Raw genomic sequence first — 57,671 nt, forward strand, 5'->3', positions numbered from 1 at the left:
AGGCACTATCAAACGCCTGGTTAGTCCGATATTTGACTAAAAAATATAATATTGAATATCTTATAGGCCATTCAGAATATGGCGCATTCAGAGGTTCTAAACTTTGGAAAGAAACGGATCCGAATTATTTTACTGTAAAAGACGATCCGGGTAAAGATTTTATGACAAAAGTAAGACTGTTAGTGACTGATCTGCATTTAAAAGACAAACCTTAATCTAATGAAAATTCTGTTTACCAAAGCCATAGATGCTACTTTATTATCCAAAGAATTAGGATCGGATATTTCGGCTGAATGTATTGAGGTAATCAGGACAGAGCCTATAAAAACAGCTGCATTTGATTTAAAGAATTATTCCCTGATTTTCACCAGTGTCAACGGAGTGAATTCATTTTTCAGCAATCAGTTTAAACCCAACGAGGATTTTACAGCAAAAAACTACAATAAAATCTATTGCGTTGGCGAAAAAACGAAACGTGAACTGAGAAAACACGGTTTCGGAACATTCAAAGTTCTGAAAAATGCTGAAACCCTTTCAAGATTTATCATCGGTAGCTGCCAGCACGAACAATTCCTTCATTTCTGCGGTAATCTTGCCATTGATGTCCTGGATAATGAACTTCCTTTGCAGAACATTAGCTATAAAAAGATCACTATTTACAAAACGGAAGAGCTCTATCCCTCAGTACCTGAAAAATATCATGCTGCAGTTTTTTTTAGTCCAAGCGGAGTTCGTAGTTTTGCAAAACTCAACTCTTTAGAAGGAATGAAGATTTTTTCAATTGGGGAAACCACCTCTGGTGAGCTTAGAAACCACACTACAGAAGAAATCTTTACATCAGAAGAAAACAACCTGGCTTCCATTTTTGAGTTGATAAAAAAGGAACTTTAAGCAGCCGCACGCCTGGCTGGTAAAAATAATGAGTGCCGGCAACGGCTGTATTAGTTTAAATAAATTATGATTAAAAACGACTTATATTTAAAAGCACTCCGCGGAGAAACTGTAGAAAGACCGCCGGTATGGATGATGAGACAGGCCGGAAGATATCTGCCGGAATTCATTGCTCTCCGGGATAAGTATGACTTCTTTACAAGATGTCAGACTCCTGAGCTGGCTGCTGAAATCACCATCCAGCCGATCAAAAGATTTCCGTTGGACGCTGCGATCCTTTTCTCTGACATTCTTGTAGTTCCTCAGGCAATGGGAATTGATTTCAAAATGAAGGAATCAGTTGGCCCGTGGCTGGACAATCCTATCAGAACAGCAGAACAGGTTCAGAATATTGAAGTTCCTGATGTAAATGATACGCTAGGTTACGTTTTTGATGCAATTGAACTGACTCTTCAGAAGTTGGATAATGAAATTCCGCTGATCGGCTTTGCAGGTTCTCCATGGACAATTTTGTGCTATTGTGTGGAAGGAAAAGGAAGTAAAGCATTTGACATTGCAAAATCATTCTGTTTCCAGCAGCCTGAAGCGGCTCATTTACTGCTTCAGAAGATCACAGATACTACGATTGCCTATTTGAAAAGAAAAGTTGAAAAAGGAGTTTCTGCTGTTCAGGTTTTTGATTCCTGGGGAGGTATGCTTTCTCCTACAGATTATCAGGAATTCTCATGGCAGTATATCAATCAGATTGTTGAAGCTTTAAGCCCTCTTACCCATGTGGTGGTATTTGGAAAAGGATGCTGGTTCGCTCTTGAGGATATGACGATGTCTAAAGCATCAGCTTTGGGTGTGGACTGGACAATTACTCCTGAATTTGCAAGAACATTAACGAATCATACAATGACGCTTCAGGGAAATTTTGATCCTGCAAGATTACATTCTACTCCTGAAACGATCAAAAAAATGGTCACCGAAATGATCAACCGTTTTGGAAAAGACAGATATATTGCTAATCTCGGACACGGAATTTTACCGAATATTCCGGTGGAAAATGCAGAAGCTTTCATCAGAGCTGTTGTGGACTGGAAGCCGAATATCTAAAATTTATTCTATAAAAGTAAAAAACCCTTTCAAATAATTGAAAGGGTTTTTATGTTGGAAAAAAAATCTATAATTAATTCACTTCAGTAATGAAAGCTTTTAGGGTTAAAACTTCATCTACAGCTTCAGGAGGCATCTGTGATTCGGGCCTGGTAAATTTTATTCTTTTCTGATCTTTCTGCTTATAATCTCTTTCTTATTATCTATCTGAATAAAATAGTATCCTTTTTGCAGATCAGAAAGATCATACTTAGCTTGCCGTCCAATGAAATTTTTAACCTTCCTGCCCGCCATATCAACTACCGCAACCTCAGAATCAAATTCCAGATTATCTGATTGAATATATAGATAATCTTGTACCGGATTGGGATACACCTGTATTTTATCCGCAAGAGAAACTTCCGAAGTTCCCAATACTCCTGATGTAATAACCACATCATCTACCGCAACTCCAAAGGAGTAATCTCCCGCGTCATCATATACAAATCTCAGTTGAAAGTTAGCATTGGCATATGGAGCTAAATTGATACTTCCTGCCAGGCTATAAGCTGTAAGAATATAGGAAAGTGTGCTGAGGTCAATAATCCAGGTTCCGGAAGCTCCTGAAGAGGAAAATATCTGTATCCAGGATGTTCCGTTAAAGGCTTCAACCTTCAAGGTAGAATTTAGATCATAAATCTTATTGGCATATTTAAATGAAAGCTTTGGATTTGAAACTGCAGAAAGATTAATAACAGGCGATATTAATCTCGCATTGGTGTTTACACCGTTTGGGCCTGCATTTTCGCTGTTCCCACCTCCCAGTTGTAGACGGTATCCGGATTATAAGTGGTCCATCCTGAAGGTAATCCGGCTCCGTTAAAGTTCTCAGAAAACACCTGTGCATTATAAAATCCACACGTGATCAGAAAAAATAGTATTTGTTTTTTCATGATATATTAATTATTAGTTTCAATAAAATTACTAATTAATATTCACTAGAAAACCTACATTAACATAATATTTACTAATAAACAGCATGTTAAATTAAAAAAAGCAGTTGATTAACTGCTTTTTATATTGTTATCCCAACATTTTCTGGGCTTTCTTTACGCCTTCTACAAGCCTGTCAATTTCATCAAAAGTATTATAAACCGCAAAACTGGCTCTCACCGTTCCGGCTATATTGAAGAAGTCCATGATAGGCTGTGTACAGTGATGTCCTGTTCTTACCGCAATTCCCATTTTATCAAGAATCATTCCTACATCGGAAGATATTCCCACACCTTCCAGATTAAAGGAAACTACACCTACTCTTTTAGCCTTCTCTCCATAAATCTTTATGTTTTCCAGTTCCAAGAGTTTTCTCTGAGCATATTCCAGTAAGGCATTTTCATGATTCTGGATATTTTGCCTGCCTATTTTTTCAATAAAATCAACAGCAGCACCCAGTGCAATATTTCCTCCTACATTTGGAGTTCCCGCTTCGTACTTAAAAGGAAGCCCGGCATACGTAGTACCATCGAAAGAGCATGTTGCAATCATCTCTCCTCCTCCGTGAAACGGCGGAAGCTCTTCCAGAATCTCCTGTTTCCCGTAAAGGATTCCTGTTCCCATCGGAGCATACATCTTATGGCCTGAAAACACAAAGAAATCACAATCCATCTTCTGTACATCGATCTCGAAATGAGGTGCAGACTGTGCCCCGTCGATTACAATATAAGCATCTGAATTTTTTCTTGTCCTGGCAATAATTTCTTCTATCGGGTTTACAATTCCTAGAGCATTGGAAACCTGGTTTACAGCAACCACTTTTGTCTTCTCGCTAAGAAATTCATCCAGATAGTTCAGTTGAAGAATACCATTTTCATCAATCGGGATCACTCTGAGCTTTGCCCCGGTTCTTTCGCAAAGCAGCTGCCATGGAACGATATTGGAATGGTGTTCCAGGTAAGAAATGATAATCTCATCATCTTTTTTAAGCTTCTGGGTCAGAATGTAGGCGATGAGGTTGAGACCTTCTGTTGTTCCTTTTGTAAAAATGACCTCAAAATCATGCTTAGCATTGATTAATTTCTGGATTTTCCTTCTTGAAAGCTCCATTTCTTCTGTTGCCAGCTGGCTTAATGTGTGAATTCCTCTGTGAACATTCGCATTAAGCTCTGTATAATAATCATTCCAGACCTTTAAAACAGAATCCGGTTTCTGGGATGTTGCTGCATTATCTAAGTAAACCAATGGTTTACCATTCACTTCGCGGTTTAATATAGTAAACTGACTTCTTATTTCCTGAATGTCAAACATTTATTAAAATTTTAAATTAGATTGCTCTTATTTAGAACACTTCAAATTTACGGCTTTTTTTCTGAAAGGACGTAGTGGCTTAAAGGCTGATATTGGTCAGGCGATAGAAAGATTCGATGGATTGAATAGCCCTCATATAATTATCATCATTTTATCACAAAATATAAACCTGTCAATAGATTGACAGGTTTATATGGTTTGTTGAATAAGCAAATATTATTCTGCAGATTTTTCTTCTGTTGTAGGAACGTCAGGAGACTGTGTTGCCACTTCTTCTGCTGCTTCTTCATCTTCATCATCTTCTGCTACTGCACCACCTTTCATTGCATTTCTAGACATCTTAACAGCCACTACAACTGCATTGTCAGGGTGTACGAAAGAATATCCTTCAGCTTTGATCCCTCCTACATAAATCTTGTTACCGATTTTTAGTGGAGTAACATCTACAACTACCTCATCAGGTAAGTTTGCAGGAAGAGCTTTCACTTTTAATTTTCTGAAAGACTGACGTAAAACACCACCAGCCACAACACCTTTAGAACGTCCGGTAATTCTTACAGGAACTTCCATAATTACTGGCTTATCAGCCGATAACTGGTAGAAGTCTGCATGTAAAATTTTGTCCGTAATTGGGTGGAACTGAATATCCTGAAGAACAGCTGAAATTGTTTTTCCGTCTAGTTCAATAGATACCGTGTGTGCTTCAGGAGTGTATACTAAACCTTTGAAAGCTTTCTCTTCAGCAGAGAAGTTTAAAGGTGCTTCACCTCCATAAACAACACAAGGAACTAATTCAGCATCACGTAAAGCTTTTGTAGACTTTTTGCCCACGCTTTCTCTTTTTGTACCTTGAATTGTAATAGATTTCATTTATAAAAAATTTAAAAAATTGTTTTGTTTAATTTTGCAACTCGCTAAAAATCAATTAAATAATAAACTTACTGCTAATTGATTGATGCTCATGAACCATCTTCATAACGTCCGCAAATAATGGGGCGCAAGATAGCACTTTTATTTTAGTTGACAAATTATTTTTAACAGGAATTGAGTCAGTTACAATAACTTCCAACAATTTAGAGTTTTCAATATTTTCGTAAGCCTTTCCGGAAAGTACTCCGTGAGTAGCCATCGCTCTTACTGATTTTGCTCCTTTTTCCATTAAAATATCCGCCGCTTTACAAAGTGTACCTGCAGTATCAATCATATCATCAATAAGGATCACATTTTTGCCTTCCACATCACCAATAAGGAACATTTCTTCTACAACATTTGCTTTTTTTCTTTCTTTATAAGCAATTACTACCTCGGCACCCAGGTGACCGGCGTAGTTCTTCGCTCTTTTTGCACCTCCCATATCCGGTGAAGCAATGGTAAGATTATCCAGATTTAAAGCTCTGATATAATCAACGAAAATACTTGAAGCGTACAGATGATCTACCGGAATTTCAAAGAATCCCTGAATCTGGTCTGCATGAAGGTCCATGGTCATTATTCTTGTTGCCCCTGCAGCTGTTAATAAATTAGCAACCAGTTTTGCACCTATTGGAGCTCTTGGCTTGTCTTTTCTGTCCTGTCTTGCAAGTCCGAAATAAGGAATTACAACAGTAATGCTTTTAGCGGAAGCTCTTTTCGCGGCATCAATCATCAAGAGAAGCTCTAAAAGATTGTCTGCAGGCGGGAAGGTAGATCCGATTAGGAAAACTCGTCCTCCTCTTACTGACTCATCCAAAACAGGCTCGAATTCCCCGTCACTAAACTCCTGAAAGTTGATTTTTCCTAACTCTTTCCCATAATATTGGGCAATGTTTTCTGCCAAGTCCTTGCTGGTTCTTGTACAAAATAGATAACTTAACTGATCGGCCATTTTTACTTTTTAAAGATTTTGCAAATTTAAAAAAAAACCACAAGAATTACTCTTGTGGTTTCTAAGTTTTTATTTTCCTGTATTATTACGGGAATTTTACTCCTGAATATTTATTAGGATCTACCTGCGGTAGGTTAGATTTATACTTTGCGTTGATCGATTTAATAAATTCGTTGGCAATAACCGCATACCCTCTTCCTGTAAGGTGTACACCATCAAGAGAGAAAGCTCCACCGGTCACGAATTTGGCAGTATATCTTACCCCATCGTAAATAATGCCTGACTTTCCATTAAGCTCAACCATTTTAGCATTACCATCTACAAAAGCCAATCCATAAGAATCAGCAAGTGATTTTATAGAGTTATTATAGGCATCAACTGCCGTTTTCACATGAGAAGCCTCTGTTTTTGTTAATACATGTTGATTTTGCAGTGGATAAGAAATTCCGTAAACATTTGCAGGCGCTGGCGCACCAGGTGCAGGAGTTCCAATTAGAGAACTTGTTGTAAGAAGGATATAATCTTCTGATGTAGCTTGTCTTGCCTGTCCAAAGATTTGTCCAAAAGCTGTTGCTGTAGGCAATCCTAATGCAGGAGTAAGAGCAACAGTAAGCTGTGCAGACAGATTCGTAAGAGCAACATCCTTGATCAAAACAGGATTAGAAGAAGTGGAAGAAAGTAAATTAATTCTATCTCCTGCTCCCAAAGCAGTAAGTGCCTGCTTCAATGGTCCATATAAATTCGTATTAAGAGTTGTTAAATTAGCTCCTAAAGTTGTCGGTGTCAAAGGGTTGTAAGGAACGGTCGTAAAAAAAGGAATAGATGTAACATAAGGAATATTTGCAATAACTCCTTTTGTTGTTCCTACACTTTTAAGACCATCCAGTACAGTTTTAATAGATCCCGCTACAAGATTAGGATCGGAAATATCATTTGATTTATAAGTTAGCGGATTTACATTGCCACTTTGAACTGTTGCCGGAGTATAAGTAGTCACTCCTCCCACAGTCTGAGAATTCGTGCCTCCATTGGTCGCATAAGACAATACATCATTATTACCAATCCAAAGAGAGAAGAATGTAGCTTTCTGAGCCATTGCGTCCTGTAAAACAGAAGTTGTTGGAGAAGTAGCAAATCTCACAAAATATGGGTTTGCAGCTCCTAGAGCAAGGTTCGCAGCGCTTCCGTAACCTGGTGCAACCAGATGGAAAGATTTCGCCCCCGGAACCCCCATATTGTGGTAAGGCCCACCGGGAGTTACATTATCTAATGCTGCTGCAGGACTACTTGCAACCGGACCCAAGCTTCCGCTTGCAGTCACTTGAAGGGTTAATTTTCCAGGAAAGCCCGGCAGTCCAATAAATCCACCTACATCATTAGGCATTAAAGGCTGTTTAAATGCTCCGCCACCCGCAAGCTTCATCTGCATTGCAATAATGCTCGGGTAAGATTCATTTTGTCCGCTGCTGTAAAGAGCTCCATCCCTGTAACCGGATGTCAACGAGTTCCCCAAAGAAACATAATTAGAAAAGTTCGCCTCCCCGCTTGTCACCTGGATATCTTTTACATCAGTATCAAAATCATTCTCACAGCTTGTTGTAAAAAGAAGTGCGGAAACGGCAAGTGTTGATATTATAATTTTTTTCATAGTCTTTCAATTAAAAAGGGTTATACGATAAACCTAAACCAAAGTAAAATGCTTTAGCTTTTGCCTGTCCATTAAAGCCAAGATTTGCATTTCTTACATCCCTGGCCTGAGGAAGGGCATATCCTCCTGCTATATCAACTCCAAACTGTTTTAGTTTAAAGCCAAGACCTCCGGTAATTACATAAGTGTTAAATGATGGCGTTTCCGGGATGAAGTTCTCGTCAGTGTATGGTGATTCATCATAGTAAGCACCTAAACGGCCAAAAATCATATCCGTAAATGCATACTGTGTACCCAATCTGAATGTTTTTGAGTTTCTAAAGTTTTTAGGAGATACAAGAACTGTAGGGTCTGGCTGGTTCCCCACTGGGGCCGTAGCAAAATCCAGAGTCAGTTTACTGTATCTTTCCCATCCATGGTAGTTAAAGTCCGCTGAAATTAACCATTTCGGTGTCACTTCATATGTTAAACCAATTGTATATTCTTCTACCAAAGGAAGTGTTGCTGTAAATTTATCCTGTCCTGTACTTGGATCCAGCCCTAATAACGGATAAATAGATGCTGACGGGAATTTGAATGTTGCAGTTCCCTTTTTAGCCTTCATATCTATAGGTGAACGGTAAGCAATACTGATGTCTAATTTAGGATCAGGTCTGAAATAGAAACCGAATCCGTAACCGTGCCCGCTTGCCTTTTCGTCTTTAATATTTAATTCACCTCCAAACTGCGTTACCGCTTTATCCCAGTCTACTTTACCTTTTGCATAAATATAGCTCGCCCCGAATGACATCCAAGGCGCCAGCTTTACAGAGACCATAGGCTGAAAGTAGAAGCTCTTAAGCTCCAGCTTCTGCACCAATTCTCTACCTTCCCAATCTCCTGGCCATTGGATTGTGCTTCCGAAAGGTGTTGTAAAACTGAAACCAACAGATAAATTCTCTATCGGTCTATAAGCAACCGCAGCATATAACGGAGTACCAATAGGATTATCTGTTTCTGTACTCTGCAAAGTATTTAAGTTTTGAAAAGTAACTTTATTACTTGCACCGAACCCTCCTGCTACTATACTCAGTTTAGAAGGAATAAATGACATCCCTGCTGGGTTAAAGAATGCCACACTTGCATCTTCGGCATGAGCACTAGTATGCGCCATTGCCAATTGTTTCACTCCCTGCAGAGATACCCTGAAGCCTCCTGCGTAAGATAAAACACCCGCCAATAAAGCAGTTGATACTAATATTTTTTTCATAGACTGTTATTATATAACCCAAATATAAAATTATTTTAGATACACCTGTTAATATTTCTTAATATTTTAAACAATATGCTAAAAGAAAATTATGTTTAAAATAACACTTTAAAATTATATCAATATAAACGTATATATTCTAGTAACTTATCCACTTTTGAAGCAGGGTATATTTTTCACGTTTAATGTTAAACAATACCGATATTGAATATTTAAGTATTTTAGAATTGCATAAAGATAAATTTACATAAATTTGCAAGATTATAAAAAATAGTTATATGAGTTGTGGATGCAAAACATCCGGCGATTCTGCCCATTCTTGCGGACCAAAAAAAACCGCGAATGGCTGTGAAAGTGTAAATACCTGTGGTAATAGTTATAAATTAAGTGTTTTCGACTGGCTTTCTAACATCAACAATCCCGCATCTAACAGGTGTGATATTGTGGAAGTTAGATTTAAAAATGACAGAAAATCGTTTTATAAAAATGTAAACAATATTCCTTTACATATAGGTAGCGTAGTAACAGTAGAATCGAGTCCCGGACACGATGTAGGCGTTGTAAGCCTCACCGGAGAATTAGTAAAGATTCAGATGAAAAAGAAAAAATTTCCTGAAGAATCTATACTTAAAATATACAGACAGGCTAACCAGAAAGACCTTGAGGTTTGGCAGGAAGCCAGAAAAAAAGAAGACAGCGTAAAGATTGAGGCGAGAAAAATCGCTCACAGAATAGGTCTTGAAATGAAAGTGACGGATGTGGAATATCAGGGAGACTCTTCCAAGATCACATTCTATTACACCGCTGATAACCGAGTGGATTTCAGACAGTTGATTAAAGAATACGCCGGTGCTTTCAGAACGAAGATCGACATGAAGCAGATCGGGTTCAGGCAGGAAGCTGCAAAAGTTGGAGGTATAGGGTCATGTGGAAGAGAACTTTGCTGCTCGACCTGGCTTACTGATTTCAGATCTGTGAATACGAATGTTGCCAGATATCAGCAGCTGAGCATTAATCCTCAAAAGCTTGCAGGACAATGCGGTAAGCTGAAATGCTGCCTGAATTATGAACTGGACAGCTACCTTGATGCATTAAGTCACTTCCCTTCTTCTTCAACCACTCTGGACACGGAAAAAGGAAGAGCATTCTGCATTAAAATAGATGTTTTCAAAAAGAAAATGTGGTTTGCTTACGTAGACAGTTCTATGGCATGGTATGATTTTGACATCGACCTTGTTAAGAAGCTAATCGCTAAAAACAAAAGAGGCGAAAAAATCCTTCCTTTAGAAGATCTGAAGCAACCTGATAGCCCAATTCAGACCATCGACCTGATCCAGGAAAACAATGTGGACAGATTCGAAAAGAAGAACAGAGGCAACAACAGAAACAGAAACCAGAACAGACCAAACAACGGGCAAAACAACGGGCAAAACCAGGGAGGACAGCAGGGACAAAGCCAGGGACCAAAGAAAAACAGACCGGAAAGAGCTGAAAGATCTGAGAGACCCGACAGACCAGAAAACCCTAATGCCAATGCTGGAAATCAGCCAAGACAACAGCAAAAGCAACATCCTAAACCGCAGCCAAAAGCACAGACGGAGAAAACGGATGCTTCTTCTGACCCTGAAAAAAAACAGCAGAATCCGAACAAGAAAAATTTTAAAAAGAAATATCCTCCAAAAAAAGATAAAAATGCGTAAAATTTTAGGATTATTACCTCTTATCCTTTTCTTTAGCTGCAATTCCTCTTCAGGAGAGAATGTCATAATGAATTCCGTTAATAACAAATGGAATAAGAAAAGTGAGCAAAAATTTAATCTTGAAGTTTCAGATCCGCAGAATCCTAAAAATATTATATTTGTTGTAAGGAATAACAGCAGTTACCCTTACAGCAATATAAGATTTATTGTCAATTTCACCAATCTCCAGAACAAAAAGAAGGAAACAGATACCCTGAATTATGTACTGGCAAAGCCAAACGGAGAATGGCTTGGTACAGGTTTTGGTGATACGAAGGAAGCATTATTTCAGTATAAAATGAACTATAAATTTCCGGGAAAGGGAAAATATGAAATCGGCCTGGTCCAGGCGATGAGAAATGACAACCTTCCGGGAATTGAAGACGTTGGAGTAAAAGTAGAAACGGCTAAACCGTAACCATAAATGGAAGACAACAGACAAAATGCAGGAAATAAGGGAAAAACCTTCCCTCTTCCTCCCAAAAAAAAGAAAGATACCTCTTGGAAAAGATGGGTTAGATTCATTTGGATTGGACTCATTGCGGTAGTTTTAGGTATTTCAGGACTTTTCTTTGCTGTTTCCCAGGGATTTCTTGGAGAAATGCCGGATGTAAAGGAACTGGAAAACCCTGATATCTATGTCGCTTCTGAAATCATTTCATCGGACGGTGTTTTACTGGGAAAATTTGAAAAGGAGAAAACACAGCCAATTACCTACAAACAGCTGCCTCCCTATCTTATCTATGCTTTACAGGCAAAGGAAGATGAGCGTTTTAAAGAGCATTCAGGAATTGATTTGAAATCGATCTTGAGAGCTGTGAGATATGGCGGAGACAGAGGTGGAGGTTCTACCATCACGCAGCAGCTGGCTAAATTACTGTTTACCAAAGAGCCATCTAAAAACCCTATCAAAAGGGTTATACAGAAACTAAAGGAATGGTCTGTTGCAGTAAGTTTAGAAAAACGATATACTAAGGAAGAGATTATCACGCTATATTTCAACAAGTTCGATTTTACATACAATGCGAACGGTATTGAGATGGCTTCCAAAATTTATTTTAATAAAACGACCTCCGAACTTACTCTTCCGGAAGCCGCGGTTTTCGTAGCCATGTTAGAAGCACCTATCGCTAATAACCCTATGAGAAATCCTGAACGTGCAAAACGAAGAAGAGACGTTGTTTTGCAGCAAATGTTTGAAACAGGTTATATAGACCAGGCAACCTATGATAAAGCAGTCAGTACACCTATTGAGGTAGATTATCATCCGATCAAAAATATTAATGATGACTACTCTGCGTATTATAAATTCTATTTAAGAAAGGAAATCGATAAATATCTTGAAGGCTACGAAAAAGAAACCGGCAAGAAGCTTAATCTTTACAAGGATGGTTTAAAGATCTATGTAACTCTTGATTCAAAAATGCAAAAATATGCTGAAGAATCAATTAAGGAGCATTTAACAGATCTTCAAAAAAGATTTGACGCTGAACAAAGAGGCAGAAAAAACAGACCTTTCTACTATTTGACGGATAAGCAGGTAACCAGTGTAATGACTCAGGCAATGAAGAGAACCGGCCGTTACAAACAACTGAAAACTGCCGGAGTTTCTGAAGATTCTATCTTACTGGAATTCCATAAGCCGATCAAAACTTCCCGTTTTACATGGGCTGGTGAAGAAGAAGTTGAAATGTCACCTTGGGATTCTATCAGATACCATAAGCAGATTGCACAGGCAGGCTTAATGTCTATGGTTCCGGGAAGTGGAGAGATTAAGGCATGGGTAGGTGGTATAGACTGGCAGCACTTCCAGTATGACCACATCAAACAGGGTAAAAGACAGGTGGGATCTACATTCAAACCTTTCGTATACGCTACAGCCATTATGAAACTAGGCATGACACCATGTTCAACTGTTTCTAACGGTACGTACGACCACAAAGGATGGCATGTTCCGGGAAGAGGTGGAATGCTAACTTTAAAAGATGCATTAGCCCACTCTCAAAACCCGGTAGCGGCACGTCTTATTGAAATGACAGGTGTAGATGCCGTTATTCAGACCGCAAGAGACCTGGGAGTTACAGAAGACATCCCTAGAAACAATACCATTGCTTTAGGCTCATCAGATATTACAATCTATGAAATGCTTGGTGCCTACAGTACTTTCGCCAACTACGGAAACTACAATAAGCCGGAAATGATCTGGAGAATTGAAGATGCCAACGGAAGAGTGATCAAAGAAGTAAATGTAGAACCGAAAGAAGTAATGAACCCAATGTATGCCTATACCATGATCGAGCTGATGAAGGGTGTTGCGCAATACGGTACCGCTTCAGGAGAATTAGGAAGAAGAGGAATATCAAAAGGTGTGGAAATTGCTGCTAAAACAGGTACTACACAGAACAACTCTGACGGTTGGTTCATGGGAATTACTCCGAAACTGGCTACAGGAGCCTGGGTAGGCTGGGAAGACAGAGCAACCCACTTCTTCGGAACCGGAGAAGGTCAGGGTGCGAGAATGGCATTACCAATCTGGGCAATTTTCATGAAGAAAGTTTGGGCAGACAAATCTCTGGGGATTACTCCTGATGATAAGTTCACCAGACCATCAGACTGGAAGGACGGATGTTCGAATCTGAAAGGCCTCGGTGAAGGATATGGAGACGACGGAGGACTTCAGACCATTGACGAGATCAAAAACCCAAGACCGGTAGATCCAACGCCTAAAAACAATACAGAAAAGAAAGAAGAAAACATCAATGACAATCTTCACTCCACCGATGAGGTAGATTTCAATAAATAAATTCTCTTTTAGAAATACATAAGACCTTTCAATAATTTGGAAGGTCTTTTCTTTTATAATTAATACCTTTGATCCATGAATATTGAACAGATCAAGCAGCCTTTTACCAATATATTTCCAGGAGACCTTTCCGGCAACCCGATGCAGAGAAATACTCCGAAAGTTTTATTTGCAACAATAAAGCCAGCTGGTTTTGACAGGCCAGGGCTGATTGCTTTTAATGAAGCCTTATCCGAAGAAATCGGGCTGGGAAAATATGATGAAAAAGACTTAGACTTCCTCGTAGGAAATAACCTTCCTGAAAATGTAAAGACATATGCTACCGCGTATGCCGGGCATCAGTTTGGGAATTGGGCAGGACAGCTTGGGGACGGAAGGGCGATACTTGCCGGAGAGATCATCAATAAGGATGGAAAGAAAACAGAAATCCAATGGAAAGGCGCTGGCGCAACCCCATACTCAAGACATGCAGACGGGAGAGCAGTACTGAGGTCTTCAGTGCGCGAATACCTGATGAGCGAAGCCATGTACCACCTTGGAGTTCCTACAACCAGAGCTTTAAGCCTTGCTTTTACCGGTGAAGATGTGGTAAGAGACATGATGTATAATGGAAACCCCGAGCTGGAAAAGGGTGCTGTTGTAATCCGGACCGCAGAAAGCTTTCTCCGTTTCGGACATTTTGAACTGCTTTCCGCACAAAGGGAATACAATACCCTTCAGGATCTGGCAGATTTCACTATTGAAAATTATTATCCGGAAATCGCAACAGACGGAATTCAGAAATATAAAGACTTTTTTGAAAAAATATGCACCAGAACAGCAGATCTTATGACCGAATGGTTCAGAGTAGGATTCGTACATGGCGTAATGAATACTGATAACATGTCTGTTTTAGGCCTGACCATAGATTATGGACCTTATTCAATGATGGATGAATATGATCTGAATTTTACCCCAAATACAACTGACCTTCCGGGAAGAAGATATGCCTTTGGAAAGCAGGGACAGATCTCACAGTGGAATCTTTGGCAGCTGGCGAACGCCCTTCATCCACTGATTAAAGATGAAAAGTTTTTAGAAGACACTTTAAACCGTTACGGAACCTATTTCTGGGAAGCCCATGATAAAATGCTCTGCCAAAAATTCGGATTCGATGAACTTAGGGAGAGCGATGAAGAATTTTTCACCAACTGGCAGGGGTTGATGCAGGAACTTCACCTGGATTACACGTTGTTTTTTAATCAGCTGGAAAAATTAAATCCTAATAGTGATATCAAATCTCTTTTTGAGAATATTTCCTATTCCGTTTTTACCGATGAGAAAATAGGAAAACTGCAAGATTTTATAAAGAAATATGATGCAAGAATATTATCCAATACCATTTCAAAAGAAGAATCATTATCTCTGATGAGACAGTCAAATCCGAAATTCACCCTGAGAAATTATCTTCTTTATCAATGCATCGAAGAGATCAATACCGGAAAAACAGAAATGCTTGGAAAACTTACCCATGCCTTAGAAAATCCTTACGAAGAATTGTATCCTGAGTTTTCTGTAAAAAGGCCCTCAACCTATGATGACACCACTGGATGTTCTACACTTTCTTGCAGTTCCTAACGAATAAATTACAACATCCACTTATTTTTACTGAATTATTTACATCATATTGTTGATTTCATTCATTTTTTTCATTATTTTTACCCAAAACTTTTAAATTAAATTGAATGAAAACAAAATTACTCTTCATTTTCTTAGTCTCTTCAATACTAGGGAATGCACAAATTCTAACAGAGACTTTTCAGGGGACGACATTTCCTCCTACGGGATGGACAACAGGTACAAATGTAGCAACAAGACCATGGGGATTTACAACAACTGTATTTAATGCCGCAGGTCAGACTACATTCAATATCACTGGTGGAAAATCTGCCGGAATCGGATGGATTGCACAAAGCCAAGATGCTCATTTAACAAGCCCTTCTTTCAGTTTAGTAGGAGCAACAAGCCCTGTTCTGAAGTTCAATGCCAAGATAGGATATGAATATATGGTTGACCCTTATCCTAATGGAGATCTGAAAGTTGAAGTGTCAACAAATGGAGGAACTACATGGACCCAGGTATGGGTGGAAGAAAATTATGGAGTTTATATTGATTATGAAACATTAGCCGTTACAGTCAGTTTAGCACCATATATAGGACAGGCAAATGTTAAATTCAGATTCCGCTATGTAGCAAACGATGCAGACAGCCTTTCAATAGATGATGTACAAGTTTTAGCAAGCAGTACATTATCTACTCAGGAAGTTGGTACCACAGTTAAAGTGATAGCAGACCTCTACCCTAACCCAACAAAAGGGGAGATCAATATTAGAACTGATAGAAAGATTAAATCTACCACTGTTTTTGATATGACTGGTAAATCCCTTCTTCAGAGCAACTCTGAAAAAACTGATATTTCTTCACTTCCAAAAGGAGTCTATTTAGTTAAAGTTAATTTTGCCGATGGAAGTACATCTACATCGAAAGTGATTAAGCAATAATGATATAATCATAATCTTTAAAGCTCACCGGATATGGTGAGCTTTTTTATTTTATTTTTGCAAAAAAACTGACAGGTGTCATTAATTAAAACAAAACTCATCAATCTTTTAAAACAGGTTTTTCCATCTTCCTACACAGAACTGGCGGTATTCATGTTCTTCCTGCTCTGCTATGGAATACTGGGCACTTATATTGCCCTTCATTACAGGATTATTTTTGACAGCAGGATTCCCTGGGATGCCTACTTCAGCTTTGACAACAAAGCAATTGTAATGACCGGCGGAAGCTTTGAAAGACATCCTTTGGCTTATTATTTTTTCAATTGGGTCCGGGAATTCTCCCTTTTTGTTTCGGGTGGGAAAATGGATGCAACATTTAGGCTTACTCTGGCGTGGCTTAGTAATGTAGCCATTAGCTTGTGTATTGTACAGATCTTCAAATATTTGAAGAATATTATCAGGCTCCCGTTAAAGATCACTTTATTGCTTGTTTTGTTTTTTGGATTTTTTTCTATGAGTATCATCCTTTCTTTCACTCCGGAGAATTTCACCTATACTCTATTGTTGCTATGTATTTACAATTATTATGCAGCCGTAAAACTCAGAAAAGAGGAAAAAATTCCAGGATCTGCTTTAACGCTTGCCGGAATCACCATCGGAGGCCTTACCATAACCAATCTGGCTAAAGTTTTTATTCCCATATTGTTTGAAAGGAACCTTTTCAGAAGCTGGAAAAAATTTGGAAACGCAGCTTTTCGTGTCTTCCTTACCACAGCCTGTTTTGTATTTCTTTATTTACTTCGAATTGATTTTAAATATGAAAACATCTTCTCAAAAACCAACCAGCAGTATGAAAAGTTCTCCAATGTAGAATCTATTCCGGACTGGGATATGATACTTTCTTATTTTTTCGGGGGCAGTATTTTGTTTCCAAGTTTCATGACCACAGATAAGCATAATATGAAAGGCTTCAATTTCAAAGGTCTTTTAATGGAACCTTATTCATCCTCTTTTTGTTATACTTTTATCATAGTATTGTTAGCCCTTATTTTATGGAGTTATTTTAAAAATTTCAAAAATAAATTTGTGCAGATTATTGCCATTTCATTCATGTTTGATATTGTGATTCACTGCATTATGCGTTTTGGCCTTCATACTTCTTACATCTACGCAGGACATTTTATTTTTGTCTATCCGCTGCTTTTGGGATGGCTTTTTCACGCTTACAGATCACAGCCAAAAACTTTATCATTTCTAGTACTGACAATGGTTATTCTGTTTGCTTTTTTATTAACCAACAACCTGTTCAGAATGTTTGACTTCTTCCGGTTTTTAAATACTTATTATCAATAAAAAAAGCTGAGAAAATTCTCAGCTTTAGTTTGTTATTTTGATCTCGTTATCTCGCTTCAGAACAGAAAATTCTGTACTGTACAGCGATTGCCGATTTGAAGTATTCTCTTATTTTCGACAGATCCGAAGCTGCACTTTGTTTCGTAAAATAGCTTCCTGCAAGAATTTTATAATTCGGTCTTAAAGAAGCATCCGTTTCCACTTTCAGGTTCGGGAATCTTTTTCTGAAATAAGATTTCACCTCGTTGGCCTCTTCATTACTTTTTACCGTTGTTATCTGAATCTTAAATCCTAAAATCCTCGGATTCTTACGGCAGATTTCCGCATTACTCAGTTCCCTGCTCGGAACATAGATCTTTGGAGGCTTTGGACTCGTCACAATTCCACCATCCGTATTATTTTCTCTCACCGAAGGACCACCTGCAGTTCTGGAACATTTATCTTCAATTCCTCCCAAAGCAGCACTTACTTTGGAATCCATAGTCATAATTAGCTCCGTCCCTGCCAGAGTATCTTTCTGAACAACCTGTTGGGCTTCAACACTATAAAACCCAAATAAAGATAATATTGAAAATATTTTGATTAAATTTCTCATTTAAACTTGTTTCTGCAAATCTATTAAAATTAAAAAATTATACCAAACAACACTATTTAGAATCAATACAAATTAAACGTAAATGATATTTTCCCTTTTCCATATACCGTTAAATTCCTGTTAAAAATATTATTTTTGCGGAATTGATTGGTTCAATATTTTACTAACATAAGATAATTTAAATGATTAGTTGGAGAAAGCATTATAAACAAACGTTGATCGCGATAGGCTTATTGCTATCAACCAGTGCTTCAATTTACGGGCAAGACGGCGATCCTAAAAACGGCGAAAAACTTTTCAAAGCGAATTGTACTGCATGTCACGCGCTGGACAAACAAGTAATAGGGCCTCCTTTGAAAGGGGTTGTAGAACGAGTGAAGACAGAAGGCGGTGTAGACAAAGATTGGCTTCACAAGTGGATCAAAGACAACAAAGCTCTTAGAGCTTCTGGGGATAAATACGCCAATGAGATTTTTGAAAAGTACAATAAAACTGAAATGTTACAGTTTCCTAATCTAACGGATAAGGATATTGACGATATTTTAGAGTATACAACTAATCCTCCGGCTCCCGAGCCAGCTAAAACTGACGACAAGGCAACTGCAACAGACGGGGCAGCTGCAGCACCGGCAGACAAAACAACAACAAGTGTTGTTATTATTTCTCTTATTGCAATAGCAGCTTTATTAGTTTGGATCTTAATTAAACTGAGACAATTGGTTAAATTAGGTCAATCTGAAGACTTAGCAGGACTTAACGAAACAAGGGTTAAATCTTTCAGCGAAATCTATGAGAAATACCATTACATTGGTAAAGCAGCTTTGGCTATCCTTGCCCTTCTGGCCGCTTATGGAGTTTGGAACTGGATCATGTGGATCGGGGTTTACAAAGGATATAAGCCGGAACAGCCTATTTACTTCTCTCACAAAATTCACGCTGGAGAGCAAAAAATTGACTGTCAGCTATGTCACTCCAGTGCCAAATACGGAAAAGTATCTGAAATCCCTTCCATGAACGTTTGTATGAACTGTCACAGAACAATTTCTGAGTATAATGCAGATCACTACATGGAGCCAGGAAAAGATAAAGCATTCTACGACGGTGAGATCCAGAAGATCTATGCAGCTACAGGCTGGGATCCTGCAAAACAGCAGTACACTGGAAAAACACAGCCGGTTGAATGGACCAGAATTCACAATATGCCAGACTTCGTGTACTTCAACCACTCTCAGCACGTAGTAGCGGGTGAGCAGGCGATCATCAATTCTTTCAACAAAAAGAATCCAAACAACAAAATTGATGTTGTATGTAAAGCTTGTCACGGAAAAATTGACACAATGAATGTTGTTCAGATGGCTAATGACTTCACTATGGGATGGTGTATCGAGTGCCACAGAACTACTGAGGTTGATATGAACAACGGTTATAATAAAGAATACTTCAAGAATCTACATGACAAGTTGAAAAAACAATATCCTCAGGATGGCGGTAAGATCACTGTAGATGCAATTGGAGGTCTTGAGTGTGGTAAATGTCATTATTAATAACTAAAAAATTAGAAGTATAAATGGCTTCAAACAAAATACAATTTAGAAGTATTCATGAACTTAAAGATCCGGCTTTGAACAATAAGCTGGCTCAGAAAGAGTTTCAGGAAGAAATTCCGGTAGAAGATTTCCTTGGAGATGCTGAACAGAACGGATCCAGTACTTCAAGAAGAGATTTCTTAAAAATATTAGGATTCTCTACAGCAGCCGTAACATTGGCTGCCTGTGAAGCTCCGGTGATCAAAACGATTCCTTATGTGGTAAAGCCACACGATATTATTCCGGGGGTTCCGAATTATTACGCTTCAACTTATTTTGACGGATTCGACTTCGCCAGCGTTTTAGTAAAGACCCGTGAAGGAAGACCTATCAAAATAGATCCGAACCCGGCAGCAGGTGATTTAGGAAAAACGAACGCAAGAGCTCAGGCAAGTGTACTTTCTCTTTACGATAACGATAAAGTAAAACAGCCTAAACTGGACGGTAAAGATGAAACTTTCGATAAAGTAGACAGTTTTGTACTGAAAGGTCTGGCAGATGCCAATGCAGCAGGTAAAAAGATCGTGCTTTTGTCACACTCTTTCCCTTCTCCTACTTTCAAAAAGTTATTTGCTGAGTTCAAAGCTAAATATCCGACCGCTGAACTTGTAACGTATGATGCTTATCCTCATGCTGCGGCTTTAGATGCAGCTCAGGAAGTATTCGGACAGAGAGCATTACCGGTTTATGACCTGAAAGGTTCAGAATTGGTTGTTTCTTTCCAGGCAGATTTCTTAGGAGATTATAACGCTTCAAGCTTAGAAACTTCTTACGCAGCAGCAAGAAAGCCGGGACCAAACATGTTGAGACACATTCAGGTGGAATCCAACATGTCATTAACTGGTGCCAATGCAGATGAAAGAGTTAGATTAAAGCCAAGCCTTGTCAATAAAACTTTAGTGGAAGTTTACAACGCAATCGTAGGTGGTGGTACTTCTGATAAGACAGCTTCTGAAATTGCAAAAGAACTTCAAGCAAAGGGCAGCAAAGCTGTTGTTTTTGCTGACGGTTCTAAAGGAGCACAGGTTTTAGCACACTTAATCAACCAAAAATTAGGTTCAGTAGCTTTCACAGGTAAAGCTAACTTCCTTAAAGAATTTGATAAAGCAAGATACCAGGAATTCTTAGGATGGATAAATGCAGGTCAGGTTGGCGTATTGATCGCTAACAATGTAGACCCAATCTACTCTCATCCAAAAGGAGAAGATTTCAAAAAATCTTTAGCTAAAGTTGCTTGTGTAGTTGCTGTAGCGGATAAGAAAAATGAAATGTATAAAGCAGCGAAAGCTGTAATTCCTGTAGCTAACTGGTTAGAGTCTTGGGGTGATATTGAACCTCAGACAGGAGTATATTCATTAATGCAGCCAACGATCCAGAAGATCTACAAATCAAGACAGATTGAAGAATCCCTATTGGTTTGGAAGAATGGTAAAAACAATGCTGCCAATAATTATTATGACTATCTGAAAGCCAGTTCTGCCTCTATCTTAGGAGCTACTTCTTTCAACAAGGCTTTATATAACGGTATCACGACTTCAAATAATGCAACAGCATTATCTTACGCTGGAGGAAATGCTGCCCAGGCCATTGCTGAACTAGGAAACTTCAAAGCTTCTGAATTAGAATTGGTATTATACACCAAGCCTTCAATGGGTGACGGTACTCAGGCCAACAACCCTTGGCTTCAGGAATTACCGGATCCTATCACAAGAATGTCTTGGGATAACTATTTGACAATTTCTCCTAAAGATGCAGAAAAATTCGCGATTGAAAACGATCTTAATGCAAGAATGCAGCTGGATGGTTCTATCGTAAACCTTACTGTAAACGGAGTAACAATAAAAGACGTTCCTGTATTCATTCAACCGGGACAGGCAGAAGGATCTGTAGGTCTTGCGCTTGGATATGGTAAGAAAAATTCAGGAACTACTGCTGATACAGGTGTAAATGCTTATCCGTTATTTGACGGTTCTAACTTAACTGTTTCAGGAGTTAAGATCGAAAAAACAGGAGAAGACCACGAATTTGCAGGTATCCAGCTTCAGAATACATTGATGGGACGTTACGAAATTGCTAAGGAAGTTCCTTTGGCAGAATTCTTAAACGTAGCATTTGATGATGAGCACAAAGGATGGAACAAGCCTTTGGAATATCACACCATCAGTGGAGCTCTTCCAGCCAGAAAGATTGACCTTTGGGATGCTTTCGATGATACGGACGGGCCTCACTTCAACTTATCTATCGACTTGAACTCTTGTACTGGTTGTGGAGCATGTATCATTGCCTGCCAGGCAGAAAACAACGTTCCTGTAGTAGGTAAAGAAGAAATCAGAATGTCCAGAGATATGTATTGGTTAAGAATTGACCGTTACTATTCTTCAAGACAAAAGGTAGAAGTATACGAAGGATTGAAAGAAGGAATGGCAGTACCGGAATTGTACGGTACGGCATTCGGAGACGGAGGTGCACTAAACCACCCTGCAGACAATCCGGATGTAATCTTCCAACCGGTAATGTGTCAGCACTGTAACCACGCTCCTTGTGAAACGGTATGTCCGGTAGCGGCTACTTCACACGGTAAGCAAGGTCAGAACCATATGGCTTATAACAGATGTATCGGTACAAGATATTGTGCTAACAACTGTCCTTATAAAGTAAGACGTTTCAACTGGTTTACTTATAACCTGAATGACAAGTTCGATTTCAACATGAATAACGATCTTGGAAGAATGGTACTTAACCCGGATGTAGTGGTAAGAACGAGAGGGGTAATGGAGAAATGTTCAATGTGTATCCAGGAAACTCAAGCTACAATCTTAGCTGCAAAGAGAGAGAACAGAAAAGTAACAGACAACGAATTCAAAAATTCTTGTGCTTGTGCTGCTGCTTGTTCTACCGGAGCAATGACGTTTGGAGACATGAATGACAAAGAATCTGAAGTGAGAGAATTATACTCCAGCAACAGAAGATATTATTTACTTGAAGAGATCGGCACAAAACCAAACGTGTTCTATCACACTAAAGTAAGAAACAGAGTAGAAAAATAAAGTTTAAATAATAAATAGGTAAAAAATGTCAGGACATTACGAAGCTCCGATAAGGGAACCTCTAATTATTGGTCACAAAACTTATCACGATATCACAGAAGATATTGCACGACCTATCGAAGAAAGAGCAGGTAAATTATGGTGGGTATCACTATATGCAGCCTTAGTTCTATTCATCTACGGATTTGGCTGTATCGCTTATACTATCGGAACAGGTATTGGAGCATGGGGGCTTAACAGAACTATTAACTGGGGTTGGGATATTACCAACTTCGTATGGTGGGTAGGTATCGGTCACGCCGGGACCCTAATCTCCGCAGTATTATTATTATTTAGACAGCGTTGGAGAATGTCTGTAAACAGATCTGCAGAGGCGATGACGATCTTTGCGGTTGTACAGGCAGCAATCTTCCCTGTAATCCACATGGGTAGAGTTTGGGTAGGATATTGGGTATTCCCTTTACCAAACCAGTTCGGTTCTCTTTGGGGGAACTTCAACTCTCCTCTACTTTGGGACGTATTTGCCATCTCAACGTATTTCTCGGTATCAACTGTATTCTGGTTCATGGGACTAATCCCTGACTTTGCAATGATCAGAGATAGAGCTAAAACTCCTTGGACAAGAAAAATTTATACATTCCTGGCTTTCGGATGGGGTGGTAAAGCAAAACACTGGCAGAGATTCGAAGAGCTTTCTTTGGTTCTTGCAGGTTTAGCAACTCCACTTGTATTCTCCGTACACACCACGGTATCTTTTGACTTCGCAACTTCGGTTATTAAAGGATGGCACTCTACAATCTACCCTCCTTACTTCGTTGCCGGTGCAATCTTCTCAGGATTCGCAATGGTACAGACCCTATTGCTGGTTGCCAGAAAAGTATGTCATCTTGAAGAATATATTACAATGTATCATATCGAAATTATGAACATCGTAATTATCCTGACAGGTGGTATGGTAACTGTAGCCTATGCTACTGAATATTTTATCGGATGGTACTCAGGATCAAGATTTGAAGACTTTACATACCTTTCTCCAGGTGCTGCTGTAGGACCTTACTGGTGGGCTTTCTGGGCATTGATTACTTGTAACTTAATTATTCCTGCACTATTCTGGTTCAAGAGAATAAGAACAAATATTATTGCAACATTTATTATTGCATTAATCATCAACATCGGTATGTGGTTCGAGCGTTTCGATATCATCGTTATCAACCTTTCCAGAGATTACTTACCAGGATCTTGGACTATGTTTAAACCAACGATCATTGATGTGGGTGTATACTTAGGAACAATCGGATTCTTCTCTGTATTATTCTTACTATACGCAAGAACGTTCCCTGTAATTGCACAGGCTGAATTAAAATCGATTCTGAAAATTTCAGGTGAAACTTATAAAGCAAAAGAAGGAGATGAGCACCACTAAAATTGTATACGGACTTTATGCTGACGACGACGATTTGATGAACGGCGTTAAAGCATTCAACGATAAAGGGATTGCGATAAACGAAGTTTATACTCCATTCCCGGTTCACGGACTTGATAAAGCTTTAGGGTTAAAGAAAACCAGAATTTCTGATGCTGCATTCTTCTACGCTCTTTACGGTGTTACCATCGGTGCTACTGTAACATGGTATGTAATGAATCATGACTGGCCTCAAAATATTGGTGGTAAACCTGCTTTTGACTGGGCACACAATATGCCTGCATTCGTAGTTCCAATGTTTGAATTAATGGTATTCTGTGCCGCCCACATGATGTCATTGACTTTCTTAGTAAGAAACAAAATGTATCCTGGAGCTCCGGCTCAGAACCCAGATCCAAGAACTACTGATGATAAATTCATGATGGAATTTGTAACTGATGACGTAGAGTCTGTAAAACAGTTGCTTATTGAAACCGGGGTTGAAGAAATAACTGTTAAAGATGCTTAAAATGAAAAAGAATGTATTAAAAATTACAGCTGTTTTAGGTTTAACAACGGTTTTACTTAATTCTTGCGGACCAAAAGAAAATACACCATTGGTATATTTTCCTGATATGTACTTCCCGGTAGCTTACGATCCATTGATGAAAGCTCAGGACGCTTATTCAGATCATGAAAATGAAATTCCTGCTTTCGTTAAAAATAGTTTTGCAACAGGTCTTGCTCCAGTAGAAGGATCAGTTGCTCAAAATAAAGATGGAATCTTTGAAGAAGGCTTGCTTCCTAAAAATGCAGATCAATACAATGCAGGATATGATGCTTCTAAGAATCTGACAGTATCCCCTCTTAACCCAGCCAACGCTGCTAAAGATATTGAAAGAGGAAAAATGCTGTTTGATCGTACTTGTGCAACATGCCACGGAACAGGAGGTGACGGACAAGGACCAATTGTACAAAGCGGAGCTTTCTCTGGTGTACCTAACTATGCTGACAGAGAACTTACTGTAGGATCTGTTCATTATGTATTAACTAACGGTAGAAATGCAATGGGATCTTATGCTGGCCAGCTTAACCCTGGCGACAGATGGAGAGTAGCAATGTATGTGATGAGTGCCTTCAAAAAAGGAGCAGCAGCACCTGCAGCAGCTACAACGGCTACAGCTACACCAGCTGCCGAAACAACAGAGACTACTACCGCAACTAAAAAATAAGAAAAGAAATGTATAGTTTTTCACCAAAATTAAAATCAACTTCTATAATCCTTCTTGTTGTAGGTTTAGTTCTATTTGCTATCGGTTTCTTTATGAATAAAGGAATGACTACTGAGAAAATAGAGCACATGATGGAAGCAGTTCATTCTGCCGGCCATACTGCCCCTACACACTCAAGTGAAATGGTAGGACCTCAAGACCATGCATCTCATTTAGAGCACGCAGAGCTTCAGGTTCACAACCAGCCTCTGGCATCGCTGCATTTTGTAGCTGTCTTTTTCTTTGGAGTTAGTTGTGCTGTATTGTTTTTCTATTGTATTCAGCATGCTGCACACGCAGGTTGGCCTATTATTATTACAAGAGTAATGGAAGCTATTGCTTCTTATATCCCATATGGTGGTGCCATTCTGGTTATTATGATGATATTGAATATCACTCATAATGGCCACTTATTCCACTGGATGGATCCAGAATTGACAGATCCTAATTCTGCACATTTCGATGTGATCCTATTTGAAAAGAAAAGATTCTTAAACATTCCTTTCTATGCTATCAGAACGATCATTTATGTAGTAGGTGCTTCTTTCTTTGCATGGAAACTTAAAGCTCAGTCTAAGAAAGTAGATGAAACTAAATCTAAAGTAGATTATCAGATGCTTTACAGATGGGCAGTAGGATATATTGCATTCTTCGGATTTGCTTCTGCTGCTTGGGCTTGGGACTGGTTGATGTCTATTGACCCTCACTGGTATTCTACAATGTATATCTGGTATTCAATGGTAAGCTGCCTTTCAAGTGGAATCGCTGTGATCATCCTTCTAAGTGTTTACCTGAAGAAAAACGGATTCTTACCTCAGTTCAATGACAACCACTTACACGATCTAGGAGTATTCCTTTTCGCTACAAGTATGCTTTGGACATATACATGGTTTGCCCAGTTTATGCTTTACTGGTATGCGAACGTTCCGGAAGAGGTTAACTACTTCTTTGGAAGATTCCAGCACTATGGACCTACGTTCTTACCAATGCTGATCATCAACTTCCTATTGCCTTTATTGGTATTAGTAAGCAGCAGCATCAAGAGAAACTACAAAGTAGTAACAACTATGGCTGTAGTGGTTATTTTAGGTCACCTTTTAGATTACTTCAATATGGTAATGCCTGGAACGGTAGGACCTTACTGGAAAAATCCTGAAGTATTCCTATTAATAGCAGGTGCTGTTCTATTCGTAGCAGGATTGTTTATGTTTACTGTATTAAGCGCTTTATCTAAATTAAAGTTGATTCCTACAGGAAACCCATTCTTACATGAATCTGAAATTTATGAGTATCCTTTCTAAGGACTTGTAACAGAAATAAAATAAAAAAGACTGATTGTAATGATCAGTCTTTTTTTATGCAGACAAGTGAACATTTTTAAGCTGTTCAGGCAACTATTTCAGATTTTGTATGTCTTATAATAAAGATTAAACCATAAATAAATATTATTATGAAAAGAAATTATCTGCTCTTCGCCCTGTTCATGTTCCTGTTTAGCCTTATGCGGGCACAAACCATAACTTTCGTTTCCGAACAGACGAATAAGCCCCTGCCTAAAGTTTCAGTCTTCGGAAAAGACGGAAGTATTCTCGCCTTTTCTGATATTGACGGTAAAATTGATAAACAGGCAATATCCCCTGCTCAGGAAAAGTTTCAATTAGTTTACAATAATTTTCCCGTTGCACTTCTCACTTTTGCAGAACTCAACCAGGATGTCATTAAAATCAATGATCAGGTTAAAGAAATAGAAACTGTGGTCATCAAGAACACAAAACCTGCAAAATATATTCTTATCAAAGGTAATTTCAATGCGTACGTAACGGTAAACAATAAACTGAACAGCTACGCAGATGGAATCGTTACTTATATTTTTGATAACAAAACCAAAAAACTGAAAAGTACAAATGTTGAGCAATATAGAGTCTTCAGATTAGCAGTCAAAAATGAGAAGAAAGAAACTTCAACATGGGATTACGGCAGTTCTTTACAGCTTCCGAAGCTCAAAAATGTAGGAAATCCCGAAGAATATAAAACCAAAAGAAATACCATCAAAGAATTAAAAGGCGACCGTAAAGATCAGATAGAAGTGACCGGCGCCGCCCTTCAGGAGAAAGAGTTTTCTTTATTTGGATTCAGATTCTATGATATCAGAACCATACTTAATATGTCTTTTGAAAAAGATTCAGAGAAAGGTCTGAAAGATTTCCTTGAGTACAATGAGGTGGCTTTTGTAAAACTTAAACACAAAAGCGAACCGAATTACAACCAAATTATTCTATACAATAATTTTTATCCTGCAGAACTTAATTTCAGTAACGACGACGATATAGAAAAAGTGAAATTTGATAAGGAAAACAGCAGTTACAAAACCAGGTACTGGCAGGAACCATCCTTCCCGAATATGCAGACTATCTTCAGCTCCTTTTTCAAAGATGATTTGAAAGAGCAGCAGAATAAAGCCAAAAATTAAACCTTTATCTGAATTGCTAGAAAATATTACTAACAATATTCCCATCCGCTGAACAAGCTATACCTAAAAGAAACAAAAGAAAAATAAAAACTCACTATTAATAAAGGTTTTATTAAATTTGCAATAAACAAAATAAAATGAAAAAGTTTTCTTTTCTACTTGTTCTCAGTCTGTTGCTATTTACGGCATGCAAGAAGGATCATGTAGATGCTACGAATACTAAAACGCTGCAGTCTAGTATCAATGACATGACTTCCAGCCTTTCAACCATTAAACAGATCAAGTTCAATGAAGCACTTTATATCCTAAAGACTTTTGGTGTAGAGGCAGAAGGTGATGTAGAAGAGCTTAAAGCGCTTGGAAAGCTTATCGACGGAAAAAAAGTGCCTGAAATCCTTGCATTGGCCGATGAAGTTGCACAGAAAAACGGAATTGAATGGGCCAGCACATCTCCACCTTCTCTTGGAGAAATGAATATCTTTGGGGATGATAAAGCCAAAGAAACCGACGCGAATGATGTAAAGGCAAGCTCACTAAGCATTATCACCAGGCCAATCGGCGATGACGGAGCTGGAGCTCCTACGGCTATTCAGATCATACCGAGACTTGTAGACGGTTCAGGAAACCCTGTTTCATTTACAGGAGCCGGGCTGGAAGCTACTTTGGAGGTATTCAGTAATGGAGTAAAACTTTCTACCGCGAAAAATCTGATGCAGGACAATAATTTTAAAGGATTTAATTTAAAGTTCTCTTCAATTCCTGCAGCAAAAGTGGTAGACAATAAAATAGATATTACCGTTTCAGTAAAAACTACAGCAAAGACGTTCAAGATGTCTAAAATTGGTCTAGACGTCAATCCGTCAGCCTTAAAAGTTCCTGCTGTACCTAAAAATGATTCAACGGCTGTAACGCAGGATCCTAACGCTGTAATCGATCCAAACAATCCTACAGCCACAACACCTGCAGATCCAAATGCACCTACCACAACACCAGCTGCTCCTAAACAGCCGGCAGCGGATCCTAAAGGTACAGTAAGCAAGTTCTTGAGCAGTGTAAGCTCTCAAAACCTTAAGGCAGCCTATGAAACTTCAAGCAACCCTAGCTGGGGAAGCTACGAATCGTTCTCCAATCCAACTTCAGGTTTTGGCTCCGTAAAAAACGTAAGTGTTAAAAACATTACAACCAATGCAAGCAATCCTAGCAGCGCAAGTGTAAATGCAACCTACGACGTAACGGATAAGAACGGAAAAACAACTTCCTTAAAGGTAACTTTCGGACTTAAAAATGTAAATGGAGACTGGAAAATTTCCAGCTATAAAATAAACCCATAATTAATGGCTTCACAAGAACTGATCAAAAAACTGGAAGAAACAATTGAGAATTTCCCTGATTTTCCTATTCCCGGAATTCAATTCAAGGATATCTCGCCCATTTTTCTGGACCCAAAGCTTTATGAGGATGTCATTGCAGATCTTGTCGCTTTCAGCAAAGGAAAAGTAGATGCAGTCTGCGGGATAGAAAGCAGAGGCTACCTGTTCGGAATTGCCATTGCAGTAGCGCTGGAAGTTCCTTTCATTTTAATCAGAAAAGAGGGCAAGCTTCCGCCACCAGTGGCTTCAGAAAAATATGATCTTGAATACGGAAGTGCTGTCATTGAAACCCGTGAAGGGCAAATCAAGCCAGGGCAAAGAGTCCTTATCCATGACGATTTATTAGCAACAGGAGGAACTACCGAAGCCGCGGCCAAACTTGTGGAAAAACAGGGAGCAACCGTTTCACAGTTCAGTTTTCTTATTGGTCTGAAAGATTTGAACGGCCACGAAAAACTGAAAAAATTCGGGGCAGAGATCTATAACATCCTTGAATACTAACCTGTATTAGAATACTTCAACTCCGCTCAGTGTGACACCATTTATAAAAATAAAATATAATAGAGAGTCATGCTGAGCGAAGTTGAAGCATCTATTTAAAGTAAAATCAAGATTTAAATTAGTCTTTTATAACATTTCATTAATAATACTGTCAAAGTATTTTGTAAATCATTCAGAAACAATTAAATTTGCATTTCAATTTTTAAGAATTTATGGCAAAATTGGGAAAGAATGCTCCAAATGAGCAAGAAGGTAAAGAAACGGTTGAGTTCTTTAAAGACCTTGACAGAGAGGCTTTAAACACTGAAAGATTCCTTGAGAAATATTCAAAGCAATTGGGTATTGTATTCGGGGTACTGGTTTTGGGTGTTTTAGGATTCTTTGCTTACAAACAGTTTGTAGTGGCTCCTAAGAATGTTGAAGCTGTAAAAAGTTTCCTCGCTGCTCAGAAAAAACAGACAGAAGGCAAAGATAAAGAAGCTTTAGGCGGAAAATCAGCAGCTAATCCAGGTTTTTTAGGAACATATAATGAATATTCAAACACGAAGGTTGGTGAACTTTCTGCTTATAATGCAGGTTTATTAAAATTCAAAGAAGGAAAATTCCAGGAAGCTTACGATCTTTTAGATAAATTTTCATCTGACAACAAAACATTAATGGCATTGAAGTTCGGTGCTATGGCAGATGCAAAATCAGGCCTTAATAAAAATGATGAAGCTCTTTCCTTATTAGACAAAGCCTCAACTGCTTCTGATGATCCTTACACCACTTACTATTTTACAAGAAAAGCAGGTATTGTAGCATTAGGATTAAAGAAAAAAGCAGAAGCTAAAAAATACTTCTCTGCAATTGATGAGAAATATCAGGACTATGATAACGGAATGTCTGATTCTTATATTGAAATGACTAAATACTTTTAAAAAATGGCAACAGTTAATCTTTCCGATTACAAGCCACTTCATATAACAAATGCCGAAGATTTTTCTATCGGCATTGTTTTTTCTGAGTGGAATGATTTTGTAACTTACAATCTTCGTGATGCAGCCCTTGAAATTCTTGAAAAAGAAGGGGTAAAACCAGAAAACGTTAAGCTTTTTCCGGTTCCGGGCGCTTTTGAGCTGAACTATGCAAGCATGCAGCTCTGCAAAGAAAGAAAATACGACGCAGTAATTGCTATTGGGTGTGTAATCCGCGGCGAAACGCCTCACTTTGATTTTGTATGTTCTGCGGTAGCACAGGGAATCAAAGACTGCAATGTCTTAACGGATACACCTACTATTTTCTGTGTTCTGACCGATGACAATAAAGAACAGTCTATGGCCAGAAGCGGTGGAGACTTAGGAAACAAAGGCGTAGAAGCAGCTGTAACAGCCCTCAGAATGATTGATTTCAAAAAGAATCTTTCTGACAAAAAAGGAAACATCGGTTTCGGGCACTCTTAATTTTAATACACATTAACAGTATACAGGACTATTTTTAATAGTCCTTTTTTATTGACATACCACATTCCATCACCCTTTTGCCCTCCTTTCCCAAATTACAGAATAACTTAAATTTTTGATAATAATTCAAAAAAAACATAAGAAATATCATATTTCCACTTTTTATATCTAAAAGTTATATACAAAAACTATCTTTGCGCGAGTTAACTCAGACTTATTGTACATGTTTCAAAGCAAAATAAAACCATTCCTATATTTAGGGATTTTCTATCTGATCATTTCATTAATACTAAGGATCGTTTTTCTACTCCACCCTATTACAACCTCCAGCTTTGGTTTTTTTGAAATTATTAAAGTCTTATCCATCGGTCTGCTGAATGATATTTTTGTTTTCACTTTAGCCAGTACATTATTGGCCGTTTACTTTTTATTCCTGTCAAATTCCAAATATAAAAAGCCGTACGGATTTATTATTTTTGGAGCTCTGATCCTGTTTTTTCTGTACATTCTGCTCATTCCAAACAATATTTTTGATCAGTATGGTGGTTCCGTTTCAGAAGTAGTTCTCGCTTTTGTAGCAATGAAAACTATTTTCTTTGGTCTGATGCTTTTCCTACCTTCAAAAAGGATAAAGATTCGTAATGTATTCTATTTTATCACGTTATTATTATATGTCCTCATCATCATCTTTAATGCCGTAAGTGAATATTTCTTCTATAATGAATTTGGAGTACGTTATAATTTTATCGCTGTAGATTATTTGATATATACCAATGAGGTTATCGGAAACATCATGGAAAGCTATCCTGTTATTCCTTTGTTTTTGGCTATTCTTATTGCCACTTTAGCAGTTACATGGTTTATTTACAAAAAAACAAAAGATGAACTTTTAGAGCTGCCAAATTTTAAACAGAAAATGATATTGCTGGGAACGTTTACGGTTCTGGCCGGCATCAGTCTTTTGGGAGTATCTTCATTAATGCAGATCAGGTCAGACAATGTTTTTGCCGATGAGATTGAAAGTAACGGACTTCCAAAATTTTATTGGGCCTTTACCCATAATGAGCTGGATTATTTCCAGTTTTACCCGCAGATAAGTCAGCAGGAAGCTGAAAAAAACTTTTTAGGCCAGTTTGCCGAACCCACATTATCAAGAAATGTGATTTCTGAACAGCCGGAACTAAAGAAAAATGTAGTTCTGATCTCTATTGAAAGCTTATCCGCAGATTTCATGAAACATTATGGAGGCACTTTAAAGATTACTCCTTTCCTGGATAGCCTGGCAGACCGCTCGATGATGTTTACCAATCTTTATGCTACCGGAAACAGAACCGTAAGAGGACTTGAAGCCTTAACACTATGCATTCCTCCTACTGCAGGAGAAAGTGTCATCAAAAGAGACGATAACAAAAATAAATTCACGACGGGAAGCGTATTCAAATCCAAAGGATATGATGTGAAATTTCTGTACGGAGGTTACAGCTATTTCGATAATATGCAGGATTTCTTTACTGGAAATGGGTATGATATCGTAGACAGAAACAATTTTAAACCCGAAGAAATCACCTTTGCCAATGTCTGGGGCGTTGCCGATGAAGATATGGCAAAAAAAGCAATCCAAACCATGAATGCTGAGGCCAAATCCGGAAAGCCGTTTTTTAATCATTGGATGACCGTTTCCAATCACAGGCCTTTTACCTATCCTGATGGAAGGATTGATATTCCTGGAACGGCAAAATCCCGCGACGGTGGTGTAAAATATACCGATTATGCACTTAGAAAATTCTTTGAAATGGCTAAAAAACAGGATTGGTATAAAAATACGGTCTTCGTAATCATTGCCGACCATTGTGCATCCAGTGCAGGCAAAACAGAACTTCCAATGGACAAATACAGAATTCCGGCAATGATTTTTTCAGAAGATTTCATACAGCCTCAGAAGTTTGACAAGCTGATGTCTCAGATCGATATCATGCCTACTTTGTTCGGGCTTTTGAACTTCAATTATACATCTAAATTCCTTGGCCAGGATGTCTTCAAAAAAGAATTCCAGCCAAAAGCATATATTGCAACATATCAGGATCTTGGTTTTGTAAAAGACGGGTATCTAACGATCATTTCACCCATTAAAAAGATAAAACAGTATTCTTTACAGCTTGAATCCAGCAGCCTTGCTCCTGAATTCAAGCTTTATTATCATGAAAAACTGATGAAGAATCCTGAGCAGAAACTGGTCAATGATGCTGTTTCTGCTTATCAGTCCACTTCATTCTGGCTAAAAGAGAAGAAACTTAACCGATAAGGTGAGGAACAAAACGGCTCTGGTTATTGGTGATCAGATGAACACTTTCTCTGATCCCGATACCGGCAGGTTCCTGTCCTATCACCCAGCTGCCAATCACCGGATAATTACCAGCAAAATTGGGAAGATCAAATAGCTGCTGGTAAATAAAACCTTCTTTACCGTACACGCCGTCATTTTCCTCCACCGGAATATTATTTTTATGCAGGATTACATTCGCCCCTTCTCTGGAATAGATAGGCTTTTTAGCAAAATCTTTCAGATGTCTCGGTTCAAAGTAAGACTCAAGCAGATAAGGATGATTGGGATACATCTCCCAAAGGATCGGAAGAAGAGCTTTGGAAGAAAGTAAAATTTTCCATGCAGGTTCAATCCATTGGGATCTGAAACCGTTTTTCACTAGCTTTTCTCCAAAACCGTCTGCAAGGATCCATTCATAAGGATAAAGCTTGAAAATATACTCCATGATTGACCGGTCACCGGCGACGAATTCTGAAATATCCTCAGCCCAGCCGATATCCTGAACAGGAATAAATTCTGTATCAAATCCCGCCTGAGAAGCACAATCACGCATATATTCCGCATTGGTGACATCTTCAATATTGGTAAGAGATGCAAAATAAATATGGTGCGGGTTCATATAATTTTTAAGATGCTTCCAGTATCCCACCAGTTTTTCATGAATGGAATTAAACTGATCTTTATATGGAAACAACTCCTGGAGCCAGTACCATTGGATCACAGATCCTTCATACAGCGAAGTAGGCGTATCAGCATTAAATTCCAGTAATTTCAAATTTTTGCCGTCAAAACCAAAATCGAATCTCCCGTAGATAGAAGGATGATCTTCTTCCCAGCTTGTGACAATATAATTCCGGAACCAATCAGGAATATTGAACTTTTCCCAAAGATTTTTCGCTATGATATGATCCACCGCTTCCAGGCACATCTGCCAGAGTTCTGCAGTCGCGTTTTCTATTATACTAATTTCCTCCGGGCTGAACTGGTAATAATGACTTTCATCCCAATAAAGACCATCCAGAGAATGATATCCAAACCCTAAGTTCTCTAGTTTATGCTGCCAGTTTTTCCTGAACTGTGACTGAATTCTTTCCATAACTTATGATGAGGCACTAAAACCGCTTCTTCCCAATTGCCCTCTTACTACATTTCCTTTGAAATTATTTCTTCCGATATTGGATTTGCTGCTTATGGCATCACTGTAATAACCGGCCTTTTGATAAGATCCATAGCTGTAAGCCCCATACGGTCTGAACGCATGATAAAGAAGGACTCCCGCCAAAAAACCATGACTTCTCGTGTAAGAAGCTGTAGTGTCAGACCTCATATAGACTTTCTTTTCTTTTTGATCTTTCGGCTTTTCCTGGGAACAGGCAGCCAACACACCCGTTACGAAAAGTAATTTTATAGAACTGGACTTTTTCATTATTGAACCGTTATAAAAAATTCATAGTCTTTTTTCGTTTTGGCAATATGGTCATTGCCGTCACCGTCTTTTCCAGCAACAAGGGTGTCTCCCAAACCAGGGATAGTATCTTTTTTAATGATCTCTTTAAAAAGCTTTTTGTCTTTCCATATCTTGTGTTTAGTAATAAGAATATCTGCAGTATCCAGGTGCTCAACAGATAATACTGTTTCAATAGAGCCAGTCTTATCTACACTATTTACTTCATCTTCCTTTTCTTTTTTACAAGCTGTAAGTGCCATGATCCCAACCGATAACAGGCAAAGTTTAATTTTTTTCACGTGGGCCGTAATTTTTCACAAAAGTAGTAATTTAGTAATGATATTATTTTAAATTTACAGGGCAAAAAAAATTTGTTATGAAATGGACAGACGATAGAAGCGACAACGTAGACGACCGACGAGGATCCGGCGGCGGAGGTGGAGGCGCTCTTGTAGGTGGTGGATTGGGAACCCTGATCATCGCTGCAATTATATTCTTTTTGGGCGGAGACCCCTCATCTTTACTTTCTTCCGGAGGAGGCAGTTCTACTCCCACCGAACAGAGAGAATTAAGTGCCAATGAGCTTCAAATCCGTGAATTTGTAAGAATGGTCACTGCCGAAAATGAGCAGACCTGGACCAAAATTTTTGCTGAAAACGGAATGCAATATCAACCTGCCGTAGTGGTGTTATTTGAAAGTACCACACGATCCGGCTGCGGAACAGCTGAAGCCGCAATGGGACCTTTTTACTGTCCTGCAGATCAAAAAATATATATGGATATGAGCTTTTTTAAAGAGCTTCAACAGAGATTTGGTGCACAGGTTACGGAATTTTCCATTGCTTATGTAATGGCTCACGAAATGGGTCACCATGTGCAGACTCTTTTAGGAACTACACAGAAAGTAGATGCTTTAAGAAGAAGTGGAAGATATTCCGAAGCAGATATGAACAGAGTTTCCGTAGCAACAGAATTACAGGCAGATTTCTATGCGGGTGTTTGGGCTAAACAGACAGACAGCAGAGAACACATCCTGGAGCCGGGCGATATCCAGTCTGCCATAGAAGCAGCTGAAGCCGTAGGTGATGATAATATCCAGAAAAGATCTCAGGGTTACGTCAACCAGGAGAGCTTTACCCATGGATCATCTGCACAGCGTAAAGAATGGTTTATGAAAGGGTATAATACCGGAGACATCAAACAGGGAGATACTTTTAACCAGCTTTTAAAATAAATCCTTCTTTATATAATTAAAAACCCCTGAGAAATTCTCCAGGGGTTATTTTTTTATTGCAGTTCAATCGGGTTGCTGTTTTTCTTAGCTTCCTCTTTCACTCTCTCTTCCATTCTCTTCCTCATATCAGCAGGATTTTGATTTCCTCCTCTTCCGCCGCCAGCTCTCGGTGGTGCAGGAAAACCTCCCCCGCTGCCACTCTGCATGAATGACATTGGATCTGTTTTATATTTTTCCTGTTGCTTTACGTAATCAGATCTTTTTACTTTCAAAGTGTTTCCAAACTGGTTCAAGGTTACGATTTCCGCAATTTTATAATTCTTCATTAAATCAAAAGAATAATCACCTTTATCATCTTCTACTTTCACGATCAATCCCGGAAGCCCTCCAAACTTATACGGTCCATCCTGATAAGGCAGATCTGTAGTAAACCAGGCTGTCCATATTCTTCCGGCAAAATCCGTTGTTGCTTTCTGAACTTTATAATCTCCTATCTTCGTTGTTTCAGAAGACATTTTCCAGTTCAAAGGACGATCTTCCTCATAAACGTAGACGTCTCTGCCTATTCTGTCCTTAAAATATGTTTTCTGGCTGGCCTTATCTTTTTCTACAGAATAATTGATATTGGTTCTCACCCCTTCCATCTGCTCCCTGCTCACGGAACCTCTGCCTCCTCCACCCTGGAAAGCTTTCTGCAGGATAGAATCTCTCTTGTATCTGTTTTCTGAATAAAAAAGAGACTTTTCTGCGGAAATATCTAAATATGCATTTTCAGTTTTTATATCGCTTTTATTTTCTGCATCCGGTTTCATGGTAACCTGATAAACAAACCGGTTGTTCTGTGCAGAAATATGCTGCATAAGCAGCGCTAAAGCAATGATGCCAATTTTTTTCATTATAGAATAAATTTATTGTTTGGATTTCAAAAGGTTAACAAAGTTAAGCCATCAATAATAAAAATCGATAAAATAAAATTCCCGATTTTTATTTCCTAATTATTGTACGTATTTTTGCATAATTAAATCATTCTAAATAAATACAATGATAAAAGTATCAGATCAAGCAAAAACAAAAGCCATTCAGCTGATGACAGAGGATGGTTTCAACGCTGCTGAGGATTATATAAGAGTAGGGGTGAAAAGTGGAGGATGCTCTGGTTTAGAATATGTTTTGGGTTTCGACAATAAAAAAACAGATGCAGATCAGGTTTTTGAAGATAATGAAATCAAAATTGTTATAGATAAAAAATCTATCCTCTATTTAGCAGGAACAACTCTTGAATACTCAGGAGGATTAAACGGAAAGGGGTTTGTTTTCAACAATCCTAATGCATCCAGAACGTGTGGTTGTGGAGAGAGTTTTTCTTTATAGAAAAAGACATTAGACACTGGATATCAGACCTATTTCTGATGTTTTAAGTCTAATATCTGAAATCAAAAAAAACAATGAGTAAATATACTGAAGACGATTTAAGAGTCGATCTAGAAAATAAAAAATATGAATTCGGGTGGGAAACGAAGATAGACTATGAAGAGTTTCCAATCGGTTTAAATGAAGATATCGTCCGGGCGATCTCCGCGAAAAAAGAGGAGCCGGAATGGATGACAGAATGGCGTTTGGAATCTTTCAGAATCTGGCTGAAGATGACAGAACCAACCTGGGCAAATATCAAATATGAAAAACCTGATTTTCAGGTTATTAAATATTACGCTGCACCGAAAGCTAAACCTGAATTGGAGAGCTTAGATGAAGTAGATCCTGAATTGTTGGCCACTTTTGCAAAATTAGGAATCAATATCGAAGAACAAAAAAGACTTTCAGGAGTTGCAGTAGATATCGTAATAGATTCCGTTTCTGTGAAAACCACTTTCCAGGATACCTTAATGGAAAAAGGAATTATTTTCTGCTCTATTTCGGAGGCTATTAAAAATCATCCAGATTTAGTGAGAAAATACCTTGGAAAAGTAGTTCCGAGAGGAGACAATTTTTATTCAGCATTGAATTCCGCAGTATTTTCTGACGGAAGTTTCTGCTATATTCCAAAAGGCGTAAGATGCCCGATGGAGCTTTCTACCTATTTCCGTATCAACCAGGCAGGAACAGGCCAGTTCGAAAGAACGCTTGTGATTGCTGATGAAGGAAGTTATGTATCTTACCTTGAAGGTTGTACTGCCCCATCAAGAGATGAAAACCAGCTTCACGCAGCAGTTGTTGAATTGATCGCAATGGATAATGCTGAGATTAAGTATTCTACTGTTCAAAACTGGTATCCGGGGAATGAAGAAGGAAAAGGTGGTGTATTCAACTTTGTTACGAAAAGAGGGCTTTGCGAGAAAAATGCAAAAATCTCCTGGACGCAGGTCGAAACAGGATCTGCCATAACGTGGAAATATCCGTCTTGTATCCTGAAAGGAGATAACTCTATTGGTGAGTTCTACTCTATTGCAGTAACTAACAATCACCAATATGCAGACACAGGAACAAAAATGATCCATATTGGGAAAAACACCAAATCTACGATCATTTCAAAAGGTATATCTGCAGGAAAATCTCAGAATTCATACAGAGGACTGGTAAAAGTAATGCCTTCTGCAAAAGGAGCAAGAAACTTCTCCCAGTGTGATTCCCTGTTGATGGGTAATGAATGCGGTGCGCATACCTTCCCTTATATTGAAATCAAAGATCCTACTGCCCAGCTGGAACATGAAGCTACCACCTCAAAAATTGGAGAAGATCAGATCTTCTACTGCAACCAGAGAGGGATTGACACAGAAAGAGCTATTGCATTGATTGTAAATGGTTTCAGTAAAGAAGTATTGAATAAGCTTCCAATGGAATTTGCCATTGAGGCCCAGAAATTATTGGAGATCTCTCTTGAGGGTTCTGTTGGATAATTTGAGGATGGAAACTACAGAAAACCTAATTTTAAGAAAACCTGAAAATGATGATTTTGAAAGGTTTTTTGAAATTAACAGAGATCCACAGACCAATCTGTATAACCCAAGTGGACCAATGAACATTGAAAAAGCAGAAGGTACATTCAAAAGGATACAGGAACATTGGGATCAATATAATTTTGGAGGCTGGACCATTATAGCAAAAGAAAATAAGAGTATTATTGGCTTTGGAGGCTTGAGCTATAAAATGTATGGAAAGGAAGAAAAACTAAATCTCGGATATCGCTTTGCTGTGGAAGCATGGGGAAAAGGATATGCAACAGAGTTCACAAAGAAAGCTATAGAATTTGGATTTATCAGTATCAGTAAAGAAGAGATATTTGGAATTGTTCGTCCTGACAATATAGCTTCTGTTAAAGTTTTGGAAAAGGCAGGTATGATGCGTATAGGAAAGCTTAATGATGTTCCCGGTCAGCCTGAAAGTTTAGTATATAGAATTCAAAAATAATTTGTTTAGCAAATAAAAATGTTAGAAATAAAAAACTTGCACGCCAAAATTGAAGATGGCGCAGAAATTTTAAAAGGTATCAATCTTGAAATAAAACCAGGGGAAGTTCATGCGATCATGGGGCCTAACGGAGCTGGAAAATCTACTCTTTCTTCTGTCATTGCAGGAAAAGAAGATTATGAAGTGACGGAAGGTGAAATTCTATTCCAAGGAGAGAACATCAGTGAAGATGCTCCCGAAGACAGAGCACATAAAGGGATCTTCCTTTCTTTCCAGTATCCAGTGGAAATTCCGGGAGTTTCTGTAACGAACTTCATTAAAGCTGCTTTAAACGAAACAAGAAAAGCAAACGGATTGGAGGAAATGCCGGCAAAAGAAATGCTTGCCCTTATCCGTGAAAAATCTGAGCAATTAGGTATAAAAAAAGATTTCCTTTCACGATCGCTTAACGAAGGTTTCTCCGGAGGTGAAAAGAAAAGAAATGAGATCTTCCAGATGATGATGCTTAATCCTAAACTGGCTATTCTTGATGAGACGGATTCAGGATTAGATATTGACGCGTTAAGAATTGTTGCAGACGGTGTAAATCACTTTAAAAATGAAGGAAATGCAGTTCTTCTGATTACCCACTATCAGAGATTGCTCAACTATATCCAGCCTGACTTTGTTCATGTTCTTGCCAATGGAAAAATCATCAAAACCGGTGATAAATCTCTCGCTTTAGAGCTTGAAGAAAAAGGGTACGACTGGCTTCTTAACTAAGAAGAAACTATTTTCAGCAGGGATTTTATCAATCCTTTCTGAAGATGCGGAAAAACCGCAGTAAATATTATTATTTTTAAATATATAAAATAAGGTGTGATGGCCGAAATATCAGTAATGGCTTTATACGATCAGATTATTGACAATCACGGTGAATTTTTGAAGAGCCTTCGTCACAGATTTCTGGATGAAGATAGAAAAACCGCTCTTCAGAATTTCGAAAACTTAGGTTTTCCGACAAAAAAAGACGAAGAATATAAATATACCAGCATCAAAGAGATCACAGAGAAAAACTATAATTTTTTCCCTAAAGAAAGTCATAATATTACCAAAGAACAGCTGGATCAGCTGCATTTGGGTGAAGAAAATTTTGACTGGATCGTCTTTGTGAACGGTAAACTTCATAAGGAACTTTCAAAAGTTTCTATCGAAAATGTAGAATTTCTTTCGTTCAATTATGCTTTGAATGATGAAAAACATAAAGAAGTATTTGATAAGTATTTCAATACCATTGCTTCTAAGGACACTGCTTTCACGAACCTAAATCTTGCCTACTGCAAATACGGGTTCTTTTTGAAAGTTCCAAAAAATGTAGTGATCGAAAAACCAATTCACATTTTCTACATCTCTCAAAATCAGGAAGAAAATACATTCTATAATACAAGAAACTTATTGATTGTAGATGAAGGAGCAAAAGTAGAGATCATAGAAAGTCATCATAATTTCGACAGTACTTATGTGCTGACCAATTCTGTGACGGAGATTTTTACCTATCCTAATGCAAAAGCAGACTGGCATAAGCTTCAGAATGACAATAACACATCATATCTGATTGACAGTACTTTTGCAAGACAGGAAAAAGACAGTTTAACTACTGTAAATACTTTTTCTTTCGGAGGAAAGCTGATAAGAAACAACCTGGATTTCATTCATAACGGAAGCAATATCAATTCGTTTATGAACGGGATTACAATCATTGGAAAAGATCAGCTGGTGGATCACCATACAGCAGTTCACCACAATTTCCCGAACTGTGAAAGTTACCAGAATTACAAAGGTATCTTCGATGGAAATGCACACGGCGTTTTCAACGGAAAGGTTTTCGTAGATAAAATTGCCCAGAAAACCAATGCCTACCAGCAGAACAACAATGTATTGCTAAGTGAAGGTGCTACTATTGATACTAAGCCTCAATTGGAGATCTTCGCAGATGACGTAAAATGTTCTCACGGATGTACAGTAGGCCAGCTTAATGAAGATGCACTATTTTATTTAAGAGCAAGAGGGATTTCCAAGAAAGAAGCTCAGGCATTGCTTTTATATGCTTTTGCCAATGATGCAATGCAGAACATTGATATTGAACCGCTTAAAGAAAAAATCTCAAAACTTTTAGCTGAAAAGCTTCAGGTTGATATAGAATTTTAAGACTAATATAAATTGATACCAAAAAGCACTTCATTTCGAAGTGCTTTTTATTTTAAAATCCTGTTTATAATTATTTCAGCCAGGACTGATTATCTTTCTTATCGGAGCGTTTCTTTCCATTATCAATATTATACGCAAATCCCACACCTAAAGTCTGCTTAAGCTGCGTTTTTTGGATTTGGTTGTGGTCATACAACAAATCCAGCGTAATATTCGTTGAAATGAACTTGTTGATCTTCATATTAAGGATTCCGCTGTACCCAAGTACCAAATGATCAGGATGGTCAAGATAGTTCGAAAATACTGATGCAGTATTGGTCAAATTGATATTTTCCATGATCTTGATCTTATATATAGCTGTACCCAGGAAACCGAACTGGAACAGAGAAGAATCTCCGTCATTTTTAAGTCCATAAGTTCCTGCGGTCTGAAGATCTTCATCCAGAACAAACGTCCACCTGGCATTGGCAGGACGAAGCGTCATTGTAAAGTTGTCATTGGGACGATATGTAACACCGGCACCGATATTAAGATATCCCGGAGCCATAAAATTGGAGATCTTTTTAGCATCAGGATTATTCCCATCCTCGTAACCTCCGGCAAACTGGGTCTGAAGGCCTATTCCTCCTGAAAGGTACCAGTTTTTAGCAAATTCACGCCCATAATTAGTCGACAGGTTGATTACGTCCTGTGTCTTTCTGGTTCCGATACCTTTTGTATTATTCTGCCCGTAACCCAGGATAATGATATTCTCCCAGAGATCCTTACCCTTTTCATAAGTAAGATTATAATTAACTCCGGCAAGCCATCCAACATTGTTAGCACCTCCGCCAACCCAGTTTGAGAAAGCAGCCTGGTTAAGCATCAATGTATTCTGTCCATGGACAGACCATGCTTTTACGGTATCTGCTGCTACAGCATCGGTTTTGACTTCCTGAGCCATTGTGGCGACTCCGACGGAAATAGAAGCGGCCAATAAAAGTTTTTTCATAAGTAAGTATTTTCATCACAAAAATATACATATAATTTTTGCTAAAAAAATAACCACTCAAATTTGAAATATTAAATTAGTATTCGCTGCATTAAAAAAACGGCAAAATAGATCTTCGAAACAAGGCTTGAAAAAACAAAAATGAACTTATCTCTACTTAAAATATGTCTGCTGGGCAAAAAACAACGCTCATATTCAATCGCTTGCATGTCGAATGAATTTAATTTATTTTTTTATCCACCATTGGCTGTCTTTACGGTCAGAACGTTTTACACCATTATTCAAAATATAGGCAAATCCTATCCCAAGCGTTTGCTTCAGCTGAGTTTTCTGGACCTGATTGTGGTCATAAAGCAGATCTACCGTGATATTAGATGATATAAATTTATTCACTTTAAAGTTCACAACAGCACCGTAAGCAAGAACCAACCGTTCCGGATGATCCAGATAATTGGAGAATACAGAGGCGGTATTGGTTATATGAACATTATCCATCAGTTTTACTTTGTATAAAGCTGTTCCAAGGAAACCGAACTGCAAAAGTGAAGTATCACCGTCATTTTTCAAACCGTAACTTCCTGCAAACCGCAAGTCTTTATCCAGGACGAAAGTCCATCTGGCGTTGATAGGGCGCATGGTTACCGTAAGATTATCATTAGGCCTGTACGTGATACCCATACCGAGGTTCAGATAACCGGGAGCCATAAAATTGGAGATTTTTTTAGCGGCCGGATTGTTTCCGTCTTCATAACCTGTAGTAAACTGTGATTGCAACCCGGCTCCTGAAGAAAAATACCAGCTTTCAGAAAATTTACGCCCATAGTTGGTGGATATATTAATGACATCCTGTGTTTTCCTCACTCCAAGTCCTTTAGTATCATTTTGCCCATAATCCAAGACAATAATATTTTCCCACAGATCATTGTCTTTTTCATAAGTAAGATTGTAATTCACCCCGGCAAGCCATCCTACATTGTTGGCTCCTCCGCCCACCCAGTTTGAAAAGGCGGCCTGATTGATCATCAGAGTATTTTTTCCTAATACCAACCAGGATTTTACTGTATCTACAACTACTGAATCTCTTTTCAATTCTTCTTGTGCACTTGCATAAATCCCTATAGAAAAGGAAAGAATCAATAAAAACTTCTTCATTATTTTACATGATTTTCATTACAAAAATATTAATATAATTTTTTTAAAGCGGGTATTGACTTATAAAAAGCTTTAAACGGATATAAAATCTCTTCAACATCCAAAAACAGGCCAGTTTAATACGTTCAATGTCAAAATATTAAGCTGCACATTTAAAATTGAAACCTTTTGTCTTAAAATAAATACCACTTTACTTCATACATCGACAAATTTTCCGAAATTTATTATTGGCTTTTGATTTGACGTAACATCGACATGTTTAAAAATATAATTTCCAAAAGAGCTGTTATAACCCCTTTGCTGATGCTTTCAGCCATGTGGTTCGGCTACTTTCTGCAGATGCAGGGCTTTTTTCAAAGCTGTTTTGGGGCTATAATACCTCTATTGCCGGAAGGCCTGCTGGGAGTCATTACCTCTCCTCTTCTGCATGGAAATATTGATCATATCATAAGCAACTCTATCCCGGTAGCTGTTCTTCTGTTTCTTTTATACCAATTCTATCCGTTAGTCGCCAATAAAGTCTTTATGATCGGCTGGCTGGCTACGGGACTGCTGGTCTGGCTGCTGCCTCCGATAGACATCCTCACCGGCGATTATATGTATACCTGTACCATTGGAGCCAGCGGAGTGGTATATGTTCTTGCCTTCTTTCTTTTTTTCAGCGGAGTTTTCAAATGGAATATGAAACTTCTCACCATATCGCTGCTTGTTGTTTTATATTACGGCAGTCTGATTTGGGGTATGTTTCCGGAAGAATTATTCTACAATCTTCAAGAACCTAGCAAAATATCGTGGCAGGCGCATCTTTCTGGAGCTGTAGTGGGAAGCATCATTGCTTTTGCTTTTAAAAATGTGGGCGACAGGAAAAAGAAATACATTTGGGAATTCCCAAACTATTACAGCGAAAAAGATGATAAGCTGTGGCAGGAGTACAAAGAAAATCATCCGGAGGATTTTCTGGAACTGCCTTATAAAAAAAGAGATGATATCTGGGATCATTTGGATGAATTAAGAAAAAAATAAAACTTATTTCATTACATTTGAAAAAAAACACACATGGTCACTGAAGAATATTTCTATGCAATAGCCCTGCGCGAATGCAGCCTGATCGGCGATATTAATTTTCAAAAGCTTATCCGGACATTTGGAAGCGCTGAAGAAGCCTGGAAGAAAGCAAAAAAAGAATTCAGCAAAACAGATGGCGTAGGAAAAAAAACTGTAGCCGATATCGGAAATGAAGAATATCTGAAGTTTGCAGAAGCTGAGATCAAATTCTGCGAAAAGAACAATATATGGATCAGGCTGCGACATCTTAAAGAGCTTCCTCATCTTCTTAATGAATGCGATGATGCTCCTGCAATTCTCTATCAAAAAGGAAATTTTGACGATTTCCTACAGAAGATCAGCATTGTAGGAACACGGAATATGACTTCTTACGGCAAGCAGTTCATTGGTGATTTCTTCGACGCATCAAGACCCTCTAAATACATATCCGTCAGCGGGTTAGCCCTTGGCGTTGACAAAGAGGTTCATGAGCAGTCTATTCAGTTTAAAATACCTACTATGGCCGTTCTTGCTCACGGCTTTCATATGCTGTATCCTTCCAAAAACAGGAAATTGTCTGAAAAAATCTTACAGGAGGGTGGCACTTTAATAACAGAATTTAATTCATCCCGAAAACCGGACCGCGAAAATTTCATTCAAAGAAACAGAATCATAGCCGGAATTTCTCCTTCAACGATAGTGGTAGAAACAGGTTTTGGTGGCGGGTCTATAAGCACGGCATCCTTTGCTAATGACTATAACCGTGAAGTTTTTGCCCTTCCCGGAAAGATAACGGATCCCTACAGCCAGGGATGTAACCAGCTGATTTTCCAGAATAAAGCAGCTGCCATTTCCACCGTTAAGAACCTTATAGATTCAATTGGGCTCAATCATTCAAAAGAGAAAGTAGCCGAGCTGTTCCCATACAGTGAAACATATATACAACTTACTGATAGCCAGAAAGCCATATATCAGTCGATAAAATCCCATCCTCAGGTATCTCTTGACGATCTTGCACAGATGGTTTCCATCCCGTCCTATAAAATCCTTCCTATAATTTTGGAATTGGAGCTTTTGGAGAAAGTAAAATCATTTTCCGGGAGGCAATTCATGGCAATTTGAGAATTAACGATTTCTTAATATTGCATTATTTGAGACTTAACTTTTAATTTTTAATAAAATTTGAACATAAATTATCAATTTAATAATATTTCGAAACATTATTATTTAATTTTTAATAATGTTGAAATACAGTGTTGTGAATCTTGAAAAAAAAATTAAATTTGTTGACAATAATATTCAACCCTAATATATGGAACAATATAATATTGACCAGAAAATCCAGGAGTTTATTGCCAAGATTGAAGCAAAAAATCCTAATGAGCCAGAATTTTTACAAGCCGTAAAAGAAGTAGCTGTGACTGTAATTCCGTTTATTATGACTAAGAAGGAATATACAGGGATGAAGCTTCTAGAGAGAATGGCTGAAGCTGAAAGAATCATTATCTTCAGGGTTCCATGGGTTGATGACAAAGGAGAGATCCAGGTAAACAGAGGTTTCAGAATCCAGATGAACTCTGCGATCGGACCATACAAAGGAGGAATCCGTTTCCATCCTACTGTGAACCTTTCAGTTCTTAAATTCTTAGCTTTCGAGCAGGTATTTAAAAACTCATTGACTACTCTTCCAATGGGAGGAGGTAAAGGAGGTTCAGATTTCGATCCGCAAGGTAAATCTGATATGGAAGTAATGCGTTTCTGCCAAGCATTCATGACTGAATTATGCAAGCATATCGGTCCTGAGACAGACGTACCTGCAGGAGACATTGGTGTAGGAGCAAGAGAGATCGGATATCTTTTTGGACAATACAAAAAAGTAAGAAACGAATTTACAGGAGTACTTACAGGAAAAGGTCTTGCTTACGGAGGTTCACTTATCCGTCCTGAAGCTACAGGATACGGTGTAGTATATTTCGCAGAGCAGATGCTTAAAACAATCAACGAGACTTTCAAGGATAAAATCGTAAGTGTGTCAGGTTTCGGAAACGTAGCCTGGGGAGTAATCAAAAAGGCAACTGAGCTTGGTGCCAAGGTGGTAACAATTTCTGGCCCGGACGGTTATATCTATGATAAAGACGGTATCAGCGGAGAAAAAATTGATTATTTATTAGAACTTAGATCTTCCGGTAACAACAGAGCCGAAGACTATGCTAAAAAATATCCTTCTGCTGAATTCCATGCCGGAAAACGTCCTTGGGAAGTGAAATGTGATGTAGCATTCCCTTCTGCCACTCAAAACGAACTGGATCTTGAAGATGCTAAAGTTTTGGTAGAAAACGGATGTGTTTGTGTTACTGAAGCTGCCAATATGCCTTCTACTTTAGATGCAATCAACTATTTCCTAGACAATAAAATATTATTCTCGCCTGGTAAGGCTTCCAATGCCGGAGGTGTTGCTACTTCAGGTCTTGAGATGACGCAGAACTCTATCCGTCTTAACTGGACTTCTGAAGAGGTTGATGCAAGACTGAAGGAGATCATGATCGGAATCCACAAAGCTTGTAGAGACTACGGAAAAGACGAAGATGGCTACGTTAACTATGTGAAAGGGGCAAATATTGCCGGTTTCGTGAAAGTTGCGGAAGCAATGCTGGCTCAGGGAGTAGTATAAAAATAAATAAAGGTTGGGAAAATTCCCAGCCTTTTTTGATATAGCCTGTTCCCGGGATAATGGGAAAAAAGTAAAAAGTGAAAGGAGAAAGCGCCGTATAAATACGGCGCTTTTTTTATTTTTACAGGATGAAATACACCGTCAAAAATATAAATGAATATATTCTTTTGTTTCCTGATGAGGTTCAGCAGAAACTTATAGAACTAAGAGAAACCATTCATTCCGAGATGACAGGCCTTGAAGAATATATCGGTTATCAGATGCCTGCATTCAAATACAAGGGAAAGCCTTTTGTTTACTTTGCCGGCTATAAAAAGCATATAGGATTTTATCCCGGTCCTGAAGCCATCGGCGTCTTTGAAAAAGATTTTAACAAAAAACAATATAAATTTTCAAAAGGAGCTGTTCAGTTTCCGGTAGATCAAGACATTCCGATGGAGCTTGTCAGAAAAATAGTACAATTCAGAGCGAATGAAATAGATCAGAAAAATCCTGAGACATTTATCCCAGGATTCCCTTTCTACTTTGCTCAATATTTACTACTTAGATGACTTTGCTTTTTTCTTAGCTTTTCTTTCTGCTTTGGTTGTTTCTGAAGGTTTCGTAGCATCTGTTGTGGTCTCCGTATTCACAGTAGCCGTAGCATCAGTTGTTGCAATCGGAGTCGTTGCATCTACCGTCGTAACAGTTGTTGTGGTATTTTGTGTTTGAGTACTGGTGTCTGTAGTAGTGCTTGGTTGTGTATTCTGCTGTTGAGGCTGAGTGGTCTGGTTATTAGATGTATCGGCTGGCTTTTGTGGTTGTGTCTGTGTCTGGGCCGATACTGCGATTACACCGACTAAAGTAAACGCTGCAGTTAAAACTAACTTTTTCATAATGTAATATTTTAAATGGTTGTTTAACTTAAACGACACTCTATTTACTAAATTATGTGTAACGGCCTTATTTAACGTACTTTATAATTATTTAAGATATTTTTACACGAAGGATTATTTTGAAATATTCTTCATCATTTTTTCCACGAATTCAAATGCAGCCGGGCATATCACGGTGTTTTTCAGCATTAAGCTGTTGATCTGATAGATCTTCTTGCGGTCTGTATGTGGGTATTCCCGGCAGGCTTTGGGCCTTACTTCATAGATAGAACAGGTATTGTCTTGATTCAGAAAAAAACATGGAAGATTCTGAAGCACTTTATCATTATCTTCATCTACCCTTAAAAATTTAGCTTCAAAATCAGCCTGCTTCATTCGCAGATGTTTTGAAATACGCTCAATATCTTTTTCGGTATATAAAGGTCCTGTTGTTTTGCAGCAATTGGCACACTGTAGGCAATTCACTTCTTCAAAAACTTCATCATGGGTTTCCTGAACCACATAATCGAGGTTTTTGGGCGGTTTCTTTTTCAGTCCGTCCAGAAATTTCTTATGTTCTTTCTGCTTCTGTAAAGCCTGTTTTTTGTAAAGGTCTAAATCCATTTATTTATATCTCCTGCAAAGAAGGAAGATCTGCTTTTTGATAGTCATTAATTTTATCCAGGTCTAATATCGTGGTAAGATCACTATTGTCCGGATAATACATTGGAGCAAACTTAGCCCCGTAAATAATTTCCGCCGAGACATAGGAAGATCTCTGAACCACCGTATTTGAAAAGACTTCATCGAATGCCCGGACCTGAACGATAATTTCAATATCCGTGCTCTTAAAATCATCTTCAGAAAAGCCGTAGAACGGTGAATCTTCCTTTATTTCATGAACTACTGTCCAGTTCAGTGCCAGGGTGTTAATCTTGCTCAGATGAGTCTTTAAAGAATAAAAATTACTTTTTGGAACCCCATTCTCAATTATCTCAATAGCCGTTGAAACAATAACATCCGCGTCCGTTAAAGCATTGTTTTTATAAGGAGCCAGCCTGAACATTAATGCCCTTGATTCTTTAAACGGAGCAATAACCGCAATATCCGAAAACCGGAGGTAAGCTCGCGGCCTTGAGAATCTTCCATAAAAAAGTCCGGTTGCAATGGCAAAGGTAAGCAATCCCAGAAAAGCTTCAAAAGTAGCCACCAAACTCGCCGTAAAGCCTACGGGTGCAATTCTTCCGTAACCTACGGTGGTAAAGGTCTGCGAACTGAAGAAAAACACATCGATGAATTCGTTCAGGGGATCACTTTTATCAATTCCGGTAAGATGCTCTACTCCAATGAGATAATAAATCAGTGCAAATACCAGATTAATCAGAATATAGGCAACCACCAGATAAGATAAGAAGCGGAAGGTCGACAGATTCAGCATGGTGTGATACCAGCTCAGCCTGTTGAATACATTCACGCCTCTTCGCTTTACATTCGGAAGCCCATCCTTATTGATGAACCTTCCGGATGCATTGCTGCCAAAACCGCTGTTTTCGGTGTTTTTCTGACGGATTTTTTTCCTGAATCCTCTGGTCATTTTTTAATCGTTTTAATTGTGTTACGTTAGGATCTGTCTATACAAATAAGCAGGAGGAAGATTACAGCTCTTTCTTCTTCCCGGATATTTAAAAAGCAAAGTTAAGAATAGAATCCATTAAGATGACTGTGTTTTTTAGCAATCATTCTTTTGAAATTACGCATTCAAATGGCAGATTATTTTCAATAGCCTTTATGGAGCTTTTAACTTAAAAGACATCACAAAAAACAGCAAAAAAATTTTGAATTTCTGCTGTTTAATCAATTTTTATTTAAGTAAGCTATATCTTTTGTGCAGGTGATTCCAGCACAGTAACACTTACATTGCTGACTGACTTTACAATCCCCGATTCTCCGTGTACATTGGAAAGGAAATTAGGAAAGTTTTCAATAGGAAAAGCCCAATAATAATGTCCATCTACCGGAGAAGGAAAGTTGGCTTGCAATCTTCCGGTTAATTTCATAGGCACAAAATATTCAACAGAAGATCCTTTTAATTTCGTCAGGATAGATATAGTTTTTTTAGAATGGGCCGGCACAATAGCCTTGTAGGTACTGGTTTCTGTAATTTCTTCGGAATTTTCTGTACCTTCCGTTGTATCTCCTCCTACTACAACTTTAGTGCTTGCCGAAGCTTTTGCGACTAACGGAATATCAACGGATACTGATGCCGCCACTTCAAATGAACCCGAGACAGTACGTTTCCAGGAGGTCGAGTATCCTTTTTTATAAGAATAGGATACCGTAATTTCACTTTCCCTGTCCCCATTATTAACAGCCTCTGTAGTATAGGCATTATCCGGAAGATCTGCTCCGTCTGTTTTTATGGTCACCTCGGGAGTTCCTAAAACAATGGAGACATTAGGATTAGGAGCCGTATTCCGGACATCTCCATCTACCGATAAATCAGGGTCAAATATAATTCCGTCAGGAACCTGCCCTGCGTAGGCAAAAACATTTTTCAGCCTTATTCTTTCTCCAGAAAAGCTGATATCATACCCCATATCTTTCAGGTGATTTGATTTAAAAGGAATTTCACGTTCTTCATTGGATGAACTATAGTTTGTGCCCAGGCTATTATTAGTACTTGCCAATTTAAATTCATCTACAATTCTCCAGCCTTTCTGAAGCATTTGCGTCTCTGTCAGCTGTGTGTTTTTTACATCCGTATAATTTACATTTTCCGAATCATCATTAACAGAATTCACTTCATCTCTTGAACATGATGCAGAGAATGCTAATAATAAAAGAGCCAAAATAGAATTGATTTTTTTATTCATTTTAGTAATTTTTTAGTGTTTAATAATTAAATCTACAAAACTAAAACTCATTAATAGGCTTTTTTTACGAATTAAATAAATTTTAACCATAATTAAATTATGCTTTAATTTTTGCTAGCTTCCAATCTTGAATCAATTTTTTTTCATGAAATTTATCAAGCTGCTGATTCAATTTTTAATTTGATTTTGCAGTACATTTGAAATATGAAAAAATTAGAATCAAGAGAAGATATTGAGCATCTTGTTAATTCATTTTACACGAAAGTCGTTAAAGATGAAACGATTGGTTTTTTCTTTAATGATGTGGCCAAAGTAGACTGGGACAAGCACCTTCCAAAAATGTATTCGTTCTGGGAGTCTATTCTTTTTGGGCAGATGAGCTATAAGGGAAATCCTATGGGTGTTCATTTTCCGATCAATGAAATCCAGGCTATGGAACAGAAACACTTTGACCAGTGGCTAAAGCTTTGGAGAGAAACCATTGAGGAAAATTTTGCAGGAGAAAATGCTGATATGGCCATTTATAAATCCGAAAACATCGCCAGGCTGATGGCTTTTAAAATGGAGCTGGCCAGGAGGCTGTGATACGAGTTTAAGAATCAGAGAGTTTTAGGGGTTTGAGACTTTAGTGGTGAGGATGGATTATGGAACGATAACCGTAAAAATGTAGGCTGCGAGATTCACCAATAAAACGGTTCCGTACAGGATATTCGTTTTTCCACGGCTTAAAGAAAGCATCACTATAAATACGGATAACGAAAGAAGGATAATATCTTTTTTGTCAAGTCCTAAGACTAACGGGATGTTATAGACAATACAAACGGTAGATACTGCCGGAATCGTTAAACCAATACTTGCCAAGGCAGATCCCAATGCCAGGTTTAAGCTGGATTGTATCTGGTTGCTTCTTGCGGCACGTATGGCGGCCACCCCTTCAGGAAGAAGAACAACTCCTGCAATAATTACCCCTACCAAAGATTTTGGAGCGCCGATACTCTGTACCATTCCTTCGATGGTTCCGGAAAGCCCTTTAGCCATTAATACAACAATAATCAGGCATACTACCAGAAAACCGAAGCTTATAAGTGTCTTTTTCAACGAGGGAATATAATGTTCTTCCGGATGCTCATCAGGAACGATAAAATAGCTTCTGTGGCGCACAGTTTGCACCATCAGGAAAACGCCGTAGATCACAAGACAGGCAATGGAGATGAAAATAAGCTGTGCTTCATTATAAAAAGGTCCGTTGACACTTGAAGTAAAATTGGGAAGAACAAGGGTAAGCACAAGAATTGAAACAATGCTTACCAGATAGGTCGTAGCGGAAGTCCTTGCAAAGAACTGTTCATGATATTTTACACCGCCTATAAGGATGCAAATCCCCAGAATTCCGTTAAGAATAATCATTACGGCAGCAAAAACGGTATCTCTGGCCAGCGTGATCGCCTGATCTCCGCCGGCAACCATCAGCGAGATGATGAGCGCAACTTCAATAATAGTGATACAGAGGGCAAGAATAATGGTTCCGAAAGGTTCCCCTACTTTATGGGCCACCACTTCTGCGTGATGTACTGCGGATAAGACACTTCCGGTGAGCAGGATTCCTGCAATAACATCATATAAAATTCCGGCTCCCATTAGTCCGGAGAAATAGTACCCTACAGCAAGGACAGGGAAAATATACGTATAATGTAAAAATTCTTTTAATCTCATAAAGTGTCTACAAAATACAAAAAATCTATGAAATTTGAAATATCAAAAGAAAATATTAATGATATTTTAATGGATCCACAGGTTAAAATCCAGAAAATCCGTCAGCATATGAAACAAGAGACCAATGGCAACAATCCTGATATTTCCTTTAAAAAATAACAGCAAAAAATACACCGCAATAGCATAATAGGAATGTAAAATGTGAAAACCTATACTATTTCTTGAGGGATCAAAAACAGGATTGGCAAAAAGATGGTCCAGATCTACGAGCATGGTAGCCAGCATAATAAGATAAGCACTCTTCCAGTTTTTACGAAAAAAGGTAAGTGCTATGAAAACCGGAAAAACCAGATGTAAAAAATAATGTGTGAATGTTTTAAGTAATGCAATTTCAGATAAAGTCATTAATATTCAGTCAGTTTTAGGGTTATGGAGTTTTTACCATCTTAAAATTAAAGGCAGTGCTCTTTTCTTCGCTTTGATCCTTACCCAATAGCCCTGTGCTTTATTCCCGTAAAAAATATAGTCTATATCGGAAAGTAGTTTTTTCTCGGCCGGTGATAAGATACTTAATGAAGAGATCAGCATCGTGCTGTTTCTGACGAAGATATAGTTTTCTTTGAGCTTTGGGGATAACACGATCGGTTTTTTGGTAGATTTTATAATAAATCTTCCATTATTCCTGTCTATCTGATTAGGCTGAAAAGGGATCGCAGTGAATTGATTCTGGACGTTGATCCATTTTTTATGCTGAAAATAGTCCCATGTCTTTTCAGAACCAGAGCTTTGAAGATCAATGACGTAGTTGGGCTGAATAATTTTCTGAAAGGTCTTTTTCTCTATTTCATTAAAATTATCATCATAACTGTAGCTGATGATAGTATCATTCACTTGTTCAAGATCAGCAGTTGCTTTAAAATAGCTGATTTGAGCAGAATCCGAGAGGGTTTTATCAAAAAGACGAGCGTAATTCTTCACATTCCGGGCATCCAGCTCAATCTCTAAAAAATGATTTTTCTTCTGAAGTTCATCCACAATGGAAGCTAAAGATCCTGTTTCCGATGTATTTTTTATTTCAATTTCATCGGATTTTAATTCAATAGAAAAATTCTGAATTTTCTGTCCGGAAACAAAAGAGATGCTTCCTACAGAGCTACCGATAAACTGGTCTGCATTCAGGACTTTTTTTTCTGAAGATTGAAAAAGCTGTTGATTGATGTTCTCAAAAGCGGAAGCGGAAGTTCCAATGATGCTGTTTTCACCTTCTATTTTGACGAAAATCTGATCTTTCTGAAATATATTTTTTCCTTTGCTGACAAACTGATGGTTCTTTAAAAAAGCTGAAAACTTTTGCGGGTCTTTTAGTTCAACCACGCTGTACCATTCTGAGAATTTAGTGTCTTTGAGGTGGAATATCTGTAAAAAATCCGGAGTTTTGATTCCTGAATCTTTTAATGAAATCGTTTTTCTATCTTTCTTTTTACTTTCTGTCCATTTTGAGGGATGGGCAATGAAGCTTAAAATATATTGTCCCGTTAATCTTTTCACATCGACCAAAACAACGGCATCTGCATTTTCAGGAACAAACTTTAATGTTTTGTTTTTATAGAAAAATACAAAATAGAACGCAGCTGCGAGTAAAAGAGTTAACGGGACAATAATTTTTTTCTTGTTCATTTACAGTATTTGAGCCTTTTTCTCTTCTTCATTAATTTTATAAATCTCATCAAACAGGTCAAAGAAGTACATTAAACTATTTTCGGAAGAATTTTTAATATTATAGTCTATTTCTGTTTCTATGCTTTCTCCTTTCACTTCTGTTTTATAGTACATTTCGCCTACATTTTTTCTGAAAAGATCCAATGATTTTCTTTCGGAAGGTGTTTTAAATTCTTTTTCTAAACCTATCAAAAGCTTCTGAACATCCAGTCTTCCGGATAGTGGGTATTTAGATGAATCTTTAGCCCACTGTTTAGAAACATCAGACTGGCTTTGAGGGTTAATATTGTCTGTAGAACTTGTCAGATAAACAATACCGTCTTTTACCGTCATATACAGCTGATCCATATATCCTCCGCCTTTTTCATCCTTAAATGAGTAAAAGTTTCCGGTTTTTGAGAATTTCTTAGACAAATGCTTGTTGGTAGCCATTACATTGAAAACACGGTTCCAATAGCCTTCATTTTCTGTTGCAAAAGCAAATGTAAAATTGGGGACAGCTACATCTTTTGTTTTCTTTACTTCTTTTTCATTGTAGTCCTCATCATATTCGTAATCTGTATAGTCTACTTTTTTGGACTTTAATTCATTCAGGACAAAGATTCCGTTTCCTGGAGCTATTTTAGTGATGGCCTCTTCATCCAGAACAATTTTCATGGTTTCCATCATCAGTTCCATTTCTTTTTTATATTCACCATCTCCTGTATCCTGAAGAAGGTCATACATTAAGTCAAAAGTTTTGGCTCCGTTGACATTCACTACATAGTAACCGACACTTTTTTCGTTGATCAGCGCTGCCAGTTTTTTGTTTTTCCTGCCTTTGTAAACAGATGCAATGGTTTTCTGGATTTCCGGATTTTTATGCTGATAATTATTCACCAGCTTTACTTTATCCTTATCAAAATATAAATTGTAGTATGAACTTGATTCGTACGCATTTCTTAAAAACTGTCCAAATTCAAAACGTTTCATCATTTTTCCATAAATTCCGTCATTGACCATTTTTCCGTAATCCGTATAAACATAAGCATCTGAATTAGGATCTCTGAATGTGAGCATGGCTTTCGGAACTTCAATTTCAAAATTTGAGCTGAAGTATTGGTCGAAACGGTCTTCTGCAAGCTTTTTTACTATTTTGAAATTTTCAATGCGTACAGAATCCTGTTCTTTCTGGTATGCTGTATCTATTTCAGCTTCTGCATATTCTTCTTCTCTTGGGTACACTTCAGCTTCACCCTCAGAATGCTGGGTATCCACGTTTTCCTTTGGATATTTGTGATTCTTTTCCAGATATTTGATATCTTTCTGAATCCTGGTGATTTCCTTATTGCTTTCCCTGATGTTGTCTTTTAAATATTTGATTTGCTCCTTCAGGCTTATAATTTCCTCCTTGTAATCGAAAGGCATTTCCGGCTCTATGGCATAAGCACTGTCCACAGCAGCAACAGCCACACTGTCTGCAACGGTTGCAGCACTGTCTATAACAGCTTCGGACCAGATGTCTTTATAGGGCTTGGTATAATTTACCATACTCAAAACAGCACGGTCATTATTCCACGCGACAAAAATATTATCATCTATATCCACGTAAGAATAATTCTTTTTCTTAGAAATTTCCAATCCTTTTTTCTTTGTAGAATTGATGAATTCCTGGAACTTCTCTTTATTATCTACAATAAAATGAGTCGTATAGGTCTGTATCGAGTCATTAAAACTGGCATAATGATATTGGGTGGCATCATATTTAATGCCCGTTTTAGAATAATCATTCCATGAAGATTTTTCTTTGTCCTTCTTTTTGCTTAATTCATGTAATAAAGGGTTAAGCTTTTGCCAATTGATTTTCTGGTTCAGCTGTTTCCCATTGATTTCCATGTAAAATATAGCATCGCCTGGAAGTTTCATGCTTTCTTGCGCAAAGACAAGTGTAAAACCAAAAATTAAGAAAGTAATTATTTGTGTTTTTAATAATATGGATTTCATGGTTAAATGTTAAAAATTTATTGAAATAATATCGTGTTTTGTAATTGTTTCTTTTGAAAAATCAGGTCTAAAATATCTGCCTCCAGCTTTAGTGCTTTTTTATTCGGAGCCAATAGATAAGTGCTGTTGGTCTGAGATTTTACAGGATTTTCAAACTGCATTACAGAGGTATATCGGGCATTATTGAAGACCTCCTTATCTGCCTTTCCCATTTTGTCATAATCCGCTTTAAAGGTATTGACTTTGTTTCTTGTGAATGATTTTTTCTGAAGATTCTGACTGTAAATTTGTGTAGGAACCATTTTTCCAAGGATATTTTTGGCTTTCAGCTGCTCCAGTCCGGTATTGATGTTTTCAATCTTTTTAAAATTACAGCTCAGCTTGATGATGTAATTATCAAAATCTATTGAAGTTTTTACGTTGCTGATCCCCGGAGTTGCTTTAAAAATTCTGGCAGCCTCATTGATTTTATTTTCAATTTCACCTTTTTTAGGAACTTTTTTTCCGTTAATCGTCTCCATTTTAGAAATGGAAGCCAGCCGTGTTTTACTTTTACTGGCGTTAAGAATAATGGTATATTCTCCTGTTCCGTCGGTTTTGACATTCACTTTATCCAAAATATCAAAACAGCTGGTCAGCAATAATAAGGGGAAAAGCAGTAAAAAAAGCTTCAGAAAATTTTTCATAATTGAGTTTTAAAACACAAAACTACTTAATTCCGTTTGAAAATACTTTATGGACTCTGTTATTTCACTGAAAACAGCCATTTTTCAAATTCTGCCTTTCAAATAATCCTGTCTCACTTCCTCATCCAACTTTTCGATGGCATACCTCAGACAGGTTCTCGGCATCTTCTGGTAATGCTTATTCAGAAAGCCAATGAGCTCGGTTTCATTTTTCTGCCCCATTTCCCGGAGCAGCCA

The 57,671-nt window shown here is 38.1% G+C and carries 56 protein-coding genes (2 of these 56 cut by a window edge); 32 read left to right on the forward strand and 24 right to left on the reverse strand.

What is annotated here, in order from left to right; genetic code table 11:
• The 3 genes from ACMGDK_RS09115 to hemE form a co-directional block, all read left to right on the forward strand.
• A protein-coding gene (locus ACMGDK_RS09115; RefSeq protein WP_436807646.1) for a peptidoglycan recognition protein family protein crosses the window boundary here: on the forward strand, positions 1-215 show its 3' portion. Its footprint begins 442 nt before the window's first position; the window shows 215 of its 657 coding nt (coding positions 443-657); its start codon lies off the left edge, out of view; it ends in the stop codon at positions 213-215.
• Between the two features lie 4 nt (positions 216-219).
• Positions 220-891 (forward strand): uroporphyrinogen-III synthase, encoded by a 672-nt coding sequence (locus tag ACMGDK_RS09120; RefSeq protein ID WP_436807647.1) that lies wholly within the window; start codon positions 220-222, stop codon positions 889-891.
• 66 nt (positions 892-957) lie between these two features.
• A complete protein-coding gene (gene hemE, locus ACMGDK_RS09125) occupies positions 958-1,989 on the forward strand; it encodes a uroporphyrinogen decarboxylase (protein ID WP_116010301.1) in 1,032 nt (343 codons plus the stop codon).
• Between the two features lie 159 nt (positions 1,990-2,148).
• Here hemE and ACMGDK_RS09130 read toward each other — a convergent pair whose 3' ends face one another.
• The 7 genes from ACMGDK_RS09130 to ACMGDK_RS09160 form a co-directional block, all read right to left on the reverse strand.
• Positions 2,149-2,646 carry a T9SS type A sorting domain-containing protein gene (locus tag ACMGDK_RS09130; protein WP_436807648.1) on the reverse strand — a complete coding sequence of 166 codons (498 nt, stop codon included), beginning with the start codon at positions 2,644-2,646 and terminating at the stop codon, positions 2,149-2,151.
• A gap of 104 nt (positions 2,647-2,750) precedes the next feature.
• A complete protein-coding gene (locus ACMGDK_RS09135) occupies positions 2,751-2,921 on the reverse strand; it encodes a hypothetical protein (protein ID WP_436807649.1) in 171 nt (56 codons plus the stop codon).
• A gap of 130 nt (positions 2,922-3,051) precedes the next feature.
• On the reverse strand, positions 3,052-4,272 hold the full coding sequence (locus tag ACMGDK_RS09140; RefSeq protein ID WP_436807650.1) for an aminotransferase class V-fold PLP-dependent enzyme: 1,221 nt from the start codon (positions 4,270-4,272) through the stop codon (positions 3,052-3,054).
• 216 nt (positions 4,273-4,488) lie between these two features.
• A complete protein-coding gene (locus ACMGDK_RS09145) occupies positions 4,489-5,142 on the reverse strand; it encodes a 50S ribosomal protein L25/general stress protein Ctc (RefSeq protein ID WP_436807651.1) in 654 nt (217 codons plus the stop codon).
• Between the two features lie 55 nt (positions 5,143-5,197).
• The gene (locus tag ACMGDK_RS09150) at positions 5,198-6,136 is read right to left on the reverse strand and encodes a ribose-phosphate pyrophosphokinase (RefSeq protein ID WP_436807652.1); all 939 of its coding nucleotides are present in this window, start codon (positions 6,134-6,136) and stop codon (positions 5,198-5,200) included.
• Positions 6,137-6,221: 85 nt separating this feature from the next.
• Positions 6,222-7,784 carry an SGNH/GDSL hydrolase family protein gene (locus tag ACMGDK_RS09155; RefSeq protein ID WP_436807653.1) on the reverse strand — a complete coding sequence of 521 codons (1,563 nt, stop codon included), beginning with the start codon at positions 7,782-7,784 and terminating at the stop codon, positions 6,222-6,224.
• Between the two features lie 10 nt (positions 7,785-7,794).
• Positions 7,795-9,033 (reverse strand): OmpP1/FadL family transporter, encoded by a 1,239-nt coding sequence (locus ACMGDK_RS09160; RefSeq protein ID WP_436807654.1) that lies wholly within the window; start codon positions 9,031-9,033, stop codon positions 7,795-7,797.
• Between the two features lie 278 nt (positions 9,034-9,311).
• On the opposite strand from ACMGDK_RS09160, the gene ACMGDK_RS09165 reads away from it, so the two are divergent.
• The 6 genes from ACMGDK_RS09165 to ACMGDK_RS09190 all read left to right on the forward strand — a co-directional run bounded on the left by ACMGDK_RS09165 (position 9,312) and on the right by ACMGDK_RS09190 (position 17,468).
• A complete protein-coding gene (locus tag ACMGDK_RS09165; protein ID WP_436807655.1) occupies positions 9,312-10,733 on the forward strand; it encodes a PSP1 domain-containing protein in 1,422 nt (473 codons plus the stop codon).
• On the forward strand, positions 10,726-11,190 hold the full coding sequence (locus ACMGDK_RS09170) for a gliding motility lipoprotein GldH (RefSeq protein WP_436807656.1): 465 nt from the start codon (positions 10,726-10,728) through the stop codon (positions 11,188-11,190). The genes ACMGDK_RS09165 and ACMGDK_RS09170 overlap by 8 nt, the downstream gene beginning before the upstream one ends.
• A 6-nt stretch (positions 11,191-11,196) precedes the next feature.
• A complete protein-coding gene (locus ACMGDK_RS09175) occupies positions 11,197-13,575 on the forward strand; it encodes a penicillin-binding protein 1A (RefSeq protein ID WP_436807657.1) in 2,379 nt (792 codons plus the stop codon).
• A gap of 75 nt (positions 13,576-13,650) precedes the next feature.
• Positions 13,651-15,192: a protein adenylyltransferase SelO gene (locus ACMGDK_RS09180; protein ID WP_436807658.1), complete on the forward strand. Its 1,542-nt coding sequence runs from the start codon at positions 13,651-13,653 to the stop codon at positions 15,190-15,192.
• A 107-nt stretch (positions 15,193-15,299) separates the two neighbouring features.
• Complete coding sequence (locus tag ACMGDK_RS09185; protein WP_436807659.1) at positions 15,300-16,115, forward strand: T9SS type A sorting domain-containing protein; 816 nt, start codon at positions 15,300-15,302, stop codon at positions 16,113-16,115.
• 75 nt (positions 16,116-16,190) lie between these two features.
• On the forward strand, positions 16,191-17,468 hold the full coding sequence (locus ACMGDK_RS09190) for a DUF6080 domain-containing protein (protein WP_436807660.1): 1,278 nt from the start codon (positions 16,191-16,193) through the stop codon (positions 17,466-17,468).
• Positions 17,469-17,514: 46 nt separating this feature from the next.
• Here ACMGDK_RS09190 and ACMGDK_RS09195 read toward each other — a convergent pair whose 3' ends face one another.
• Complete coding sequence (locus ACMGDK_RS09195) at positions 17,515-18,063, reverse strand: SPOR domain-containing protein (protein WP_436807661.1); 549 nt, start codon at positions 18,061-18,063, stop codon at positions 17,515-17,517.
• Positions 18,064-18,245: 182 nt separating this feature from the next.
• Between ACMGDK_RS09195 and ACMGDK_RS09200 the strand changes: the two genes are divergently transcribed.
• The 12 genes from ACMGDK_RS09200 to ACMGDK_RS09255 all read left to right on the forward strand — a co-directional run bounded on the left by ACMGDK_RS09200 (position 18,246) and on the right by ACMGDK_RS09255 (position 33,454).
• The gene (locus ACMGDK_RS09200; RefSeq protein WP_436807662.1) at positions 18,246-19,607 is read left to right on the forward strand and encodes a c-type cytochrome; all 1,362 of its coding nucleotides are present in this window, start codon (positions 18,246-18,248) and stop codon (positions 19,605-19,607) included.
• A gap of 23 nt (positions 19,608-19,630) precedes the next feature.
• Positions 19,631-22,696: a TAT-variant-translocated molybdopterin oxidoreductase gene (locus tag ACMGDK_RS09205; RefSeq protein ID WP_436807663.1), complete on the forward strand. Its 3,066-nt coding sequence runs from the start codon at positions 19,631-19,633 to the stop codon at positions 22,694-22,696.
• A 25-nt stretch (positions 22,697-22,721) separates the two neighbouring features.
• The gene (gene nrfD, locus ACMGDK_RS09210; RefSeq protein ID WP_436807664.1) at positions 22,722-24,119 is read left to right on the forward strand and encodes an NrfD/PsrC family molybdoenzyme membrane anchor subunit; all 1,398 of its coding nucleotides are present in this window, start codon (positions 22,722-22,724) and stop codon (positions 24,117-24,119) included.
• Entirely contained in the window at positions 24,106-24,627 is a 522-nt protein-coding gene (locus tag ACMGDK_RS09215) for a DUF3341 domain-containing protein (RefSeq protein WP_184163928.1), read from the forward strand. Before nrfD ends, ACMGDK_RS09215 begins: the two co-directional genes overlap by 14 nt.
• Positions 24,620-25,330, forward strand: a complete 711-nt coding sequence (locus tag ACMGDK_RS09220) for a c-type cytochrome (protein ID WP_436807665.1) — start codon at positions 24,620-24,622, stop codon at positions 25,328-25,330. Before ACMGDK_RS09215 ends, ACMGDK_RS09220 begins: the two co-directional genes overlap by 8 nt.
• An 8-nt stretch (positions 25,331-25,338) precedes the next feature.
• A complete protein-coding gene (locus ACMGDK_RS09225) occupies positions 25,339-26,670 on the forward strand; it encodes a quinol:cytochrome C oxidoreductase (RefSeq protein WP_111954287.1) in 1,332 nt (443 codons plus the stop codon).
• 149 nt (positions 26,671-26,819) lie between these two features.
• Positions 26,820-27,839 (forward strand): hypothetical protein, encoded by a 1,020-nt coding sequence (locus tag ACMGDK_RS09230; protein ID WP_436807666.1) that lies wholly within the window; start codon positions 26,820-26,822, stop codon positions 27,837-27,839.
• Positions 27,840-27,976: 137 nt separating this feature from the next.
• The gene (locus ACMGDK_RS09235; RefSeq protein WP_436807667.1) at positions 27,977-29,170 is read left to right on the forward strand and encodes a hypothetical protein; all 1,194 of its coding nucleotides are present in this window, start codon (positions 27,977-27,979) and stop codon (positions 29,168-29,170) included.
• Between the two features lie 3 nt (positions 29,171-29,173).
• A complete protein-coding gene (locus ACMGDK_RS09240) occupies positions 29,174-29,710 on the forward strand; it encodes an adenine phosphoribosyltransferase (protein ID WP_436807668.1) in 537 nt (178 codons plus the stop codon).
• A 212-nt stretch (positions 29,711-29,922) separates the two neighbouring features.
• Entirely contained in the window at positions 29,923-30,630 is a 708-nt protein-coding gene (locus ACMGDK_RS09245; RefSeq protein ID WP_436807669.1) for a YfgM family protein, read from the forward strand.
• Positions 30,631-30,633: 3 nt separating this feature from the next.
• A complete protein-coding gene (ribH, locus tag ACMGDK_RS09250) occupies positions 30,634-31,152 on the forward strand; it encodes a 6,7-dimethyl-8-ribityllumazine synthase (protein WP_436807670.1) in 519 nt (172 codons plus the stop codon).
• Between the two features lie 223 nt (positions 31,153-31,375).
• Positions 31,376-33,454 (forward strand): LTA synthase family protein, encoded by a 2,079-nt coding sequence (locus ACMGDK_RS09255; protein ID WP_436807671.1) that lies wholly within the window; start codon positions 31,376-31,378, stop codon positions 33,452-33,454.
• On the opposite strand, the gene ACMGDK_RS09260 is transcribed toward ACMGDK_RS09255, so the two are convergent.
• From ACMGDK_RS09260 to ACMGDK_RS09270, 3 genes are read right to left on the reverse strand one after another with little or no spacing between them, the layout of a single operon-like run.
• The gene (locus ACMGDK_RS09260) at positions 33,444-34,571 is read right to left on the reverse strand and encodes a glutathionylspermidine synthase family protein (RefSeq protein ID WP_436807672.1); all 1,128 of its coding nucleotides are present in this window, start codon (positions 34,569-34,571) and stop codon (positions 33,444-33,446) included. The genes ACMGDK_RS09255 and ACMGDK_RS09260 overlap by 11 nt on opposite strands.
• A gap of 3 nt (positions 34,572-34,574) precedes the next feature.
• Positions 34,575-34,901: a hypothetical protein gene (locus ACMGDK_RS09265; protein WP_116010323.1), complete on the reverse strand. Its 327-nt coding sequence runs from the start codon at positions 34,899-34,901 to the stop codon at positions 34,575-34,577.
• Positions 34,901-35,221, reverse strand: a complete 321-nt coding sequence (locus ACMGDK_RS09270; RefSeq protein WP_436807673.1) for a hypothetical protein — start codon at positions 35,219-35,221, stop codon at positions 34,901-34,903. Before ACMGDK_RS09270 ends, ACMGDK_RS09265 begins: the two co-directional genes overlap by 1 nt.
• A 77-nt stretch (positions 35,222-35,298) precedes the next feature.
• Between ACMGDK_RS09270 and ypfJ the strand changes: the two genes are divergently transcribed.
• Positions 35,299-36,156: a KPN_02809 family neutral zinc metallopeptidase gene (gene ypfJ, locus ACMGDK_RS09275; RefSeq protein ID WP_436807674.1), complete on the forward strand. Its 858-nt coding sequence runs from the start codon at positions 35,299-35,301 to the stop codon at positions 36,154-36,156.
• A 53-nt stretch (positions 36,157-36,209) separates the two neighbouring features.
• Here ypfJ and ACMGDK_RS09280 read toward each other — a convergent pair whose 3' ends face one another.
• Complete coding sequence (locus ACMGDK_RS09280) at positions 36,210-37,052, reverse strand: GLPGLI family protein (protein ID WP_436807675.1); 843 nt, start codon at positions 37,050-37,052, stop codon at positions 36,210-36,212.
• Between the two features lie 145 nt (positions 37,053-37,197).
• Here ACMGDK_RS09280 and ACMGDK_RS09285 point away from each other — a divergent pair, with 145 nt between their 5' ends.
• The 5 genes from ACMGDK_RS09285 to sufD all read left to right on the forward strand — a co-directional run bounded on the left by ACMGDK_RS09285 (position 37,198) and on the right by sufD (position 41,748).
• On the forward strand, positions 37,198-37,527 hold the full coding sequence (locus tag ACMGDK_RS09285; protein WP_436807676.1) for a HesB/IscA family protein: 330 nt from the start codon (positions 37,198-37,200) through the stop codon (positions 37,525-37,527).
• A gap of 74 nt (positions 37,528-37,601) precedes the next feature.
• Positions 37,602-39,050 carry a Fe-S cluster assembly protein SufB gene (gene sufB, locus ACMGDK_RS09290; RefSeq protein WP_436807677.1) on the forward strand — a complete coding sequence of 483 codons (1,449 nt, stop codon included), beginning with the start codon at positions 37,602-37,604 and terminating at the stop codon, positions 39,048-39,050.
• 7 nt (positions 39,051-39,057) lie between these two features.
• Positions 39,058-39,561 carry a GNAT family N-acetyltransferase gene (locus tag ACMGDK_RS09295; protein ID WP_436807678.1) on the forward strand — a complete coding sequence of 168 codons (504 nt, stop codon included), beginning with the start codon at positions 39,058-39,060 and terminating at the stop codon, positions 39,559-39,561.
• Between the two features lie 18 nt (positions 39,562-39,579).
• Positions 39,580-40,323: a Fe-S cluster assembly ATPase SufC gene (gene sufC / locus ACMGDK_RS09300; protein WP_436807679.1), complete on the forward strand. Its 744-nt coding sequence runs from the start codon at positions 39,580-39,582 to the stop codon at positions 40,321-40,323.
• 117 nt (positions 40,324-40,440) lie between these two features.
• On the forward strand, positions 40,441-41,748 hold the full coding sequence (sufD, locus tag ACMGDK_RS09305) for a Fe-S cluster assembly protein SufD (protein ID WP_436807719.1): 1,308 nt from the start codon (positions 40,441-40,443) through the stop codon (positions 41,746-41,748).
• A gap of 70 nt (positions 41,749-41,818) precedes the next feature.
• On the opposite strand, the gene ACMGDK_RS09310 is transcribed toward sufD, so the two are convergent.
• Positions 41,819-42,739 carry a DUF3078 domain-containing protein gene (locus tag ACMGDK_RS09310; RefSeq protein ID WP_436807680.1) on the reverse strand — a complete coding sequence of 307 codons (921 nt, stop codon included), beginning with the start codon at positions 42,737-42,739 and terminating at the stop codon, positions 41,819-41,821.
• 225 nt (positions 42,740-42,964) lie between these two features.
• Positions 42,965-43,891 (reverse strand): DUF3078 domain-containing protein, encoded by a 927-nt coding sequence (locus ACMGDK_RS09315; protein ID WP_436807681.1) that lies wholly within the window; start codon positions 43,889-43,891, stop codon positions 42,965-42,967.
• A 255-nt stretch (positions 43,892-44,146) separates the two neighbouring features.
• On the opposite strand from ACMGDK_RS09315, the gene ACMGDK_RS09320 reads away from it, so the two are divergent.
• The 4 genes from ACMGDK_RS09320 (at position 44,147) to ACMGDK_RS09335 (ending at position 48,157) form a co-directional block, all read left to right on the forward strand.
• The gene (locus ACMGDK_RS09320) at positions 44,147-44,914 is read left to right on the forward strand and encodes a rhomboid family intramembrane serine protease (RefSeq protein WP_436807682.1); all 768 of its coding nucleotides are present in this window, start codon (positions 44,147-44,149) and stop codon (positions 44,912-44,914) included.
• 33 nt (positions 44,915-44,947) lie between these two features.
• Positions 44,948-46,057 carry a DNA-processing protein DprA gene (dprA, locus tag ACMGDK_RS09325; protein WP_436807683.1) on the forward strand — a complete coding sequence of 370 codons (1,110 nt, stop codon included), beginning with the start codon at positions 44,948-44,950 and terminating at the stop codon, positions 46,055-46,057.
• 190 nt (positions 46,058-46,247) lie between these two features.
• A complete protein-coding gene (gene gdhA / locus ACMGDK_RS09330; RefSeq protein ID WP_436807684.1) occupies positions 46,248-47,606 on the forward strand; it encodes an NADP-specific glutamate dehydrogenase in 1,359 nt (452 codons plus the stop codon).
• A 128-nt stretch (positions 47,607-47,734) separates the two neighbouring features.
• Positions 47,735-48,157: an iron chaperone gene (locus ACMGDK_RS09335; protein WP_436807685.1), complete on the forward strand. Its 423-nt coding sequence runs from the start codon at positions 47,735-47,737 to the stop codon at positions 48,155-48,157.
• Here ACMGDK_RS09335 and ACMGDK_RS09340 read toward each other — a convergent pair.
• The 4 genes from ACMGDK_RS09340 to ACMGDK_RS09355 all read right to left on the reverse strand — a co-directional run bounded on the left by ACMGDK_RS09340 (position 48,146) and on the right by ACMGDK_RS09355 (position 51,333).
• The gene (locus ACMGDK_RS09340) at positions 48,146-48,481 is read right to left on the reverse strand and encodes a hypothetical protein (protein ID WP_436807686.1); all 336 of its coding nucleotides are present in this window, start codon (positions 48,479-48,481) and stop codon (positions 48,146-48,148) included. The two genes, ACMGDK_RS09335 and ACMGDK_RS09340, sit on opposite strands and share 12 nt — an antisense overlap.
• Before the next feature lie 114 nt (positions 48,482-48,595).
• Positions 48,596-49,084: a YkgJ family cysteine cluster protein gene (locus ACMGDK_RS09345; protein WP_436807687.1), complete on the reverse strand. Its 489-nt coding sequence runs from the start codon at positions 49,082-49,084 to the stop codon at positions 48,596-48,598.
• 4 nt (positions 49,085-49,088) lie between these two features.
• Positions 49,089-50,054, reverse strand: coding sequence for an ion channel (locus tag ACMGDK_RS09350; protein ID WP_436807688.1), 966 nt, complete (start codon positions 50,052-50,054; stop codon positions 49,089-49,091).
• A 280-nt stretch (positions 50,055-50,334) separates the two neighbouring features.
• Positions 50,335-51,333, reverse strand: a complete 999-nt coding sequence (locus ACMGDK_RS09355) for a hypothetical protein (protein WP_436807689.1) — start codon at positions 51,331-51,333, stop codon at positions 50,335-50,337.
• A gap of 204 nt (positions 51,334-51,537) precedes the next feature.
• On the opposite strand from ACMGDK_RS09355, the gene ACMGDK_RS09360 reads away from it, so the two are divergent.
• A complete protein-coding gene (locus tag ACMGDK_RS09360) occupies positions 51,538-51,918 on the forward strand; it encodes a group III truncated hemoglobin (protein ID WP_426049540.1) in 381 nt (126 codons plus the stop codon).
• A 57-nt stretch (positions 51,919-51,975) separates the two neighbouring features.
• On the opposite strand, the gene ACMGDK_RS09365 is transcribed toward ACMGDK_RS09360, so the two are convergent.
• The 6 genes from ACMGDK_RS09365 to ACMGDK_RS09390 form a co-directional block, all read right to left on the reverse strand.
• Positions 51,976-53,046 (reverse strand): calcium:cation antiporter, encoded by a 1,071-nt coding sequence (locus ACMGDK_RS09365; RefSeq protein ID WP_436807690.1) that lies wholly within the window; start codon positions 53,044-53,046, stop codon positions 51,976-51,978.
• A 66-nt stretch (positions 53,047-53,112) separates the two neighbouring features.
• Positions 53,113-53,451 (reverse strand): DUF6122 family protein, encoded by a 339-nt coding sequence (locus ACMGDK_RS09370; RefSeq protein ID WP_436807691.1) that lies wholly within the window; start codon positions 53,449-53,451, stop codon positions 53,113-53,115.
• 33 nt (positions 53,452-53,484) lie between these two features.
• Positions 53,485-54,723: a hypothetical protein gene (locus tag ACMGDK_RS09375; protein WP_436807692.1), complete on the reverse strand. Its 1,239-nt coding sequence runs from the start codon at positions 54,721-54,723 to the stop codon at positions 53,485-53,487.
• Positions 54,724-56,748 (reverse strand): hypothetical protein, encoded by a 2,025-nt coding sequence (locus ACMGDK_RS09380; protein ID WP_436807693.1) that lies wholly within the window; start codon positions 56,746-56,748, stop codon positions 54,724-54,726. It lies immediately after the preceding gene.
• Between the two features lie 17 nt (positions 56,749-56,765).
• Positions 56,766-57,434, reverse strand: coding sequence for a hypothetical protein (locus ACMGDK_RS09385; protein WP_436807694.1), 669 nt, complete (start codon positions 57,432-57,434; stop codon positions 56,766-56,768).
• A gap of 84 nt (positions 57,435-57,518) precedes the next feature.
• Positions 57,519-57,671 carry the 3' end of a DNA alkylation repair protein gene (locus ACMGDK_RS09390; RefSeq protein WP_436807695.1) on the reverse strand. Its footprint extends 567 nt past the window's final position, so only the last 153 of its 720 coding nucleotides appear in the window; its start codon lies off the right edge, out of view; its stop codon occupies positions 57,519-57,521.

The sequence above is a fragment of the Chryseobacterium hilariae genome (assembly GCF_051400735.1).
In the GTDB taxonomy this organism is placed as follows: Bacteria; Bacteroidota; Bacteroidia; order Flavobacteriales; family Weeksellaceae; genus Chryseobacterium.

Coding starts and splice junctions, on each gene's coding strand:
- ACMGDK_RS09120 (WP_436807647.1), top strand. CDS start 220: ATGAAAATTCTGTTTACCAAAGCCATAGATGCTACTTTATTATCCAAA.
- hemE (WP_116010301.1), top strand. CDS start 958: ATGATTAAAAACGACTTATATTTAAAAGCACTCCGCGGAGAAACTGTA.
- ACMGDK_RS09135 (WP_436807649.1), bottom strand. CDS start 2,921: ATGAAAAAACAAATACTATTTTTTCTGATCACGTGTGGATTTTATAAT.
- ACMGDK_RS09140 (WP_436807650.1), bottom strand. CDS start 4,272: ATGTTTGACATTCAGGAAATAAGAAGTCAGTTTACTATATTAAACCGC.
- ACMGDK_RS09145 (WP_436807651.1), bottom strand. CDS start 5,142: ATGAAATCTATTACAATTCAAGGTACAAAAAGAGAAAGCGTGGGCAAA.
- ACMGDK_RS09150 (WP_436807652.1), bottom strand. CDS start 6,136: ATGGCCGATCAGTTAAGTTATCTATTTTGTACAAGAACCAGCAAGGAC.
- ACMGDK_RS09155 (WP_436807653.1), bottom strand. CDS start 7,784: ATGAAAAAAATTATAATATCAACACTTGCCGTTTCCGCACTTCTTTTT.
- ACMGDK_RS09160 (WP_436807654.1), bottom strand. CDS start 9,033: ATGAAAAAAATATTAGTATCAACTGCTTTATTGGCGGGTGTTTTATCT.
- ACMGDK_RS09165 (WP_436807655.1), top strand. CDS start 9,312: ATGAGTTGTGGATGCAAAACATCCGGCGATTCTGCCCATTCTTGCGGA.
- ACMGDK_RS09170 (WP_436807656.1), top strand. CDS start 10,726: ATGCGTAAAATTTTAGGATTATTACCTCTTATCCTTTTCTTTAGCTGC.
- ACMGDK_RS09175 (WP_436807657.1), top strand. CDS start 11,197: ATGGAAGACAACAGACAAAATGCAGGAAATAAGGGAAAAACCTTCCCT.
- ACMGDK_RS09180 (WP_436807658.1), top strand. CDS start 13,651: ATGAATATTGAACAGATCAAGCAGCCTTTTACCAATATATTTCCAGGA.
- ACMGDK_RS09185 (WP_436807659.1), top strand. CDS start 15,300: ATGAAAACAAAATTACTCTTCATTTTCTTAGTCTCTTCAATACTAGGG.
- ACMGDK_RS09195 (WP_436807661.1), bottom strand. CDS start 18,063: ATGAGAAATTTAATCAAAATATTTTCAATATTATCTTTATTTGGGTTT.
- ACMGDK_RS09200 (WP_436807662.1), top strand. CDS start 18,246: ATGATTAGTTGGAGAAAGCATTATAAACAAACGTTGATCGCGATAGGC.
- ACMGDK_RS09205 (WP_436807663.1), top strand. CDS start 19,631: ATGGCTTCAAACAAAATACAATTTAGAAGTATTCATGAACTTAAAGAT.
- nrfD (WP_436807664.1), top strand. CDS start 22,722: ATGTCAGGACATTACGAAGCTCCGATAAGGGAACCTCTAATTATTGGT.
- ACMGDK_RS09215 (WP_184163928.1), top strand. CDS start 24,106: ATGAGCACCACTAAAATTGTATACGGACTTTATGCTGACGACGACGAT.
- ACMGDK_RS09220 (WP_436807665.1), top strand. CDS start 24,620: ATGCTTAAAATGAAAAAGAATGTATTAAAAATTACAGCTGTTTTAGGT.
- ACMGDK_RS09225 (WP_111954287.1), top strand. CDS start 25,339: ATGTATAGTTTTTCACCAAAATTAAAATCAACTTCTATAATCCTTCTT.
- ACMGDK_RS09230 (WP_436807666.1), top strand. CDS start 26,820: ATGAAAAGAAATTATCTGCTCTTCGCCCTGTTCATGTTCCTGTTTAGC.
- ACMGDK_RS09235 (WP_436807667.1), top strand. CDS start 27,977: ATGAAAAAGTTTTCTTTTCTACTTGTTCTCAGTCTGTTGCTATTTACG.
- ACMGDK_RS09240 (WP_436807668.1), top strand. CDS start 29,174: ATGGCTTCACAAGAACTGATCAAAAAACTGGAAGAAACAATTGAGAAT.
- ACMGDK_RS09245 (WP_436807669.1), top strand. CDS start 29,923: ATGGCAAAATTGGGAAAGAATGCTCCAAATGAGCAAGAAGGTAAAGAA.
- ribH (WP_436807670.1), top strand. CDS start 30,634: ATGGCAACAGTTAATCTTTCCGATTACAAGCCACTTCATATAACAAAT.
- ACMGDK_RS09255 (WP_436807671.1), top strand. CDS start 31,376: ATGTTTCAAAGCAAAATAAAACCATTCCTATATTTAGGGATTTTCTAT.
- ACMGDK_RS09260 (WP_436807672.1), bottom strand. CDS start 34,571: ATGGAAAGAATTCAGTCACAGTTCAGGAAAAACTGGCAGCATAAACTA.
- ACMGDK_RS09265 (WP_116010323.1), bottom strand. CDS start 34,901: ATGAAAAAGTCCAGTTCTATAAAATTACTTTTCGTAACGGGTGTGTTG.
- ypfJ (WP_436807674.1), top strand. CDS start 35,299: ATGAAATGGACAGACGATAGAAGCGACAACGTAGACGACCGACGAGGA.
- ACMGDK_RS09280 (WP_436807675.1), bottom strand. CDS start 37,052: ATGAAAAAAATTGGCATCATTGCTTTAGCGCTGCTTATGCAGCATATT.
- ACMGDK_RS09285 (WP_436807676.1), top strand. CDS start 37,198: ATGATAAAAGTATCAGATCAAGCAAAAACAAAAGCCATTCAGCTGATG.
- sufB (WP_436807677.1), top strand. CDS start 37,602: ATGAGTAAATATACTGAAGACGATTTAAGAGTCGATCTAGAAAATAAA.
- ACMGDK_RS09295 (WP_436807678.1), top strand. CDS start 39,058: ATGGAAACTACAGAAAACCTAATTTTAAGAAAACCTGAAAATGATGAT.
- sufC (WP_436807679.1), top strand. CDS start 39,580: ATGTTAGAAATAAAAAACTTGCACGCCAAAATTGAAGATGGCGCAGAA.
- sufD (WP_436807719.1), top strand. CDS start 40,441: ATGGCTTTATACGATCAGATTATTGACAATCACGGTGAATTTTTGAAG.
- ACMGDK_RS09310 (WP_436807680.1), bottom strand. CDS start 42,739: ATGAAAAAACTTTTATTGGCCGCTTCTATTTCCGTCGGAGTCGCCACA.
- ACMGDK_RS09315 (WP_436807681.1), bottom strand. CDS start 43,891: ATGAAGAAGTTTTTATTGATTCTTTCCTTTTCTATAGGGATTTATGCA.
- ACMGDK_RS09320 (WP_436807682.1), top strand. CDS start 44,147: ATGTTTAAAAATATAATTTCCAAAAGAGCTGTTATAACCCCTTTGCTG.
- dprA (WP_436807683.1), top strand. CDS start 44,948: ATGGTCACTGAAGAATATTTCTATGCAATAGCCCTGCGCGAATGCAGC.
- gdhA (WP_436807684.1), top strand. CDS start 46,248: ATGGAACAATATAATATTGACCAGAAAATCCAGGAGTTTATTGCCAAG.
- ACMGDK_RS09335 (WP_436807685.1), top strand. CDS start 47,735: ATGAAATACACCGTCAAAAATATAAATGAATATATTCTTTTGTTTCCT.
- ACMGDK_RS09340 (WP_436807686.1), bottom strand. CDS start 48,481: ATGAAAAAGTTAGTTTTAACTGCAGCGTTTACTTTAGTCGGTGTAATC.
- ACMGDK_RS09345 (WP_436807687.1), bottom strand. CDS start 49,084: ATGGATTTAGACCTTTACAAAAAACAGGCTTTACAGAAGCAGAAAGAA.
- ACMGDK_RS09350 (WP_436807688.1), bottom strand. CDS start 50,054: ATGACCAGAGGATTCAGGAAAAAAATCCGTCAGAAAAACACCGAAAAC.
- ACMGDK_RS09355 (WP_436807689.1), bottom strand. CDS start 51,333: ATGAATAAAAAAATCAATTCTATTTTGGCTCTTTTATTATTAGCATTC.
- ACMGDK_RS09360 (WP_426049540.1), top strand. CDS start 51,538: ATGAAAAAATTAGAATCAAGAGAAGATATTGAGCATCTTGTTAATTCA.
- ACMGDK_RS09365 (WP_436807690.1), bottom strand. CDS start 53,046: ATGAGATTAAAAGAATTTTTACATTATACGTATATTTTCCCTGTCCTT.
- ACMGDK_RS09370 (WP_436807691.1), bottom strand. CDS start 53,451: ATGACTTTATCTGAAATTGCATTACTTAAAACATTCACACATTATTTT.
- ACMGDK_RS09375 (WP_436807692.1), bottom strand. CDS start 54,723: ATGAACAAGAAAAAAATTATTGTCCCGTTAACTCTTTTACTCGCAGCT.
- ACMGDK_RS09380 (WP_436807693.1), bottom strand. CDS start 56,748: ATGAAATCCATATTATTAAAAACACAAATAATTACTTTCTTAATTTTT.
- ACMGDK_RS09385 (WP_436807694.1), bottom strand. CDS start 57,434: ATGAAAAATTTTCTGAAGCTTTTTTTACTGCTTTTCCCCTTATTATTG.